Genomic DNA, 55,959 nt, shown 5'->3' on the forward strand with positions numbered 1-55,959 from the left:
GCGTGTAGGCATGGCGGAAGCGGTCCTCCTTGCTTCCGGTCCCCCATGCCGCGCTGCGGCCGTGGAAGCGGACCACTGCGAGCCTCGGACACGTGACGGGTGTGACGGCGGGCATCGAGTTGGGCAGCCCCTGGGCCGTGTCGACGGCCACCGCGGTGACGCCCAGGTCCCTCAACAGGGCGGCGGTGCGCTCCCGCCGGTCCTCGCTCCACCAGTCGGGATGGCGGAACTCCACGGCCATCGGCCACTGGTAGGCCCGTTTCCTGGTGGCATCCAGCACGGTCTCCGCCTGCGCGCCCGGAGCGAACCACGGCGGGAACTGGAACAGTACGGCGCCCAGCCGGCCGGACTCGCCGAGGGGCCGCAGGGCCGCGCCGAAACGGTGCCAGACCTCGTCGAGCAGCTCCGGGTCGTCGAGGGCGTGGCCGCGCAGGTCGACGGGCAGGGCGTTCTTGCGGGTCGGGTGGCCGGTGAGGAGGGAGAACGCCTTGACATCGAACCGGAAGCCCGGCGGAGTGCGTTCGTTCCAGAGCAGACTGTTGCGCACGCTGGGGAGGGCGTAGTAGCCGGCATCGACCTCCACGACGGAGAAGTGCTCGGCGTAGTGCCGCAGCCTCCCCTCCGCGTCACGCCGCCCGGGTGGATACCAGCCACTGGCCACCAGCGCCTTGTCCGTCCACGAACACGTCCCGATCAGAAACTCGCCCATGCCGGCCGTCCTTTCCTCGCGGCCCCTCTACCCGGGAAAGCCCTCACCCCCGCCTCCGGACACGCGAAAGGCCGCCCTCTCGTGATGAGAGAACGGCCTCCGACCTGCGTTTCCGCACAGTCGGGACGACAGGATTTGAACCTGCGACCCCTTGACCCCCAGTCAAGTGCGCTACCAAGCTGCGCCACGTCCCGATGCCCGCTGACCTGGGCTTTCGCCGGGCCGAACGAACAGGGAAACAATACCGCACTCGGGTCCGTGGTCGCGCACCGGTTTATTCGGCACGGGCCCGCTCCGGCTGGTCCGCGGGCAGCGATCCGGCGGTCGTCCCATCCGCCCGCACCAGGTCCCGCACCGGCCGGACCGCGAGCAGGATCGCCGCGACCACCAGGCTCATCACACCCGCGACCAGCAGGACGTTCCCGGCGCCGAGAGCGGACGCGGAGGGGCCCGCGAGGGCCTGGCCCACCGGCATCATGGCCAGGGAGCCGGCCACGTCGTAGGCGTGGATGCGGTTGAGGACGTCCGACGGGACCTGGGTCTGCACGGTGGTCGCCCACATCACGCTCCAGAAGGACATGCCCGCACCCGCCACGGCGGCGCCCGCCGCCATCGCGGGCACGTCGAGTCCGAGGCCCACGGTCGCCGGGAAGCCGACGAAGGCGAAGAGGCTGATCGCGCCGGCCCGGAGCATCCGGCGGGGCCGCAGGCGCAGGGCGAGGAGACCGCCGACGACGGTGCCCGCGCCCAGGGCGGAGTTGATCAGGCCGTAGGCCCCGGCGCCGTGCTCCTGGACCACCTCGGTCGCGACCAGCGGCAGGGTCGGGCCCCACACCATGAGCATGTACAGGCACCAGACGGCGATGACCGCCCAGAGCCAGATACGCGCCCGGAACTCCCGCCAGCCCTCGACCAGGTCCGCCCGGAACGTGCTCGGCACCGGCGCGCCGCCGGAGGCGAGCGGGGGCAGCCGCAGCAGCAGGAGGCACAGGGCGCTCACCGCGTACGTCACCGCGTGGGCGGCGAAGACACCGCCCGGGGAGGCGAGGCCGACGAGGAGGCCGGCCAGGGCGGGGCCCGCGAGGTGGGCCGCGGACTCCGCGATGCGTATGGCGCCGTTCGCGCCCTGGACGTCGGTGGCGAGCCGGGGAGTCGTACTGGCGACGCCGGGCTGGAAGACGGCGCTGGCGACACCGTTGACGAAGCCGATCGCGCAGATCTCCCACAGCACCACATGACCGCTGAAGAACAGGACCGCGGCGAGGGCCTGGGTGCCCAGGCGCACCAGGTCCGCGCCGATCATCAGTCCCCGGGTGCTGAAGCGGTCGGCGATCACTCCGCCGAAGACGACGAACCCCGCGAAGGCGGCGGCCGTGGCGGCCATGGCCAGGCCCACCGCGCCCGCGCCGTACCCGTGCTGGAGCAGTCCGGCGGCCAGGGCCACCGGCAGCATGGTGTCGCCGAGCCGGGCGACGGCACGGGCGGCGAAGAAGAGGGCGAAGTCCCGGGACCAGACCGGCCGGACCTCACCCGACGCCTTCGACCGCCGCCTCGCCATCCCCGCGCTCCCCTCCCCGTGCACCGGTCACCGCGGCAGCCGGGGCCCCCTCCGCCCCGACTTCCGCACACGCCTCCGGATCATGCCACGCGGCACTGACAACGCCCGAGGGGATTTCACTCCGCGGCCGGAAGCCCCAACTCCGGGTAGGCCTCGAGGAGTCGGGTGGGCGCCGCCTGCCGCCAGGAGTCGGCGAGGATGTCCCGCAGCTCGTCCCCGTCCTCCAGCGCCGCGAGCCGGACCCGCACCCAGGCGAACTGCGCCTCGTGGTCGGCGATCCAGAACTTCCCCGGCTCGGCCAGCACCAGTTCGTCGCGCTCCTCCTTGGGGCAGCGCACGGCGATGGAGGTCTCGTTCTCGGGCAGTGTCGCGAACATCTTCCCCGCCACCCGGAACGTGGGCATGTTCCAGGCGGTCTTCTCCGTCGTGTCCGGCAGGGACAGGGCGGTACGGCGTACGTCTTCGGCATCCTGCATGGCAGGCACCGTAACCGGTCGCACTGACATCACCGGGCGGGTACGGGCGCCCCGACCTGCTTGTAGTACAGCGTCGTCGGCCGCAGCACTCCGCCCGGGTCCGCCGCGTAGTCGGGGATCGTCCCGGCCCGGGTCCAGCCCGCCGAGCGGTAGAGCTGCTCCGCGGGGCTGCCGGTCTCGGTGTCCAGGTGCAGGAGGGTGATGCCCGCGGCGGCGGCCGCCTGCTCGGCGGTGGTCAGGAGCGTACGGCCGAGGCCGCGGCCGCGCGCGTCCCGGTGCACCATCAGCTTGACCAGCTCGGCGCGGTGGCGGCTGTTGGGCTTGTCGGGGAAGGCCAGGCTGACGGTGCCGACGATCCGCCCGCCGTCGAGCGCCGCCCACACCGCGAACGGCCCCTGTGCCCGGTCCTTCCACCAGGCCTCCGCCGCGGCCCGGTCCAGGGAAGCGAGGAACCCGACGGAGGCACCCCCCTCCACGGCGTCCAGCATCAGTTCCGCCAACTCACCTGTGTGCGCGATCAGTTGATCCGCGTCCAGCCGGAGGACGTTCACGGCAGCACCACCGCCAGCACGTACCGCGCCTCGCCGGTTCCGGTGCACCGGAACCGCGTCGGCCCCCACACCCGCAACCGCAGGCAGTCCCCCGCCTCCAGGTGGTGCTCGGCGTCCTGAGCCGTCACGTCGAGCTCCCCTTCGAGGACCCAGATGTGCTGTTCCAGACCCGGCACGGGCGGCCGGTCGTAGGCGATGTCGGCGCCCGCGGCGAGCCGGCCCTCGACAAGTTCGCCGCGCAGCCCGGGGTGCGGCGGGGAGACGGACCGCCGGACGAAACCGGAGGCCCGGTCCGCCCAGACCTGCTGCTCGGCGGCCCGCACCAGCAGTGCGGGCTCGGACTCCACCTCGCTGAGCAGCTGGGACATGGTCCGCCCGTACACCCCGCACAACCGGTTCAGCAGCGAGGCGGTGGGGCTGATCTCCGCCCGCTCGGCCCTCGACAGGGTCGACTTGCTGACCCCGCTGCGTTCCGCCACCTCACCCAGCGACCACCCGCGCTCGGTCCGCAGCGCGGCGAGCCGTGCGCCGAGCCGGGCGTCGACGGGGTCGACCTCCACACCCTGTTTCACATAGGGGACTGTATCCCAGATGTGAAACGACCGTCACGCCGTCCCCTCGCCCGCCGCCCGCAGGGCGTCCAGCACCGGGCGGATCAGCGGGTGCTCCTCGGCGCCACGGCGTACGGCCGCGAAGACCCGGCGGGTGGGCGCCACGCCGTCGACCGGGCGGACGACCACGCCGGTGAGGTCCATACCGGTCAGCGCCGAGCGCGGGATCAGGGCGACGCCCGCGTCCGCGGAGGCCAGCGCCACGACCGCGCGGAAGTCGTCCGAGGAATGTTCCAGGCGGGGCTGGAAGCCGGCGCTCTCGCAGGCCAGCACGACCACGTCGTGGCAGGGGTTGCCGGGGTACGGGCCGATCCAGGGGTCCTTGGCCAGTTCCGCCAGCGGCACCTCCGCCGCGTCCGCCAGCCGGTGGGTCATCGGCACGACCGCGTCGAAGGGCTCTGCGTACAGCGGGACGTGGCTCAGCCGGGGGTCGTCGGCGGGCGGGGCCCCGCGGTACTCGACGGCGACCGCGATGTCGACCTGCCGGTCCAGCACCATCGGCAGGCTGGCGTCACCCTCGGCGTCCTGGACGCGGATCCGGATGCCGGGCGCGGACTCGGCGAGGCGGGCCACGGCCGGGGCCACCACCTGGGCGATCCCGGTCGCGAAGGCGGCGACGGTGACCGTGCCGGCCGCCCCGGAGCCGTAGGCGGCCAGCTCCGCCTCGGCGCGCTCCAGCTGGGCGAGGACGGCGTTGGTATGGCTCAGCAGGATCTCACCGGCCGGGGTGAGCCGTACGCCCTTGGCGCCGCGCTCCACCAGGCGGTGGCCGGTCTCCTGCTCCAGCGCGGTGAGCTGCTGCGACACGGCCGAGGGCGTGAGATACAGCGCGGCGGCAGCCGCCGTCACCGTGCGATGGTCGGCCACCGCACGGAGGATGTGGAGCCGCCGCGCTTCGATCACGGATCGATTCTCTCAGGTCAGCCGGCCAGCTCCGCGCGGGCGGCGACGAACGCGTCCACGGCCCGGTTCACGTCGTCGGTGGAGTGCGCGGCGGACAGCTGCACCCGGATGCGGGCCTGGCCCTGCGGCACCACCGGGTAGGAGAAGCCGATCACGTACACCCCGCGCTCCAGCAGCAGCTCCGCCATCCGGCCGGCGACAGCGGCGTCACCGATCATCACGGGCGCGATGGCGTGGTCGCCGGGGAGGATGTCGAAGCCCTCCTCGGTCATCCGGCGGCGGAACAGCGCAGTGTTCTCGTTCAGCCGGACACGCAGCTCGTCCGCCGACTCCAGCAGGTCCAGCACCTTCAGCGAGGCCGCGGCGATCACCGGGGCGAGGGTGTTGGAGAACAGGTACGGCCGGGAGCGCTGCCGGAGCAGGGCGACGATCTCCGCGCGGGCCGCCACATAGCCGCCGGAGGCGCCGCCGAGGGCCTTGCCGAGGGTGCCGGTGATGATGTCGACGCGGTCCATCACGCCGTGCAGTTCGGGGGTGCCGCGGCCGCCGGGGCCGACGAAGCCGACCGCGTGCGAATCGTCGACCATGACCATGGCGTCGTAGCGGTCGGCGAGGTCGCAGATCTCCGCGAGCGGCGCGACATAGCCGTCCATGGAAAAGACGCCGTCGGTGACGATCAGCCGGCGCCGGGCGTCGGAGGCGTCCTTCAACTGCCGTTCCAGGTCGGCCAGATCACGGTTGGCGTAGCGGAACCGGCGGGCCTTGGACAGGCGGATGCCGTCGATGATGGAGGCGTGGTTGAGGGCGTCGGAGATCACCGCGTCCTCGGGGCCGAGCAGGGTCTCGAAGACACCGCCGTTGGCGTCGAAGCAGGAGGAGTACAGGATCGTGTCCTCCTGCCCGAGGAAGGCGGAGAGCCGTGCCTCCAGCTCCTTGTGCACCTCCTGCGTGCCGCAGATGAAGCGCACGGAGGCCATGCCGTAGCCCCAGCGGTCCAGCGCCTCGTGGGCGGCCGCGACCACCTCGGGGTGGTCGGCGAGGCCGAGGTAGTTGTTGGCGCAGAAGTTGAGGACCTCGCCGGGACGGCCGCCCGCGGTCACGCTGACGGTCGCGGACTGCGGGGTGCCGATGACCCGCTCGGGCTTGTGCAGCCCGGCGGCCCGGATCTCGTCGAGGGTGACGCGCAGGTCGTCGCGCACGGAGTCGAACATCGAAGAAGCTCCTAGGGTTTACGCGGTCCAGTCGAGGATGACCTTGCCGCCGCGGCCGCTCGCCGCGTCGGCGAAGGCCGCCTCGAAGTCACGGAAGCCGTACCGGCCGGTGATCACGGGAGTGAGGTCGAGGCCGCCCTCCAGCAGGACGGACATCGCGTACCAGGTCTCGAACATCTCGCGGCCGTAGATGCCCTTGATGGTGATCATCGAGGTGACGATGCGGGCCCAGTCCACCGCGAAGTCCTCGGCGGGCAGACCGAGCATGGCGATCCGGCCGCCGTGGGTCATGTTGGCGATCATGTCGCGCATGGCCTCGGGGCGGCCGGACATCTCCAGCCCGATGTCGAAGCCCTCGCGCAGTCCCAGCTCCCGCTGGCCGTCCGCGATCCCGGTCTCCGCCACGTTCAGGGCCAGGCTCACGCCGATCTTGCGGGCGAGGTCCAGCCGCTCCTCGCTGACGTCGGTGATCACGACGTTGCGGGCGCCCGCGTGCCGGGCGACCGCGGCGGCCATCAGACCGATCGGGCCCGCGCCGGTGATCAGGACGTCCTCGCCGACCAGCGGGAAGGACAGCGCGGTGTGCACGGCGTTGCCGAACGGGTCGAATATCGCGGCGACATCGAGGTCGACCGGTACCCGGTGCACCCAGACGTTGGCGGCGGGCAGCGCGACGTACTCGGCGAACGCGCCGTCGCGTCCGACCCCGAGCCCGATCGTGGCCCGGCACAGGTGCCGGCGTCCGGCCAGGCAGTTGCGGCACTTGCCGCACACCAGATGGCCCTCCCCGCTGACCCGGTCGCCGGGCCGGATGTCGGTGACGTCGCGGCCGGTGTCGACGACCTCGCCGACGAACTCGTGGCCGAGCACCAGCGGGGTGCGGATCGACTGCTGCGCCCAGCCGTCCCAGGACCGGATGTGCAGATCCGTGCCGCAGATGCCGGTGCGCAGCACCTTGATGAGTACGTCGCCGGGACCGACGGCGGGCTCGGGCACGTCCGCGAGCCACAGCCCGGGCTCCGCCTTCTCCTTGACCAGCGCCTTCACTCGTACGGCTCCTGTGGGTACGGCCCCGGGCCCGGGCATGCCGAAGCGCCCGTGTCCGGGGAGAGGGGTGGAATCGGTTAGCAATCTGCCGTACCTCGCCGCCCCGGTCCATCGAGGATTTCTTAAGCGGAGCAGCAGATCTCCTTCACACCGCTCCCAAAAGGACCGAGGGAGGCAACAATCGACGGGGCACACCGCACCCGACCGACCTGGAGCCGCACATGAACACCGCACGGGATCTCGCCATCACCGCCCTGGACGCGCCGCCCGGCCGTTCCGTGGAGCAGGGCGACCTCTCGCTCGCGCTCGCGGGAGCCGAGGTGCTGGATCTGGTCGAGGCCGGGGCGCTGACGCTGGACGACGACCGCCTCGTACCGGGCACCGCGGCGGCGACGGGCGACCGGCTGCTGGACGAGGCCGCCGCCGCGCTGCTCCGCAAGGAGCCGTACGAGACCGTCACGGACTGGCTGTGGCGGCGGGGCGACGGGCTCGCCGCGGCCTACGTCGACGATCTGGAGCGGACCGGCCTGGCCACCCGCGGGCGCGGCCCGCTGGGGCCCGGCCCGGCGGTGCCCGTCGAGTCGCCGGCCCGCGCCGGCGCCGAGGAGCGCCGGGCGTCAGGCGAGCCCGTCCTCGCCGCACTCGCCGCGGCCGCCGGCCTCGAGGACCCGGCCGGAAACGCCGAGGACCTCACGGACGACACCGTCACCACGGTGCTGGCCGCCGTGGGCGACGCGGTGATGGAACTGGAGGCCGTACGGCAGCGGCGGTCGATCGAGGGCTCCGCGTTCGACAACGTCTGGCGGGGCTTCTAGAGCGGACCGTGGCCTGGGGCGGCGGGCCGGGGGTCAGGGCAGCGGCAGGCCGTCGGCCGCCCGGCGTTCCAGCCGGGCGACGAGATCCGCGGCCGACGCCTTGATGCTCTCCAGACCCGGTCTCCCCCACGGCCGGGGCTGCACGTCGACCACGCACACGGTGCCGAGCACCATCCCGGTGGTGTCGATCAGCGGTGCGCCGAGGTAGGAGCGGATGCCGAACTCGTCGACGACCGGGTTGCCCGCGAACCGCGGGTAGTCGCAGACGTCCTCCAGGACGAGCGCCTTGCGCCGGACCACCACATGGGGACAGAACCCGTGGTCGCGCGGCAGGGTGCGGGTGACGCGCGGACTGGTGCCGTCGCCCTTCACGTACAGCGCGGCCGCGGGGAGATGCAGGCCCGCGAAGAACTGCCGGTTCTCGTCGATGAAGTTGACCATGGCGTACGGCGCCCCGGCCACCTCCGCGAGGGCGTCCGCGTAGGCGTCGAGGACGGGTTCCGTCCGCTCCCCGAGGCCGAGTCGGCGCAGCCGGTCCGCTCGGGCGGGTGCCTCCTTGTCGTCGGGCGTGAGCAGCAGTCGACCGGCCGGGCGGGGCGGGTCGTAGCTCATCGGCGCGCTCCGGTGGTGTGGGCGTATGGCATAGGAGGGCTCCGTGGGGTGTGCGGGGATCACATATGGGCGCCGTAGCCGGTCGCGGGGGCCGGGGCGTGCGCGATGAGGTGTTTGACGAGGGTCAGCAGGGTCTGGACGCCCGAGCTGGAGATCCGGGCGTCGCAGCGCACGATGGGGACCCCGGGGTCGAGGTCGATGGCGGCGCGCACCTCCTCGGGGTCGTAGCGGTAGGCGCCGTCGAAGTCGTTGATGGCGAGGATGAAGCCGAGGCCACGCTGTTCGAAGAAGTCGACGGCGGCGAAGCAGTCCTCCAGGCGCCGGGTGTCGGCGAGGATGACCGCGCCGAGGGCGCCTTCGCACAGCTCGTCCCACATGAACCAGAACCGCTCCTGTCCGGGCGTGCCGAACAGGTACAGGACATGCTGGGGGTCGAGCGTGATGCGGCCGAAGTCCATGGCGACCGTGGTCTCGACCTTGTTCTCGATGCCGTCGAGATTGTCGGTAGCGGCGCTGACCGTGGTGAGCAGCTCCTCGGTGCTGAGCGGTGCGATCTCGCTGACCGCGCCGACGAAGGTCGTCTTGCCGACCCCGAATCCGCCCGCCACCAGGATCTTCAGTGCGGTGGGGAAGGGGTCGGCGCCGGCGCCGCCGTGGTAGTCAGAGCTTTCGTCGTAGTCCATCGAGCACTGCCTCCAGAAGGGCCCGGTCAGTGGGGTTGTGGTGGAACTCGGGGGGCTTGGTGGTGAGCGCCCCGCAGTCGACGAGGTCCGCCAGCAGCACCTTGGTCACTGCCGCCGGCAGCTTCAGGTGCGCCGCGACCTCGGCGACCGAGACGGGGGCGCGGCACAGGTCGAGCGCCTCCGTCTGTTCAGGGCCCGGATAGCCGAGGGGGGTCGCCCCGGTGGCCATCACCTGGGAGATCAGGTCGAGGGCGACGGTGGGCCGGGTCCGGCCGTTGCTGACCGTGAAGGGGCGCACCAGCCGTCCGGCCGCGTCATCGAGCCAGGGCCCGTCGCCGGCCGCCGCCACGCTCAAGGCCTCGACGCCGACGGTTCGACGGCATGATGGCGGGGGGCGGTCACCAGATAGGGGCGGACGCTCTTGACCAACATCGCCATCTCGTAGCCGAGCACGGCGGCGTCGGCCTCGCGTCCGGCCAGGACGGCGAGGCAGGTGCCGGATCCGGCGGTGGTGACGAACAGCAGGGTGGAGTCGAGTTCGACGACGACCTGGCGGACGTCTCCGCCGTCGCCGAAGCGGACCCCGGCGCTGCGGCCCAGGGAGTACAGGCCGGAGGCCAGGGCCGCCATGTGGTCGGCGCTGTCCGCGTCGAGGCCGTGGACCGACTTCACGAGCCCGTCGCAGGACAGGAGCACCGCGCTGCTGGTGTGCGGTACGCGCTGCACGAGGCCGGTCATCAGCCAGTCGAGATCGGATGCATGGCCGGTCGGCGCTTCGCTCGCCATGGTGGATCGACTCCTTGAGGTACGAAGGTCAGCGGGAGCGCTGGGACAGGTCCTGGGCGTGGGGGTGGGTGTGGGGGTGGGTGCGTGCGTGGTCATCCGGCTGATGCGCTCCCGTCGTGCCGGTTGGTGTGCTCGGGGCGGGACGGCTGCGCGGGGCGTGCCTGCGGTATGCGCGCCGGCGTCACGTCCGCCGCCGTGAAGTCCGCGGTGAGGAGGTCGGGGGCGAACTGGTCCGGGTGCTCGGACTCCAGGTGCTGCTGCGCCTCGGCGAGGCCGACTCCGCGTTGGAAGGCGGCCATCAGTCCCGGATCGTGTCCGGCGAGCTGCTCGGGTTCCAGGCGCGGTGCGGGACCGTCGCGCAGTTGGGGGGCGAGGTGTTCCTGGGCGCGGCGCTTGGGCAGTTGGGGCTTGCCCATGGTGCCGCGCACGGCACTGGAGCGCGGGGTGGGCGGCGCGACGGTGTGCTCGGCGACGACCGCCCGGTCCTCGGGGCTGATGCCGGGCACGGCCTCGGCGATGGTGCGCCGCTCCTCGTGGGTGCCGCGCACGGGCAGCGGCACGGGTCCGGCGCCGTTCGCCCTGGGCGTCGCGGCCCGGGGGCCCGGTCGTTGCGACGGGGCCTGCGCGGGGGGCGGCCCGGCCGGCTGCACCTGCGGCGCCTGCGGTGTCACGGCGGTCTCGGCGCCGCCCGGCGCGCCACCGAGCAGGCCCTGCGGTACGACGAGGACGGCCTGCACTCCGCCGTAGATGTTGGTCTGGAGCCGGACGTTGATGCCGTGTCGCCGGGCGAGCTGGGAGACCACGAACAGGCCGATGCGGCCGTCCGCCAGCAGGCTGGCGACGTTCACCTGGTCGGGGTCGGCGAGCAGGGCGTTCATGCGTTCCTGTTCGCCGACGGGCATGCCGAGTCCGCGGTCCTCGACCTCGACGGCGAGGCCCGAGGTGACGAGGTTGGCGCGCAGCAGTACCTGGGTGTGCGGGGCGGAGAACACGGTGGCGTTCTCGACGAGTTCGGCGAGCAGGTGGATGACGTCGGCGACGGCGTGCCCGCGCAGGGTGCCGTCGATCGGCGGCACGAGCTTGACCCGGGAGTACTGCTCGACCTCGGCGATGGCCGAGCGCAGCACCTCGGTCATGGAGACCGGGTTGCTCCACTGGCGGCGCGAGACGGCACCGCCGAGGACGGCGAGGTTCTCGGCGTGGCGGCGGATCCGGGTGGCGAGGTGGTCGACGTGGAAGAGGCCCTTGAGCAGGTCGGGGTCCTCGATCTCGTTCTCCAGCTCGTCGAGGATCGAGATCTCGCGGTGCACCAGCGACTGCAGGCGCCGGGCGAGGTTGACGAAGACCTCCAGCTTCTGTTCGCTGCCGGCCTGGCTGGACAGCTGTGCGGCCTGGACGACGGCGGTGACGGCCCCGTCGTGGGCGCGGGCCAGGTCGGCGGCGAGCAGTTCGAGGTCGTCCGCGTCCTCGGGCGGACCGCTGCGTGGTTTGCGCCGGGGCGGGCTCTCTCCCCGGCGCAGTGCGTCGACCAGGGCGCGCAGGTCGGCCTCGCCGCGGGCGCTGCTGCGGCGCAGGGCGCCGATGCGTTCGCTGATGGACCTGGCGGTGCGGTCGGCGACCACGGCGGCGATCACGATGCCCGCGAGGGCGACCGCGCTCGCGCCGGCGAGCATGCCCCACAGGGGCAGGCCCGGCCGGGCGCCGGCGGCGCGGACGCTGAACAGCACGGCCGCGCAGCCGGCGAGGGCGACCGCGACCGGCGGCAGCACGGCGAGCCGCAGGAGCTGCGGCCGTATGTACGTCTCGGGCAGCGCCGGGGCGGGGCGGGCGACCGGACGACCGTGCCGCCCGCCCTCACGGCGGTCTGCACGCGGGGCCGGTGCGCGGAGGTGAGACATCGGTGTCCTCGTACTGTCCGTCGGGCGCGCCGCCGGGCCGGAGCGCGGGCGGGCGCGGCCTGATCCACACGACGCCCGGCTCGGTCTGCGCGTCGGGCGTGCGCCATCGCGGTGCCGGTCGACCGAGCCGAAGAAATCGGCCCTGCGTCGCCCGACGGACACTGACAGTAGTCGGCAACGCATCATGTGCGGTGGGCAGTTGACAAACTCGTACGCGGGTCATCCACCTCTGGTATGAGGCCTCGTACGGGAGATCGACAACCCGAAGCGAATCCCGCTCCGGATCGCAAAAACTTCGATCAGACCTGGTCGGAAGTGGTCGGACAGTGACGACGAGGGCCGGGAAGCCCTTCGCTTCCCGGCCCTCGTCGTCCGCGGTTTCTCCGACCGGCGTCAACTCGCCGACGCCGCTTTCACCCTCTCGGGGGTTCTGGCCCGACCGTCACCCGCCGTGTCGGGGTGCGTCTGCCGCTCAGCGGTCGCCCGCCAAGTCGAGGTCGCCGCGGGGGCTCTCCTCGGGCGCGGCCAGCGGCTCCGGGCGGCGCCAGGGATGCGGGAGCGGCGCGGACAGGGAGCGCCACCAGGGCTGGACGGGCAGCAGTCCGGCGGGCTCGAACGGCTCGCCGGGCCGCGGGAAGGCGGCCGCCTGGCCGGCCTCGTCGGCGGCGTCCCGGGTCCACTCGCCGGGCTCCGCCCACGCGTGCGTGGCGAGGTTGAAGGTGGCCCAGTGGATCGGCAGCAGCACGCCGTGCGGCCGGCCGCCCTGGAGGTCGAGGTGGGCACGCATGCCCTCCTCGGGCGTCATGTGGATGTCCGGCCAGAAGTCGCTGTACGCGCCGATCTGGATCATCGTCGTGTCGAACGGGCCGTGCTCGGCGCCGATGTCCTTGAAGCCCTCGAAGTACCCGGTGTCGCCGCTGTGGAAGATCCGGTGCTCGGCGCCTGCCACGGACCAGGAGGCCCACAGCGTGTGCTGGGTGTTGCGCAGACCGCGGCCGCAGAAGTGCCGGGCCGGCGTGGCGGTCAGGGTGAGCCCGCCGATCCTGGCCGACTCGTGCCAGTCGAGCTCGCGCAGCCGGTCGGGGGAGACGCCCCAGCGCTCCAGGTGGGCGCCGACGCCGAGCGGCACGGCGAACACGGTGTCCGTGCCGGCCAGCGCCTTGATGGAGGGCAGGTCCAGGTGGTCGTAGTGGTCGTGCGAGATCACGACGACGTCGACCGGGCCGAGCGCGGCCAGCGGCACCGGCACCCGGTGCAGCCGCTTGGGCCCGGCGAAGGAGAAGGGGGAGCAGCGCTCGCCCCACACGGGGTCGAAGAGGACGCGGTGGCCGTCGATCTCCGCGAGCACGCTGGAGTGTCCCATCCAGGTGATGCGCAGTCCGGTGGCGGGCGGGCGGGCGAGGTCGGCGAGCGTGGTGGAGTGCACGGGCACGCTGCCGCGGGGGGATCTGCGGGGACGTTCGTCCTTGGCGAAGAAGACCTTCGCGAACTCCAGCATCGAGCCGGAGGGGCGGGTCCGGGCGTGCCCTCCGGGGTTCTGGAAGACGCCGTTAACGAAATGGGGCGATGCGTGGATGCGCGCCAGGCGCTCGCCACTCGGCTCCGCGCCGAAGCCCGCCGGCTCCAGCGCGCGGAGCACGGAGCCCAGGGAACGGAAACCGGTCACGGTACCTCCATGTGGAGTCGTCGAGGCATCCCATTATGGTCGGCCCCTCCGACAACCACCCCGGCTCCTTCCCCCCGAAGATCCGTTGAGCACATTGACAGTGCGGGCGCCCGCTCACGACACTGACCGGTGATTCAGTAAGGAGAGTCGATGACCGCCCCTCTGCTGTCGCTGACCTGGACCGACGACCTCACCGGCCGCCAGGGCTTTCTCGTGATCGACCGGCTGGTGCGCGGCGTGTGCAGCGGTGGTCTGCGGATGCGGGAGGGCTGCACCCTCGACGAGGTCGCGGGGCTCGCCCGCGGCATGTCCATGAAGGAAGCGCTGCACTACGACCCGGACCGCCGCTACGTCCCGCTCGGCGGCGCCAAGGGCGGCATCGACTGCGATCCGCGTGATCCGCAGGCGTACGGCGTGCTCGTGCGGTATCTGCGGGCCCTGCGGCCGTACGTCGAGAACTTCTGGACCACCGGCGAGGATCTCGGGCTCGGTCAGGACCTGGTGGACCGGGCGGCGGCCGAGGCGGGCCTGGTGTCGTCCGTCCAGGCCGTGTATCCGCTGCTCGACGACGAGGCCGCCGCCCGGCGCCGGCTCGCGGACGCCTTCGCCGTGGAGGTCGACGGCATCGGGCTGGACGAACTGGTCGGCGGCTGCGGGGTGGCGGAGTCGGTGCTCACCGCCCTGGACCGGGCCGGGGTGCCGCAGGCGGGCACGCGCGTGGCCGTGCAGGGGTTCGGCACCATGGGCGGGGCCACGGCACGGTTCCTCACGCGCGCGGGGCTGACGGTGGTGGCCGTCGCCGACCTCAAGGGCACCGTCGCCAACCCGGCGGGGCTGGACGTCGAGGCCATGCTCGCCGCGCGGGACGCGTACGGCACCGTGGACCGCGCCGCGCTGCGCCCGGGCGACCGTGAACTGCCGGGCGACGCCTGGCTGTCGGCGGACGTGGAGGTGCTGGTGCCGGCGGCCGTGTCGTACGCCGTCGATGCCGCGAACCAGCAGCGGATCACCGCCCGCTGGATCGTCGAGGCGGCCAACATGCCGGTGCTGCCCGAGGCCGAGGCGCTGCTGGCCGGGCGCGGGATCACCGTGCTGCCCGACGTCGTGGTCAACTCCGGGACGAACGCCTGGTGGTGGTGGACCCTCTTCGGCGACATCGGTCCCGACCCGGCGGAGGCCCTCGCCCACGTCCGCCGCTCGATGCGCGCCCTGACCGACCGGATGCTGACCCGCGCGCAGACCGACGGAACGACCCCCCGCGCGGCAGCCCACGCCCTCGCCGGGGACCGCCTGCCACTGATCGCGGAACGGTACGGCCGCTACCGGTGAACCGCTGACCGAGGCACCGCACAGTGGTGTGCCGCAGGAGCAGCGGACACCGGGCCGGACGCACCCACCCCGGCAGCCGCGCGCCACGCACCCTCGGCTACGGGACAGTGCCCCCGGCGTGCCGCACCGCGGTGGACCGGGCCGCGCGCAGTCGCCTGCCCCAGTGGCGGTGGCGCAGTACCCGCAGCCCGGTGGCCCGGGGATCACGGTTTAGGGTGAGGCCCGTGGCGAGGGTGCGGTTGAGTGTGGCCGAGCGGCGCGAGGAGTTGCTGCGGGCCGCCGTCGAGCAGATCGAGGCGCGGGGCGTGGCGGCGGTCAGGATCGCCGACGTGGCGTCGGCGCTCGGCGTGAGCAACGCCCTGGTGCTGTACCACTTCTCCACCAAGGAGAAGCTGGTCGCCGCCGCCTTCGCGCACGCGGCCGAGGGCGACCTGGCCCATCTGCGCAAGCTGCTCGGGCGCCGGACGACCGCGCTGCGCCGGCTCCGCGCGGCCGTGCGCTGGTACGCGCCCACCGGCCAGGCCAAGGGCTGGCGGCTGTGGATCGAGGGCTGGGCCGCGGCGCTGCGCGAACCCGCCCTGCGCGAGGTCACCCAGGCCCTCGACACGCAGTGGAAGGCGGCCCTCGCCGAGGTCATCGCCGAAGGAGTGGCTGCGGGCGAGTTCCGCTGCCCCGACCCGGCCGGCGCGGCCCTGCGCCTGACGGCCCTGCTCGACGGGCTCGCCGTCCAGCTGACGTCCTACCCGGGCGCGCTTTCCCGCGCGCGTGCGCAGGAGTGGGCCGACGAGGCGCTGGCCCGGGAACTCGGTGTGGAGCGGGAGGCGTTGACCGCGGCGGCGCGGTGAACGCCGGGATCAGTCCAGCTCGTAGACGGCCGTGACCCGGACGTCGTCCTGGATCTCGCCGGGCGCGATCGGCACGCCCGCCCCGCTGCCGGCCACGTCAGCGGGGGCCGGGACCGGGGAGGGCCCGCCCGACAGGCCCTCGGTCAGCGAGACCAGCCGGCCCAGGTCCCGTCCGCTGAGCCGGGCGTACTGGAGTGCCTTGGCGTGCGCGTCCTTGTGCGCGGACGCACGCGCGCGTGCCCGCAGGTCGGTACGGTCGGCGACGTCGAAGACGACCCCGTGGATCCGGCCCGCGTCACCGGTGGCGTCCGTGACGGACTGGAGGATCAGGCCCGTCCGCGCCACCATGCGGACCTTCAGGGAGAAGGTCTGCGCGGCCTGATACCCCGTCAGCGTGGAGTTGCCGTCCTTGTACTTGTACACGGGCGTCAGGGACAGCCCCTCGGTACGCACGTCCTGCTCGGCCACACCGCGCTCGCGCACCGCGTTCAACAGGGCGTTCGCCGCTTTGCTCTGGGCGTCCTGGGCAGCCTGCGCGGTCTTGCCGACGGCCTCGACACCGACGCTGACGATGGCCAGATCGGGGACGGCGGTCGCGGAGCCGACACCGGTCACCGTGATGGTCGACGGCACCGGCGCGCTCCGCACGGGCGCCGAAACAGCCTTAACAGCAGCGGGGCCGGCCAGCGCGGGCGCCGGAGCGGCGGCGAGGAGCGGCAGACCGAGGGCGAGGAGGGCGACGGCAAGGCCGGCGGTGGGACGGGGCAGCGGTACGGTCATGACCGACCTTCCGGGCGTGGGGACGAGTCGGGCCCATCCCAGCACCGGGGTCCGCACGCGCGCGTGCACCACTCCCCCGCCGTCACCTCACTGGTCGAGCCCGTCCGGGCACCGGCGGCTCCTCAGACGGCCGCCTCGATGCGCATCCTGATGTCGCCCGGCGACAGGTTGCCCTTGGCGATCACATGGTCGCCCGACGACTGCCCGCGCAGCCGCCGCCCGAACCACGGCACCAGGTACTCGCGTGCCCACTGCACATCGTCGCGCCGGACCTCCAGGGTCCCGCGCGGCGGCAGCGGCGGCCAGGGCTGGTCCGGGTCGGCCGGTACCTCCAGGCCGAGGACCTGGCCCGCGCGCAGCGCCACGCGCGTGTGGCCCTCGGGCGACAGGTGCAGCCGGTCGCTGTCCCAGGCACGCCGGTCCTGCACGGTCTTGAGGGACCACAGGTCCAGCACCGGGCAGCCGTACCGGTCGGCGATGGCCCGGACATGGAGGTTGTACGTGGCGATCTTGCCGCGCAGATGCTTCAGCACGGGCACGCCACGGGTGTCGAAGCCGGTGGTCACCATGACGGTGCCGGCGGCCTCGGTGAGCCGGGCGACGGCCCGCTCGAACCGCTCGGCGACCTCGTCGGGGTCGCTCCCGGGCCGGATGATGTCGTTGCCGCCGGCGCAGAACGAGACCAGGTCCGGGGCGAGTTCGAGCGCCATGGGGAGCTGGTCGGCCACGATCTGGTCCAGCAGCTTGCCGCGTACGGCCAGGTTCGTGTAGCGGAATTCCCCCTCGGGGCGGCGGTCCGCGAGCAGTACCGCGAACCGGTCGGCCCAGCCGACGAAGGCCCCGTCCGGACCGGGGTCCCCGACGCCCTCGGTGAAGCTGTCCCCCAGCGCCACGTACGACCCGATCACTGCTTCGTTGTCACTCTTCGAATCGTCTGCCACATCGGGTCATGATTCACCTTTCAATGTGACCTACGCGACCGTAGGCAGGGGTTGACGGTCGGTGAGATAAGCCACTCCTCAAGGCTTCACCAATTCCGGAATAAAACACCGAAGGCCGGACCCGGGGATCAGGGGTCCGGCCTTCGGTGGCGTGTCAGGCAGGTGGTTCCTCAGGGCGGGTCCGTCAGAGGGAGACACCCTTGGCGCGGAGGTAGGCGACCGGGTCGACGTCCGAGCCGTAGTCCGGCGTGGTGCGGATCTCGAAGTGCAGGTGCGGGCCGGTCGAGTTGCCGGTCGAGCCGGAGAGGCCGACCTGCTGGCCCGCCGTCACCGACTGGCCGCTGGAGACGGACAGCGAGGACAGGTGGGCGTACTGGGCGTAGTGGCCGTCGGCGAGCCGGATGACGACCTGGTTGCCGTACGCGCCGGCCCAGCCGGCCGAGACGACGGTGCCCGCGCCCACGGCCTTCAGGGAGGTGCCGGTCGGGACGACGAAGTCGGCGCCGGTGTGGTAGCCGCTGGACCACATGCTGCCCGCGACCTTGTAGGCGGTGCCGACCCCGGCACCGGCGACCGGAGCGCTGAAGCCGCTTGCGGGGCTCTGCGCGGCCTGCGTGGTGGTGGTCGCCTCGGGCTTGGAGGCCTCCGCGGTCTCCGAGGACTGCGTGGCCTCCGAGGTCTTGGCGGGGCTCGGCGAAGAGGGCTTGGCGGAGGACGTGGCAGCCGGCTTCTCGGCGGTGTCCGTCGTGGCGGCTCTCTTGCCGATCGACAGCTTCAGGCCGGGGTGGATGAGCGCCGGGTCGTCGCCGACGGCCTCACGGTTGTCCGCGTAGAGCTTCTCCCAGCCACCGCTGACGTTCTGCTCGTTCGCGATCTTCGAGAGGTAGTCCCCCGAGCGCACCGTGTAGGTCTTGGCGGTGGCCTTCTTGGCGGCGGCCTTCTTCTCCGCCGCCTTCTTGTCCGCGGTCTGGACCGACTGAACGGCCTTTTCCGGAACGGACTGCGACGGGGCCGCGTGGGCGCCGGTGGCCCCCAGGAGCGGGAGGGCGAGTGCGGCGCCACCGGTTCCGGCGACGGCGATCGAGCGAGTGAAGCGCAGGGCCTTGGGACGGCGGTGCTTACCCTTCGCGGGCATGACGAATTCCTCTCCGGCGCCTACGAGGTGAGCTGTCGGGTGCGGACTGGAGATGTCCGGCCGCGCGCTGGGCGCGACTTGACCCCGAGCCTGTTCCGGGAACCGGACCAGGCAGTGGTGCCTGTGGGTCCCCCGCTCCTGCCGTGCACGGGTGAGTGTGTGCGGATTCCGAGCAGCGGCAGGATTAGGCGTCCGCTCGGATTGGTGGCGAACGTAAGCGACCAAGACGCAAAGGGACAAGCAGAAGGTTCCGCATGAAGCCGTCCCTCTTGATCCCTTAGGGGATTTCCTCGTCACTTTCCGTGCATTAGGCCGGGGGCCGTTCCCGCAAACGCCCTTGAGAAACGGGTGAATTACGTGAACATGACGGGCGACGCTCGGTCACGGATATGACGCTGCTCACGCGACGTCGCTCCACCCTCCCTCATTCCGCAGCGAGTTGGAATGAAGGCTGCAATTCGGACAGAACACGCAGAAGCGGCGCAGACGGAGAACTAACGCATCATGCCCGATGCGTTAACCCGCATGAATCAGCAGGGTTTCCACGGTGTTCGCCCGTTTTGCCGCATTCACTGACCGGGCGGTATGCATGTCGTATCGTCAAGGCGTGCCCGTCGGCGAGCCGAGCCGGCGGGATCCGGTGGGAGGAGCCCAAGTGACGCAGCAGGTCCCGTCGACCGAACCCGAGCTGGCCGGAGTGCGCAACTTCCGTGACGTGGGCGGGCTGCCGACCACGGACGGACGGCGGGTGCGCTACGGCGTGCTGTTCCGCAGCGGCCACCTCGCGCACGCCACCGAGCAGGACACGGCGTTCCTCGACTCCCTGGGCCTGCACACGATCTTCGACTTCCGCAACGCGGCGGACCAGAAGCTGGAGGGCCCCGACGTCGAGCTCACCGGTGTCCGGAATGTGAACCTTCCGCTGACGGACCCCGCCGACGGCGCCGAGTTCTGGAAGATGGTCCGCGACGGCGAGATCGAGCAGCTGCGGCAGATCCTCGACGACGGCAAGGCCGCGAACCGGATGATCGAGTCCTACCGCACGATCGTCAAGGAGCGCACCGCCGAGCACGCCCAGGTGCTGCGTTCGCTGGCCGAGGACAGTGTCCCGGCCCTGATGCACTGCGCCGCCGGCAAGGACCGGGCCGGTCTGTCGATCGCGGTGACGCTGCTCGCCCTCGGCGTCGAGCGCGAGGCGATCCTCGCCGACTACCTGGAGTCCAACGCCAAGCACCGCCGCTACAAGGTGCAGCGCAACAACACCCACACCCCCGAGGTCATGGAGCTGCTCAGCCCGCTCTTCGACGCGCGCGCCGAGTACCTCACGGCCGCCCTCGACACCATCGAGGAGACCTGGGGCGACGTCGACACCTACCTGGAGCAGGGGCTCGGCATCACCCCGGAGATCCGGGAGCGGCTGCGGGAGCGGCTGCTCGACTGAGCCCGGCGGCTACTGGCCGGCCCCCAGCTCGAAGAGCAGATAGATGAACGCCGCGAAGACGTGCCCCACCGCCAGATAGATGATCAGCCGGATCCACAGGGCACGCGGGAACTTCTCCTCCATGTCGCTCATGGCGTCTCTCCGGGGGTCGGGCCCAGGCACAGGGCTGCCGTGGGGCTCTGCAGCAGGGTGTGGACGAACAGCAGCTCGACGCCGTCCCGGTCCAGGGCGGCGATGCGGTGCGGGGTGAGCGAGTCGAAGTGGGCGCTGTCGCCCGGTGCCAGCCGGTGCGCGGTGTCCCCGAGGCGCAGCCGGAGCCGCCCGGTGAGGACGTAGAGCCACTCCTCGCCGGGATGCACCCGCACGATGTCGCCCTGGGAGCCGAAGGGGACGTGCAGCCGCAGCGCCTGCATCCCCCGGCCGGGCGCGCCGGCCTGCCGGTACGTCCAGCCGCCCGCCGCCGTCGGTTCCATGTCGGCGGCACGGATGACGGCGTCCCGATCGGCGACCGTCTCGCCGAGCAGCTCCGAGACGGTCGTACCGTAGATACGCGCGAGCGAGAGCAGCATCGGCAGTGAGGGCTGGCGCTGTCCCGTCTCGAGCCGGGACAGATGGGCCGGCGACAGGCCGGCGGCGCGGGCCGCGGCCTCCAGGGTGAGGGCGGCCTGACGTCGCAGGGCTCGGAGCTGCGGCGCCACCGCGGGCAGGTCGTCGTCCTGCCCGGACTCGGGAGAGCTCATGCTCTCCATTCAGCCGGAGCCTTGCCTCTACGGCAAATTCCTTGCCTCAGAGGCAAGCCCCACGCAGGTGCGCGCGGCGCGGCCCTACCGGTTGGCGACGGCCTGCTTCACCAGCGTCTTGCCGAAGTCCCACATCAGCCCGCCCCCGCTGTGCGCGTCGTCCATCACCTCGGTGAAGGCCTCCACGAACCGCTCCACCTCCCGCTCCCCCACGATCAGCGGCGGAATCAGCTTGATCACCTCCAGATGGTCGCCGGAGACCTGGGTGAGGATCCGGTGCCGCTGGAGCAGCGGTACGACGACCATCTGCGCGAAGAGCCCCTTGCGGGCCGCCTGCAGCATGGTCCACCGGCTGCGCAGCTTCAGCGAGGAGGGCCGACCGAACTCGATGCCGATCATCAGGCCCCGGCCGCGTACGTCGGCGAGCAGCTCGTACTTGTCGACCAGGGCCGTGAGCCGGGACTTCAGCAGCTCGCCGGTGACGCGGGCGTTCGCGACGATCTGCTCGTTCTCCAGGACCGCGAGCACGGCGAGGCCCGCCGCCATGGCCTGCGCGTTGGACCCGAAGCTCGCCGAGTGCACCAGCACCCGGTCCATCGAGGAGTAGACCTTCTTGAAGATCCAGTCCTTGCCGAGGGTGGCGCCGACCGGCATGTAGCCGCCGGAGAGCGCCTTGGCCACGCAGACCAGGTCCGGCTCGACCCCGTCCTCGTGCTGGTAGGCGTAGAAGTCCCCGGTCCGGCCGAGCCCGGTCTGCACCTCGTCGGCGATGAGCAGCGCCTTGTGCCGGTGCAGCAGGTCCTGGGCGGCCCGCAGATAGCCGGGCGGGGCCTCGTGCACGCCCTTGCCCTGGATCGGCTCCACGATCAGGGCGGCGACGTCGCCCTTCTTCAGCTCCCGGGCCAGGGCGTCGAGATCACCGAGGGGTACGGCGGTGTCGGGCAGCAGCGGCCCGAAGCCGTCGCGGAAGCCGTCCTCGCCGTTGACGGACAGGGAGCCGGTGGTCAGTCCGTGGAAGGAGTGGTCGCAGTAGAGGATGCGCGCCCGGCCGGTCGCCCGCCGGGCGAACTTCAGCGCGGTCTCGACGGCCTCCGTGCCGCTGTTGCCGAAGAACACCCGGTCCAGGTGCGGGCTGTGCGCGAGCAGCTTCTCGGCGAGCAGTCCGGGCAGGGGCTGGCAGTCGAAACGGGTGAGGTCGGCGAGCTGGGCGTCCAGGACGTCGTGCAGCGCCTTGCGGACGACCGGGTGATGGCGGCCCAGGCCCATCACCCCGAACCCGGCGAGCATGTCGAGGTATTCGTTGCCGTCGGCGTCCCAGAAGCAGGCGCCCTCGGCACGCTCGTAGACCTTGTCGAAGCCGATGGTGTGCAGCATGCGCGGAAGCTGGTGGTTGAGGTGTCTGCCGTGCAGCTCGTAGCGCTCGGCTCCGCGCTTGGCCAGCAGTGCGCCGAGGTCGAACTCCGTGGTCATTCCGCTGTCTCCTTGACTGGCTCCTGGACGGCCAGGCTCGCGCTGATCCGTCCGGCGACCTCGACGGGGGTGAGGCCGATGTCGGCCAGGACCTCGCCGCGTTTGGCGTGCGCGAGGAACTGCTCGGGGATGCCGAAGCGCCGTACCGGCACGTCGACGTCGGCGTCGCCGAGGGCCAGCGCCACGGCGGCGCCCACCCCGGCGGCACGGCTGTTGTCCTCGACGACGGCCACCAGCCGGTGCCCGGCGGCGAGCGGGGGCAGTGCCGGGTCGACGGGCTTGACCCAGCGGGGGTCCACCACCGTGCAGCCGATGCCCCGCGCCGCCAGCAGTTCCGCGGCCTGGAGGCAGACGGGAGCCATCACGCCGACGGCGACCAGGAGCACCTCGGGCCGCTCCCCGCGGTGCAGCACGTCCAGGCCGCCGACCCGGTCCACCGCCGGGATCGCCGGGCCCACCGACTCCTTGGGGAACCGGAGAAGGGTCGGCGCGTCGTCCACGGCGACCGCTTCCCGCAGCTGCGCCCGGAGTTGGTCGGCGTCGCGCGGCGCGGCGATCCTGAGGCCGGGCACGACCTGGAGGATCGACATGTCCCACATGCCGTTGTGGGAGGCGCCGTCGACTCCGGTGACCCCGGCCCGGTCCAGCACGAAGGTCACCCCGCAGCGGTGCAGGGCCACGTCCATCAGGAGCTGGTCGAAGGCCCGGTTGAGGAAGGTGGCGTAGACGGCGACGACGGGATGCACCCCGCCGGTGGCCAGCCCGGCCGCGGAGACCGCGGCATGCTGTTCGGCGATGCCGACGTCCCAGACCCGGTCGGGGAACCGCTGGGCGAACTTACCGAGACCCACCGGGTGCAGCATGGCCGCCGTGATCGCCACGACGTCCTCGCGCTCCTCCCCGATCTTGACGATCTCGTCGCCGAACACCGACGTCCAGGACGGCCCGCCCGCGGGGGCGAGGGACTCGCAGGTGAGCGGGTCCATCACACCGACGGTGTGGAAGTGGTCCTCCTCGTGGGCGAGGGCGGGTTCGTAGCCGCGGCCCTTCTCGGTGAGGCAGTGCACCAGGACGGGCCCGTGGAAGCGCTTGGCGCGGCGCAGCGCGGACTCGACGGCACCGATGTCGTGCCCGTCGATGGGCCCGACGTACTTCAGGCCCAGGTCCTCGAACAGGCCCTGCGGGGCGAAGGCGTCCTTGAAGCCCTTCTTCGCGCCGTGCAGGGACTCGTAGAGGGTGTGGCCGACCACGGGCGTGCGCAGCAGGACGTCCTTGCCCCAGGCCAGGACCCGCTCATAGCTGTCGGTGGTGCGCAGGGTGGCGAGGTGGTCGGCCAGGCCGCCGATGGTCGGCGCGTAGGACCGCTCGTTGTCGTTGACGACGATGATCAGCGGCCGGTCCTTGGCGGCCGCGATGTTGTTCAGTGCCTCCCAGGCCATCCCGCCGGTCAGCGCGCCGTCGCCGATGACCGCGACGACATGGCCCGTCCCGCCCTGCACCTGGCGGGCCTTGGCGAGCCCGTCGGCCCAGCCCAGCGCGGTGGAGGCGTGGCTGTTCTCGACGATGTCGTGCTCGGACTCCTCACGCGAGGGGTAGCCGGACAGCCCGCCCTTGCCGCGCAGCTTGGAAAAGTCCTGACGGCCCGTCAACAGCTTGTGCACATAGCTCTGATGGCCGGTGTCCCACACGATGCGGTCGGCCGGCGACTCGAAGACCCGGTGGAGTGCGACGGTGAGTTCCACCACCCCCAGGTTGGGCCCGAGATGCCCGCCGGTCCTGGCGACCGCGTGCACCAGGAACTCCCTGATCTCTTCGGACAGTTGACCGAGTTCCGGCTCGGACAGCGCCTTCAGGTCGCGTGGTCCCCGGATGCTCTCCAGAATCGACATGTGCGGGCCCCCTTCGGTCCGTGGTACTCAACTCACGGTGACGGCCGGCTCCCCCGACCCGACGCCGTCCTGCTCCATCCGCTCGGCGATCTTCATCGCCTCCTCGATGAGGGTCTCCACGATCTTCGACTCGGGCACGGTCTTGACGACCTCGCCCTTCACGAAGATCTGCCCCTTGCCGTTGCCGGAGGCGACCCCCAGGTCCGCCTCCCGGGCCTCGCCGGGACCGTTGACCACACACCCCATGACGGCCACCCGCAGCGGCACCTCCATGCCCTCCAGGCCCGCCGTGACCTCGTCGGCCAGCTTGTAGACGTCGACCTGGGCGCGTCCGCAGGAGGGGCACGAGACGATCTCCAGACGCCGCTGCCGCAGGCCCAGGGACTCCAGGATCTGGATGCCGACCTTGACCTCCTCGGCGGGCGGCGCCGACAGGGACACCCGGATCGTGTCGCCGATCCCCCGGCTGAGCAGCGCCCCGAAGGCCACCGCCGACTTGATCGTGCCCTGGAACGCGGGACCGGCCTCCGTCACCCCGAGGTGCAGCGGGTAGTCGCACTGCTCGGCGAGCAGCTGATAGGCGCTGACCATCACCACGGGGTCGTTGTGCTTCACGGAGATCTTGATGTCCCGGAACCCGTGCTCCTCGAACAGCGAGGCCTCCCACAGGGCGCTCTCCACCAGCGCCTCGGGCGTGGCCCTGCCGTGCTTCTGCAGCAGCCGCCGGTCCAGCGAGCCCGCGTTGACCCCGATCCTGATCGGGGTGCCGTGGTCGGCCGCGGCCCGCGCGATCTCCTTCACCCTGTCGTCGAACTGCTTGATGTTGCCGGGATTGACGCGTACGGCCGCACAGCCCGCCTCGATCGCGGCGAACACGTACTTGGGCTGGAAGTGGATGTCCGCGATCACCGGGATCTGCGACTTGCGCGCGATGGTCGCGAGGGCATCCGCGTCGTCCTGCGTGGGGCAGGCGACGCGGACGATCTGGCAGCCGGACGCGGTGAGTTCGGCGATCTGCTGCAGGGTGGCGCCGATGTCGGACGTGCGGGTCGTGGTCATCGACTGCACCGACACCGGGGCCCCGCCCCCGACCGCCACCGGTCCGACCTGGATCCGCCGCGACCGTCGCCGCTCGGCGATCGGCCGGACCGGTACCTCGGGAACGCCCAAGGGAATGGCGGTCATGGGGTCACTCCCGGTTTCCGCTGACCGTCTCGCGCATGGCCCGCAGCGACTCCTTCAGGGAGCCCATGGTGGCGAGGACGGCGGTGGGCTCGTAGCCGCAGTGCGCCATGCAGTTGGCGCAGCGCGGGTCCTTGCCGCGGCCGTACTTGTCCCAGTCGGTCTCCTCGATGAGTTCGCGGTACGTCGGCACGTAGCCGTCGCTCATCAGGTAGCAGGGGCGCTGCCAGCCGAAGAGCGAGTAGTTCGGGATCGCCCACGCGGTGCACGGGAAGTCGACCTTGCCCTCCAGGAAGTCCAGGAAGAGCGGGGAGTGGTTGAGCCGCCACCTGCGCCGGTTGCCGCCCGCGAAGGCCTTCTTGAACAGCTCGCGGGTCTGCTCCACGCCCAGGAAGTGCTCCTGGTCGGGGGCCTTCTCGTAGGCGTAGGCGGGCGAGATCATCATCTCGTCGACCTTCAGGTCGTCGTTGAGGAAGTTGAGGACCTCGATGATGGTCTGCGGGGTGTCGGTGTTGAAGAAGGTGGAGTTCGTGGTGACCCGGAAGCCGCGCCGCTTGGCCTCCTTGATCGCCTCCACCGCCTCGTCGAACACGCCCTCCTTGGCCACCGACTCGTCGTGGCGCTCGCGCAGGCCGTCGATGTGCACGGCGAAGGCGAAGTAGGGCGAGGGCTTGAACTTGTCCATCTTCTTGCGCAGCAGCATGGCGTTGGTGCACAGGAAGACGTATTTCCGCTTGGCCACCAACTGCCGCACGATCTCGTCGATCTGCGGGTGCATCAGGGGCTCGCCACCGGCGATCGACACCATCGGCGCGCCGGATTCGAGCACCGCGCCCACGGCCTGTGCGACCGGCATGCGCTGCTTGAGCACACCCGCCGGATGCTGGATCTTGCCGCATCCCTCGCACGCGAGGTTGCACGCGTAAAGCGGTTCCAGCTCCACGATGAGCGGGAACTTGTCGCGCTTGCGGAGCTTTTGTTCAGCCAAGTACGTAGCGACCTTGATGGACTGACGCAGCGGCATGGCCATCTGGCTCACCTCCTGGGGAGCAGCAAGGAACGGTGCCATTCGAAGAAAGCGGGAAGGACCGACCGGAGGACACGGAACGCCGATATTCCCCCGCGTACCGTGCCGATCCGGACGAGTTCATGTTCTGGAGCGTCCACGACCACCCGTACGGCCGCAACGGGGCGCTCGCCCGCGCGCACGGCGCTCAGGAGCGTCGCGGCCGACTCCATGTCGACGGCGATCGCGCCGGTCGCGCGCAGACCGGCGCGTTCCTGACCGCGGACCACATGATCGGATCCGGTGAGCGGTCCGGTGTGCACGGTCCGCCCCGGGACCGCGCGGGTGAGTTCCTTGACCAGCAGCTCGGTCGCCACGCACGGGGTGGTTCCGCGCGGATCGCGGGTCTCCTCGGCGACGACCAGGTCGCCGGGGTGCATCCCGGGGGCCAGCCCCGCGCAGAAGCCGGTGGCGAGGACGGCGGCCCCGGCCAGCGCCGGCTGGGCGAGGGCCCGGCCGACGGAGCGCTCGGCCGCCCTGGGTCCCATGCCGGTCCGCACGACGGTGACCGGCCCGCCGGCGCCGCGCCGGCCGCCCGTGCGCAGTGCGAGGCGCTCGATGCCGAGGGCGCAGGCGATCAGCAGCGGGGCCGGAGCGGGCTGGGTGCTCATCAGCTCCCCTTGGCATGGGCGAAGGGCTCGCCGTGCACGTACCGGCCGAGCGCGGTGAGCGGGAAGACCTGCCGGTAGAGGTGGTAGTTGATGGAGAAGTCCCAGGGGAATCCGGTGCCGGTGAAGTACGGCTCGTCCCAGGATCCGTCCGGTCGCTGGGTGGCCGCGAGCCAGGCGACCCCGCGCTCCACGGCCCGGGAGTCCTTCTCCCCCGCGGCCAGCAGCGCCATCAGCGCCCAGGCGGTCTGCGAGGCGGTGGAGGCGCCCCGGCCGCTCCAGCCCTTGGCGTCCCGGTAGGAGCGCAGGTCCTCGCCCCAGCCGCCGTCGTCGTTCTGGACGGACTCCAGCCAGGCCACGGCCCGGCGGATCGCCGGGTGCGCGGTGGGGATCCCGGCGGCGGTGAGGGCGGGTACGACGGATCCGGTGCCGTAGATGTAGTTCACGCCCCAGCGTCCGAACCACGAGCCGTCCGCCTCCTGTTCGGCGAGCAGCCACTGGATGCCCCGCCGGGTGCGCGGGTCGTGAGCGAGGCCCTCCACGGCGAGCATCTCCACGACGTGCGCGGTGACATCGGCCGACGGCGGGTCGATGACCTCGCCGAAGTCGCAGAACGGCAGCCGGTTGGGGAAAGGGCTGGTGTTGTCGACGTCGAAGGCGCCCCAGGCACCGTTCCTGGACTGCATGCCGAGGCTCCAGCGGACCCCGCGCCCGATCGCCCTCTCCACCCGCTCCGGGTCGTGGTGGCGGACCCGGCGCAGCGCGAGGACCACCTCGGCGGTGTCGTCGATGTCGGGGTAGTTGTCGTTGTGGAACTCGAACGCCCAGCCGCCCGGCGGCAGTTGGGGGCGCTTCACGGCCCAGTCACCGGGCCGGACGATCTCCTCGCCGAGCATCCAGTCGGCCGCCTTGACCAGTTGCGGATGGTCGGCGGGCAGCCCGGCGTCGGCGAGCGCGATGGTGGCGAGGCAGGTGTCCCACACCGGCGACTGGCAGGCCTCGATCATGCGGGCGCCGTCCTCGCGCCAGACGGCGAAGCGGTCCAGCGACGCGAGCCCTTCCCGGATCACCGGGTGCTGGAGGTCGTAGCCGAGCAGATGCAGGGCGATGATCGAGTACACGGCGGGGGGCTGGATGCCGCCCCAGCAGCCGTCGTTCTCCTGGCGCTCGATGATCCAGCGGGCGGCGGTGTTCATCGCGGCCCGGCGCAGCCTGCGCGGGGCGATCCGGCGCAGCTGGTGCAGCGCCTTGTCGAGCCGCTGGAAGGCGCCGTCCCAACTCACGGCCCGGGCCAGGGGCTTGGGCGGGTTGGGGTTCGCCGGGTCGGTGTGCAGTTCGTCCAGCGGGAAGGGCGCGGGGCGTACCGGCCGCTTGGCGGAGACGATCGTCAGCGGGACGATGGTCTGCCGGGCCCAGCAGCCGAAGTCGTAGATGTTGAGCGGCACCCAGGCGGGGAACCAGATGAGCTCGGGCGGGAGTTCGGGCAGGTCCTCCCACTTCCACCAGCCGAACAGGGCCAGCCAGATCCGGGTGAACACCCGGGCCGCGGCGATGCCGCCCCGGGCCCTGATCCACGCCGACGCCTTCGCCATGTGGGGCGCGTCCGGCGCGTCGCCCGCCAGGCGCAGCGCGACATAGGCCTCGACGGTGGCGGAGAGGTCGCCGGGTCCGCCGTAGAAGGTGGCCCAGGTGCCGTCCTCGCGCTGCTCGCCGCGGATGAACAGGGCGGCGGCGTGGGCGGTGGACTCCTCCAGGATGCCCAGGAACTGACGGAGCAGCAGATCCTCGGCGTCCATGGTGACGTTCGTCTCGAGGTCGCCCTTCCACCAGCCCTCGGCGTCCTGCCGGGACAGCAGGAAGTCGGTGGCACGCCGCATGGCGTGCTGGGCGGCGTCGTGGACCCCCGCCGCCGCGGGGGCGATGCTGTCGGTTTCGCTGGCCGCGGCAGCGCGGGGCGGCAGGGCCCCGGTGCTTCCGTCGGTCGTCGCTGTCATGGCTTCCCCTTAAGTGCAGTGTGCAAGTGGTGCTCTGCTGTGGGTCCGCCGTCGGCCGGTGCGCGCTGTTCCCGCGCCACCGGCCGGCGACTACGCGAGGACTATTCGACCGATAGTGATCATCTCTTTCGTACGACGACGAAGTCGGCCAGCGCCGTGAACTGGGCCCGCACCCGGTCGGGCATGTCGACGGCGTCCAGGGCTTCGATGGCGACGGTGTGCTGACGGCGCGCCTCGTCCGCGGTCCACTCGCGGCCGCCGGCCTCCTCGATGAGGGCGGCGCGGGTGGCGAACTCCTCCTCGGAGAAGGTCTCGAAGTCGCTGCTCTTGGCGTCGGCGGCCAGCAGCTCGGCGAGCTGCTCGGAGGCGGCACCGCCCGCCGCGAGCGCGGCCACGACCGGCAGGGACTTCTTGCGCTGGCGCAGATCGCTCCAGGTCTGCTTGCCGGTGGCGACCGGGTCGCCCCAGATGCCGAGGAGGTCGTCGACGGCCTGGAAGGCGAGGCCGAGGTGGTAGCCGTACTTCTCCAGGGTGTCGGCGGTGCGGTCGTCCGCGCCGCCGAGCACCGCGCCGATGGAACTGGCGCAGGCCAGCAGGGCGCCGGTCTTGTTGCCCTCCATCTCCAGGCACTCCTCGACGCTGACGCGGTCGCGGTGCTCGTAGGAGATGTCCTGAGCCTGTCCGTCGATCAGCGCGCGGGTGGCACTGGTCAGCCGGCGGGTGGCGCGGCCGGCCTGGACGGTGCCCAGCTCCAGCAGCAGCTCGTTGGCGAGGGCGAACAGGGCGTCGCCGACCAGGATGGCCTGGGCGGGGCCGTGCACCTTCCACACCGTGTCGCGGTGCCGACGCTGCTCGTCGCCGTCCATCAGGTCGTCGTGCAGGAGCGAGAAGTTGTGGACGAGTTCGACGGCGACCGCGCCGGGGATGCCGGCCTCGGGGGCGGCGCCGGTGACCTCGGCGGAGAGCACGGCGAGGGCGGGGCGCACGGCCTTGCCGCCGTCGCCGGCAGTGGGCCTGCCCTGGGCGTCGATCCAGCCGAAGTGGTAGGCGGAGACGGTGTCCATGGGGGGCGCCAGGCGGTCGATCGCCGCCCGCAGCACCGGGGTGGCCAGGGTCCGGCCGCGCTCCAGGAGCGCGGTCACGTCCACCGCCTCGGAAGCCGTCGAGGCCGGGGGCACAGGGGGCACAGTCTCTCCTCTTGTTGCGGTACCGGGGGTGCGGGGACCAGCCGCGCGCTGATGGAGCATCAGGCCGCCTCCTCCACTTCGAAGAGGTGACGGGGGCGGGGCCGGCCCAGGGCGCTCAGCGCGGCGTCGGCCGCGCTCACACCGCTGCGGACCGCACTCTCCATGGTCGCGGGCCACCCGGTGGCGGTCCACGCTCCGGCCAGGTAGAGGCCGGCGGCCTTGGTGCGGGTGCCGGGCCGCAGCCGCCCGACACCGGGGGTGGGGGCGAACGTCGCCGTGCGCTCCCGGGTCACGAAGAAGTCCTTCACCTCGGCGCCCCGGACCCGCGGCAGCAGCCGGGCCAGCTCCGGCAGGTACTTCTCGCGCAGCTGGGCCACCGGGGCGTCGATCTCGTGGTGGGCGGCCGACTGGGACAGCGCGAGGTACTGCCCCTCGCGCAGCCCGGAGGATTCGGTCCGGTCGAACACCCACTGCACCGGAGTGCCGAGGGCGGCGAAGAAGGGGGTGCTGAGCACCGGGCGGTCGTAGACGACATGGACGTTCAGGATCGGCGCGGTGCCGATGTCGAGCAGCCGCCCGGGATCGTCCAGGGCTCCCTCGGGCAGCAGGTCGTGGGCCTCGCCCTGCGGTACGGCGAGGACGACGGCGTCCGCCCGGAGCGTCTCGCCGGGCACCTCGACGCTCCAGCGGCCGTCGTCGTCACGGGAGACGGAGCCGACCCGGGTACGGGTCTCGGTGCGCACGCCCGCGGAGTCGAGCGCCTTGCGGGCCAGCCGGTCGTGCAGGTCGCCCAGCGGCACGTGCGCCCATCCGATGTCGGCCGCGCCGGGGTCGGACAGCAGTCCGGTCTTGAAGACCATCGCGGCGAGCCCCAGCGAGGCGTCCTCCGCGAACGCGTTCAGGGTGGCGATGCCGACCAGGTTCCACAGGGCCGTGACGGCACGCGGGGACTGCCCGTGCGCGGCCAGCCAGGTGCCGAAGTTCTGCGCGTCCAGGGCCGGATCGGCGAGGTCGAGCGACATCAGCGCGAGCGCGGCACGCCCCACGGCGGCGCGCTCGGCGAGGGAGAGGTGCGGGTAGGTGGCGAGGCTGCGGCCCAGGTGCAGCGGTACCGGCAGCGGGTCGCGCCGGATCCTGCCGAGCCGCCGCCCCTCGGGCTTGGCCAGGTCGAGTACGGGCACGTCGAGACGATCCTGCAGCGGCGCCAGCGCGGTCCCCTCGATCCGGTCGAGGAACCAGCGGTAGGCGGTGCAGCAGCGCAGGTAGACGTGCTGGCCGTTGTCGACGGTGAGGTCGCCGCGCTGGAAGGAGAAGGCGAGTCCGCCCAGCCGGGGCCGGCCCTCCAGGAGGGTCACGCGCACCCCCGCGTCGGCGAGCGCCAGCGCCGCGGTGATGCCGGCGAGTCCGCCGCCGACCACGACGGCGTGGCCTCCGGTCGTGATGCCGTCGGTCATCGTGTGCCCTCCCCCGAACGGCCGCCGCGGTGCCTGAACCATGCACGGTCGGCCGTCTCCGTCAGGGACGCCGCCGCACCGCGGAGGGTTGCCTGCCACTTCTCACCGGTGCCATCGCCTCGGACCGCACAGTCCATCAGGCCCGCCTCCTGATCGTCCGCCGCGACACATGCCGGCTGTCGAGACCGGACAGGCCGCGCACGGCGACGTAGGCCTTCTCGCGTCCCGGCAGGGAGACCCGCCCGCGCAGCACCGCCTCCGGCTCGCGCTCGATGCGGTCCAGCAGGCGGCGGTAGATGCCGGCCATGGCGGCGACACAGGCGCCGCTGCGCCGGTCGAGCATCGGGAGCAGCCGGTAGCCCTCGGCGAAAAGGGCGCGGGCCCTGCGCACTTCGAAGTGCACGAGGCCCGCGAAGTCCGCGCCCTCCGGCACGGCCGGACTGGCGAACCCGGCCGAACAGCCGAATTTCGCGAGGTCGTCGGAGGGCAGATAGGTGCGGCCGCCCTCGGCGTCCTCGCGCACGTCTCTCAGGATGTTGGTGAGTTGGAGCGCGAGCCCGAGCGTGTCCGCGTACTCCGGCGCGCGCTCGGCGCCGCGCGCCCCGGGTTCGGTGCCGAACACCCCGAGCGAGAGCCGCCCGATGGCACCCGCCACACAGCGGCAGTACACCTTCAGGTCGTCCCAGGTCTCGTACGTCTCGCCGCGTACGTCCATCAGCACGCCGTCGATCAGCTCGTCCAGGCCGTCGAGGGGGATCGGGAATACCTCGGCGGCATGGGCGAGGGCGACCGCGACCGGGTCGGTGTCGTCCTCGTCGACCGCGCCGTCCCGTACCCGGGTGAGCAGCGCCCGGGTGTCCTCGAGTCTGGCGACCTTGACCTCGTGGGCCAGCGCGCCGTCGCCGATGTCGTCGACACGGCGCGAGAACGCGTACAGCGCCGACATCGCGCGCCGCTTCGGCGTCGGCAGCAACCGGATGCCGTACGCGAAGTTGCGTGCCTGCTGTCCGGTGACGGCCTCGCAGTAGCTGTAGGCGGCGAGTACCGGTGCGGACGCGTCTGGTGCGAACTCCACAGTCCGGATCACCCCTCTCCTCGCAGAGTCACGCCCACCTCGCGCAGCAGTCGAACCTTGCCGGGCTTGGGCGGGCCGGGAAGTACGTCGAAATCGGCGGCGGCGATCGCGTGGATCGCCGCCCTTCCCCCCGCCACGAACCCTGCGAGCAGCAGTCTGAGCCTGCCGTGGACGCTACCCACCAGGGGGGCGCCCTCATTCAGGAGATCGCGGGCCCGTTGGGCTTCGTAGGCGATCAGTGCGCGCACCGACGCCCCCGCGGTGGTCGTGACGAGATCCGCCTCCTGGACGTGAAAGCGCTTCATGTCCGCGGCGGGCAGGTAGATGCGGTCGCGGCCGAGGTCCTCGGCGACGTCCTGGAGGTGCTCGACGATCTGCAGGGCGGTGCAGATCGCGTCGGAGCGGCGGATCCGCTCGGGGGTGGCGGTGCCGGTCACGGCGAGGACGAGATGTCCGACGGGGTTGGCGGACAGCGCGCAGTAGGCGAGCAGGTCGTCGTAGCTCTCGTAGCGGCTGACCAGCTGGTCCTGGCGGTTGGCAGCGATCAGGCCGAGGAACGGCTCGGGGGTCAGCGAGCAGCGGCGGACCGTGGGCTGCAGGCGGCGCAGCAGGGGGTGGCGGGGCGTGGCGTCGAACACGCGTCGCAGGTCGGCCTCGAAGGCGTCCAGCATCAGCAGGCGGTCGTCGGCATCCGTGGCCGACACGCCGAGCAGCCGTGCGTCGGCGCCGCCGGGGGCCAGATCTCCGTCGCCGATGTCGTCGACGAGGCGGGCGAAGCCGTAGACGGCCATGAGGTCGGTGCGCCAGGCCCGGGGCAGGAAGAAGGGGGCCACGGGGAAGTTCTCGTGCGCGGCCTTGTCGAGCGTGCCGCGCTCCGCCTCACCGGCGTGCGGCGTGCCGGTACCCGTCACCGCACACTGCCTGCGGCGGGGACGGCGCATGCTGCGTTGAGCAGGGGAGTTTCCGTAGCCATTGCCGTCACATCTCCCGTTCTACACCGCCGACCCAATACACACTATTTCGGACACGCCGCCCAGCGGTCCGCGCGGCCTCCCCCCAGAGAGTGTGGGGCATTATGGCCCCACTTGCCGCGATTGGGGACCGGTACAGCTTACGTTGTACAACGTACGGCGGTTCGCCGGGGTGTCCTGCGCATCACAAGAACACACCGATTGGTCCCAAGATTCCTACCGCTGACCGAAGTTGACGTTTCCTTTGCAGACGCGGAGCCCCGCCGGACGGGGCGGATTCAACAAATCGTCGCAACAGAGTGGTTGGTGGGGTCGCTCTGTAGCAGCTCGGTGAAGCGCTCGGCTGGGGTTTCCCAGCCGAGCGTCTTTCGTGGTCTGGTGTTCAGCTGGGCGGCCGCGGCGTCCAGGTCGTCCTTGGTGTACTTCGAGAGGTCTTCGCCCTTCGGGAAGTACTGCCGCAGGAGGCCGTTGGTGTTCTCGTTCGAGCCTCGTTGCCACGGGCTGTGTGGGTCGCAGAAGTACACCGGGATGCCAGATGCCTCGGAGAAGGCGTAGTGATGCGCCATCTCCGCGCCCTGGTCCCAGGTCAGGGAGCGCTTGAGGTGCGGCGGCAGGCCTTCGACGGCCGCGAGGAGCGCTTTGCGGAAGTAGCCGGGGCTGTGGCCGTTCGGCAGGTGGACGAGCAGGGTGAAGCGGGTGCTGCGTTCCACAAGGGTGCCGATGGCGGACCCGTTCTTCGGTCCGACGATCAGGTCGCCTTCCCAGTGGCCCGGGACCGCGCGGTCTGCGGCTTCGAGGGGACGCTGGCTGATCGGGGTCATGGGGTGGGAGAAGCGCGGGGCTCTGCGATCCGGCTGCCGACGCTGCTTCCGGATGCTGCGGCCGGTCCTCAGTCGCCGGGTCAGCTCGCGCCTCAGGCTGATGTCGGCCTGGGCGTAGAGGGCCCGGTAGATCGTCTCGTGCGTGACATGCATCTGCGGATCCCCGGGGAAGTCCCGGCGGAGGACCTCGGCGATCTGCTGGGGGCTCCACCGTTCGTCCAGGCGCGCCTGGACGAAATCGCGCAGTTCAGGAAGCTGATCGATCCGCCGAGACTTGGGGCGCGCCCGGCGTTCCTCGGCGCGTCTCTGAGCAGCGAAGGGGCGATAGTAGCCGGTGTGGCTCGGCCTGAGGTTGGGGTTGCAGTTGCGCCGGATCTCCCGGCTGATGGTCGACGGGCTGCGGCCCAGCTCGGCCGCGATCGACCGGACGGACCGCTTCTCCCGCCGCAGGTCGGCGATGCGTATGCGCTCCTCCTCGGACAGGTAGCGGTCAGAGATCCGACGCCGACGCCCCACCCACTCGTCCCGGCGAGGGTGCGCCAGAGACTCGCGCCGAGTGCCAACCAGTGGCTGCACTGCCGGCCGCACCGCCTTCCGGCCGGGCTTGGTCGTTCCGATCCGCTCGTTACGGCCGTTGACCCACTCCTGGCCGGTCCTGCGGTTGATGCCGACAAGCCGACTGGCTCCTCTGATGCTCACGCCTTCATGTATCAGGTCGAGGAACCGCTGCTTCACCTCGGGGGACGCCCGCTTGCCGTTCGGGCGTCCCCCGGCAGTGATCTTGCTATCCGTCATCGCCTACCCGCTGGTGTCGGGTGTTGCGACGATCATTAGAACCCAAGCGGGTTCCGGCGGGGCAGTGGGAAGCGGGCTCGGCCGGGTGCGGCGGTCCGGGGTGGACTACTTGGCCGTGAACTTCTCGTACTCCTTGAGGACCTCGTCGGTCGGGCCGTCCATGCGCAGCTCGCCCCGTTCCAGCCACAGCACACGGTCGCAGGTGTCACGGATCGACTTGTTGTTGTGGCTGACGAGGAACACCGTGCCGGCTTCCTTGCGCAGCTCGCGGATGCGCTGCTCGGAGCGCTTCTGGAACTTGCGGTCGCCGGTGGCCAGGGCCTCGTCGATCATCAGGACGTCATGGTCCTTGGCGGCGGCGATGGAGAACCGCAGCCGGGCCGCCATGCCGGAGGAGTAGGTGCGCATCGGCAGGGTGATGAAGTCGCCCTTCTCGTTGATGCCCGAGAAGTCGACGATCTGCTGGTAGCGCTCCTTGATCTCCTCGCGGGACATGCCCATGGCGAGACCGCCCAGTATGACGTTCCGCTCGCCGGTCAGGTCGTTCATCAGGGCCGCGTTCACCCCCAGCAGCGAGGGCTGGCCGTCGGTGAAGACCTTGCCCCGCTCCGCCGGGAGCAGCCCCGCGATGGCCCGCAGCAGGGTGGACTTGCCGGAGCCGTTGGAGCCGATCAGACCGATCGCCTCGCCGCGGTAGGCGACGAAGGACACGCCCTTGACGGCGTGCACCTTGCGCACCCCCCGCTCGGTGTCGCCGGAGCCCCGCCTGAGGATCCGGCTGAGCGCGGCGGTGGCGCTGCCCTTGCCCGCCTTGGCGCCGTTGACGCGGTAGACGATGTGCAGCTCGTCGGCGATGACGGTGGGAATCCGGGTCTCAGCCACGGCCGTACCTCTCCTCCGCCTTCCAGAAGTACACGAAGCCGCCGACCGCGAACAGCAGGGCCCAGCCGCCCGCGACCGCCCACACGTGGTTCGGCAGGTTCTCGGAGCCGTAGCCGTCGATCAGCGCGAAGCGCATCAGGTCCATGTAGATGGCGGCCGGGTTCCACTGCAGGACGTCCGCGATCCACTGCGGCTTGTCGGCGAGCATGATCGGGATCGAGTACATGACGCCGGAGGCGTACATCCAGGTACGCATCACGAACGGCATCAGCTGCGCCAGGTCCGGGGTCTTCGCGCCGGCCCGGGCCATGATCAGGGCCAGGCCGGTGTTGAAGAGGAACTGCAGCGCCAGGACCGGGACCATCAGGAGCCAGGACAGGTCCGGGTAGCTGCCGAAAGCGCAGGTCACCGCGACCAGCACGATCATCGACGCGAGCAGCTGCTGGAGCTGCTGGAGCGAGAACGACACCGGCAGCGAGGCGCGCGGGAAGTGCAGCGCGCGGACCAGGCCGAGGTTGCCGGAGATCGCGCGGACGCCCGCCATCACCGAGCTCTGCGTGAAGGTGAACACGAAGACGCCGGTGACCAGGAACGGGATGTACACCTCGCGGGACATGCCCCGGTCGGCTTCCAGGATGACGCCGAAGATGAAGAAGTACACGGCCGCGTTCAGCAGCGGGGTCACCACTTGCCAGAGCTGGCCGAGCTTGGCCTGGCTGTACTGGGCGGTCAGCTTCGCCCGCGAGAAGGCGAGGATGAAGTGCCGCCGGTCCCAGAGCTGGCGGACGTACTCGACGAGCGAGGGGCGGGCGCCGCTCACGCTCAGCCCGTACTTGGCGGCCAGCTCGGCGGCCGTGAGTCCGTCGTCGGGCGACGGCGGCGCGGTCACCGCGACCTGTCCGTCGTGCGTTGTCTCACTCACTGGTGGAAACTTTCGTCTTCGAGATGCGCAGCCTGTGCGGGCATGCCGTGAGCCTGAGGCCTGGGTGCGGACCTCCTGTGCTGTCAGTGAAGCTTCTCAGACGACAGGAGGACGACCCAGCCGGGTCAGCCGCCACACCGTACGCCACTTCATGGGCCGGCGGGGGCCGCACGGGCTCGTCCAGCCTTCCCGGAATCCACCGAACCATGCCCGCAGCGCGGGCCGCGACGGCCTGCGTATCAGCGTGAGCAGCATCCACACGCCCAGGTAGACGGGGACGAGGAGCGCGGGGAGGTTGCGGCGGGCGAGCCAGACGCGGTTGCGGGCGACCATGCGGTGGTAGACCGCGTGCCGGGAGGGAGCGGTCGTGGGGTGGTACAGCACCATGTCGGACCGGTAGTCGATCGACCAGCCCGCGTCGAGGGCCCGCCATGCCAGGTCGGTTTCCTCGTGGGCGTAGAAGAATTCGTCCGGGAGGCCGCCGACTTCGGCGAAGACCTGGGTGCGGACGGCGTTGGCGCCGCCGAGGAAGGTGGTGACCCGGGAGGAGCGCATCGGGTCGGCGGCGCGCAGCCGGGGGACGTGGCGGCGCTGGGTGACGCCCGTCTCCGGGTCGGCGATGCGGAAGCTGACGATGCCGAGCCGGGGGTCCTCGGCGAAGGCCCGGCGGCAGAGCTCGGCGGTGTCGTGCTGGGCGAGGAGCCCGTCGTCGTCGAGGAAGAGCAATATGTCGACGTCGCGGCCGCTGGGGCCGAAGGCCTCGATGCCGACATTGCGACCGCCGGGGATGCCGAGGTTCTCCTGCAGCTCGATGGTGCGGACGCCCTCGGGCACGTCCGGGACCGGCGAGCCGTTGCCGACCACGACCACCTCGACGCGGTCGCCGTCCTGCTTGGCGATCGAGTCGAGGAGGGCGCGCAGTTCGTCGGGGCGGTTGCCCATGGTGATGACGACCGCCCCGACCTTCATCGGGGCACTCACTTCAGCCTGCTCGACGCGAGGATGGACACCAGGTGCAGCAGCGTCTGCACCAGCGCGATGCCGGCGAGTACGGCGACACCGAGCCGCGAGTAGAACAGGTCGCCGCGCAGCTGGTCCACGATCGCCAGGACCAGGATCAGCAGCGACGCCTCGATGCCGAGGATCAGCCGGTGGAACTGCAGGGCGGCGGCGGCGCGGCGGGCCAGTGCCATCCCGGAGGAGCGCATCTCGGCGGCGGCCTCCTTGACCGGCGGCAGCCCGCCCTGGTGCCGGGCGACCTGGACCAGGTCGGTCTCGGCCTTGATCAGGATGGCGCCGAGCGCGGCCAGCGTGCCGAGGAAGGCCCACAGCCAGTCGATGCGGCCGGTGCCCCACACGTCGGCGGCGCGCAGCCCGAAGCCGACGAGGACGGCGGCGTCGGTGAGGTAGGCGCCGACCCGGTCGAGGTAGACGCCGTTGAGCGAGTACTGCTTCTTCCAGCGGGCGATCTCGCCGTCGACGCAGTCCAGCAGCAGATACATCTGCACGCAGACCACGCCGAGCACGGCGCCCGCGATCCCCGGCACGAGCAGTGCCGGGGCCGCGAGCACACCGAAGACGGTCATCAGGTACGTGAGCTGGTTGGGCGTCACCCTGGTGTTGACCAGGTAGCGGTCCACCCGCAGGGACACCTCACGCATGTAGAGGCGCCCCATCCAGTGCTCACCGCTGCGCCGGTCCTTCACCCCCGCGGGGTGGACGACCGGACGGAGTTCAGCTACCGATGGCCTTGACATAGTCGGTGTACATGTCCTTGATCTGTTCGGTGGTCAGGTCGAGGTGTTCGAGGATCGTGAAGCGGCCGGGGCGGGTCTGCGGGGCGAACTCCACGGCCCGGACGAACTCGTCCGGGGTGAAGCCGATCTCCTCCGGCAGCACCGGGAGCCCGTGCCGGCGCAGCACCTCGGCCATGTAGGCGGACTCTTCGTGGGCTCCGCGCAGGAACATCGCGAAGGCCGCGCCCAGTCCGCACTGTTCGCCGTGGGCGGCGGCGCGCCTGGGGTAGAGCAGGTCGAACGCGTGGTTGATCTCGTGGCAGGCGCCGGAGGACGGGCGGGAGTCGCCCGACACCGACATGGCGATGCCGCTGAGCACCAGCGCCTCGGCGAGCACCTGGAGGAAGTCCGTGTCCCCGATGCCGCCGGGGTGCCTGAGGACCGCCTCGCCGGCCTGCCGGGCGATCGCGGCGGCGAGGCCGTCGATCTTCTCGCCCTTGACGCGGTTGGCGAGTTCCCAGTCGGCGATCGCCGAGATGTTGGAGATCGCGTCCCCGATGCCCGCGCGCACGAAGCGCACCGGGGCCTCGCGGATGACGTCGAGGTCGATGACGACCGCGATCGGGTTCGGGACGCCGTAAGAGCCGCGCCCGGCGTCATTGTCGAGGGTGGCGACCGGCGAGCACAGGCCGTCGTGCGCCAGGTTCGTCGGTACGGCGACCAGCGGGAGGCCCACGCGTGCAGCGGCGAACTTGGCGCAGTCGATGATCTTGCCGCCGCCGAGGCCGACGACCGCGTCGTAGTGGCCGGCCTTTATGTCACTGGCCAGCCGGACCGCGTCGTCGAGGGTGCCGCCGCCGACCTCGTACCAGGTGGCGCCGGACAGCGAGGGCGCGAGGCGCTCCCGCAGCTTGGCGCCGGAACCGCCGCTGACGGCGATGGCGAGCCTGCCGGAGTGGGAGATGCGCTCGTCGGCGAGGACGCCGACCAGGTCGTCCAGGGCACCCGGACGGATGTCGACGACGACCGGCGCGGGGATGAGCCGGGTCAGTAGAGGCACGCGATCTCCCGTCCCCGGGCGAGATCGTCGTGGTTGTCGATCTCCACCCACTGAACGTCGCCGATCGGCGCCGTGTCGATCGTGAAGCCGCGGTTCACGAGCTCCTGGTAGCCGTGCTCGTAGAACTGCTGCGGGTCGGTCTCCCAGACCGTCTTCAGGGCGTCGGCCAGCTCGGTGGCGGCGTCCCCCTCGATCAGGGTGACGCCGATGTACTCGCCGGTGGCCTCGGCCGGGTCCATCAGCTTGGTGATCTTCGTGACGCCCCTGTCGGGGTCCACGACGACCTTCATCTCCTCGTCCGCGAGCGACTTCACGGTGTCCAGGGCGAGGATGATCTTCTTGCCGTCGCCGCGGGCGGCGAGCAGCGTCTTCTCGACGGAGACGGGGTGCACGGTGTCGCCGTTGGCGAGGATCACGCCGTCCTTGAGGGCGTCACGGCCGCACCACAGGGAGTAGGCGTTGTTCCACTCCTCGGCCTTGTCGTTGTCGATGAGGGTCAGCTTGAGGCCGTACTTCGCCTCCAGGGCCGCCTTGCGCTCGTAGACGGCCTCCTTGCGGTAGCCGACGATGATCGCGACCTCGGTGAGACCGATCTCGGCGAAGTTGCCGAGGGTGAGGTCGAGAACCGTGGGTTCGCCTTCTATGCCCGCGGGGCCCACCGGCACCAGAGCCTTGGGAAGGCTGTCGGTGTAGGGGCGCAGACGCCGTCCGGCGCCGGCCGCCAGCACGAGGCCGATCATGCGGGTTCTCCTTCATCGTGTACGGCAGGGGCTCCAGCGGAGACCCAGAAGCGGATGCTCTCCACGAGCACCACGAGCGCGACGGCCACGGCCAGCGCCGTGAGTGCGACCGGGAACTGCGAGGCGGTGAGCACCGCGGCAAGAACGGTGACGACCAGCGTCCGTCCGTCGTGCCCCCCGACGGCGCGCACCAGCCAGGCCGGGGGTGCTCCGGCGTTGCCGCGGATGCGGTACACCGTGTCGTAGTGATGGTAGGCGACGGCGGCCACCAGACCGAAAGCCGCAGGAAGGGCTCCGTTCACCTCGCTCCTGGCCGCGAGGATGAGGACGGTGCCGTATTCGGCGGCCCGGAAGACCGGGGGGACGAGCCAGTCGAGGGCGCCCTTGAGGGGGCGGCCGACGGCGGCGGCGGAGCACACGACGTAGCCGACGGCGCCCAGGACGGTCTGCCAGCCGGCCCCCCACACCGCAGCCGAGCCCGTCACCAGCACGGCGCCGATCAGGGCCGCCACCAGCGCGTTGGGCGACCGGGTAAGGATCTTGGCGGGCAGCAGCTCGGTCAGCGGTCCGCTGTCCGCCAGGTCGGCCAGCGCCCGGGCGGCCCGGTCGGTGCGGACGGCCTTGCGGGTCAGGGAGCGAAGCACGCGGCCCGCCGTGGTGTAGGCCGCCGCGAAGGCGCACCCGACGAGCAGGGCGTAGAAGGTGATCCGCGGGGTGGTGAGTGCGGTCAGGACGGCGATCATCGCCCAGCGCTCGCCGATGGGGAGCACGATCATGCGGCGCACCCAGACCGTCCAGCCGACGCTGTCGAGCTTGTCGGAGAGGGCTGCGGTGGGGCTGGTGTTGGCGGTGGCGTCGTGATTCGCCTCGTTGAAGGAGAAGTCCACGACGTGCCGGCAGGTCTGCAGGACCATCGCGCCGAGGGCGAGCGCCCATACGTCGTCACTGCCGCCGCCCCGGGCGGCTCCGAGCGCGAGGCCGGCGTAGTAGGCGTACTCCTTGGCTCGGTCGAAGGTGGCGTCCAGCCAGGCGCCGAGCGTGGAGTACTGCAGGGAGTAGCGGGCGAGCTGGCCGTCGGTGCAGTCCAGCACGAAGGAGAACAGCAGCAGCACACCGGCCGCGACGAAGCCACCGCGGGTGCCGGTGGCCGCGCAGCCCGCGGCTATGAGCGCGGTGAGCAGGGACGCGGTGGTGACCTGGTTCGGGGTCAGGCCCCGGCGGGCGCACCAGCGCGCGAGGTAGCGCGAGTAGGGGCTGATGCAGAAGGTGGTGAAGAAGCCGTCGCGGGCCTTGACGGCCGACTTCAGGCGTACGGCCTCGTCGTCGACGGCGGCGACGGCCTGCCGTGCCTCGTTGCGGACCTGGGGGTCGGCGGGGACCTCGGCGACGAGGCTGCCCAGCTCGGGGCGGTGCACGTCGGTGTCGAGCGCCTCGACGAGCCGGTCGGCGAGGCTGTCCACGAGGGTGGTGCCGGCAGCGGAGTTCTCGCGGGCCAGCGCCCGGGTCAGGGCCTGGCGGGCGGCGGGCTGGGCCGTGAGGGCCCCCGGGATCGCGGCGAGCGGGAAGCGGGGGTCGGTCAGGCCGAGGCGCAGCGCGTGCACATGGCCGACGAAGCGGGCGTCGACCACGGCGACCCGCTCCCGGCTCGGCACCTGGGCCAGCAGTGTCTCGGCCTCCGCGGCGTCGGCGGCGGTGCGGACGTCGAAGCCGAGGGAGCGCAGGTCGCCCTCGATCGGCGATCCGGGCACCGGCTGGCCGGTGAGGATGGCGGTCGACAACCGAACTCACTCCCTGGGTGCCGACGCGCGGGCGCCGGTCATTGACATGGTGGGGCGCCCCTGGTCCGTGACACCCGGGCGGCATGTCGGCAGAGGCTATCGGATACCGGGAACGCGGCGTTCACCGCCCGTTTCACGGCCCGATCGACGTGGTTCGCTCACGCCGTGCCGCGATCATCATCGGGGAAACGGGGCCCGGCCGACAAACTGCACTGCCAGAGCGGACATGTGACGCATTTCCTTCGGCCGCGGGGGCTGAGCATAGGGTGGGCGACCATGACATGGCTGATCACAGGCGGGGCGGGGTACATCGGGGCCCACGTCGCGCGGGCGATGACCGACGCCGGGGAGCGCGTGCTGGCGCTGGACGATCTGTCGGCCGGGGTGCCCGCGCGGCTGCCGGACGGAGTGCCGCTGATCAAGGGCTCGTCCCTCGACGGTGACCTGCTCCGGCGGGTGCTCGCGGAGCACGCGGTGACGGGTGTGGTGCATCTCGCCGCCCGCAAGCAGGTCGGCGAGTCCGTGGACCGGCCCACCCGCTACTACCGGGAGAACGTGGGCGGTCTGGCCACGCTCCTGGACGCGGTCGCCGAGGCCGGGGTCCGGCGGCTGGTCTTCTCCTCCTCGGCCGCCGTCTACGGCAACCCCGATGTGGATCTCATCACCGAGGACACCCCGTGCGCCCCGGTGAACCCGTACGGCGAGACGAAGCTCACCGGCGAGTGGCTGGTGCGGGCCGCCGGACGGGCCCACGGGATATCCACCGTCTGCCTGCGCTACTTCAACGTGGCCGGCGCAGCCGCGCCCGAGCTCGCCGACACCGGGGTGTTCAACATCGTGCCGATGGTCTTCGACCGGCTCACCCGCGACGAGGCGCCCCGGATCTTCGGCGACGACTATCCGACGCCGGACGGCACCTGCATCCGCGACTACATCCACGTCGCCGACCTCGCCGAGGCCCACCTGGCCGCGGCCCGGCGCCTGACCGGCCTGAGCGGCGACCTCACGGTCAACATCGGCCGCGGCGAGGGCGTCTCGGTGCGCGAGCTGATCGACGTCATCGGCGAGGTCACCGGCGACGCCCGGCCGCCCGTCGTCGAGGACCGCCGCCCCGGGGACGCGCCCCGGGCGGTCGCCTCGGCCGCGCGCGCCGCCGAGGAGCTCGGCTGGACCGCCCGCCGCTCGGTGCGCGAGATGGTCGACTCCGCCTGGCGCGGCTGGCTGCTGCACCACCGCGGCTGATCGCCCAGCGCTCTGACCTGCGGATCGTTTCCGCAGGTCAGAGCATATGACAACGGTGTTCAGTGCCGCGTTGCCCGATACCCCCCACCCGTAGTTCACTGTGATCCGGAAGCGATGACAGGAGGCGGCTCTCCATGGGGGCTGGGCACGATCACGGGCACGCGCACGGCGGTCACGCCGGCGGTACGGCGACCGCGGCGTACCGCGGCAGGCTGCGCATCGCGCTGTCGATCACGCTCACCGTGATGGTGGTCGAGATCGTCGGCGGGGTGCTCGCCGATTCGCTCGCCCTCGTCGCGGACGCCGCGCACATGGCGACCGACGCGGTGGGGCTCGCCATGGCGCTGCTGGCGATCCACTTCGCGAACCGTCCGGCGACCGGCAACCGCACCTTCGGCTTCGCCCGCGCCGAGATCCTCGCCGCGCTGGCCAATTGCCTGCTGCTGCTCGGCGTCGGCAGCTATGTCCTGTACGAGGCGATCCAGCGGTTCATCACGCCGGCCGAGACCGAGGGCGGGCTGACCATCGTGTTCGGCGCGATCGGCCTGGTCGCGAACATGATCTCGCTCACGCTGCTGATGCGCGGCCAGAAGGAGAGCCTGAACGTCCGCGGGGCGTTCCTGGAGGTGGCCGCCGACGCGCTCGGCTCGCTGGCGGTGCTGATCTCCGCGGTGGTGATCCTGACGACCGGCTGGCAGGCGGCGGACCCGATCGCCTCGCTCGTCATCGGCCTGATGATCGTGCCGCGGACCGTGAAGCTGCTGCGCGAGACCCTCGACGTCCTGCTGGAGGCGGCTCCCAAGGGCGTCGACATGATGGAGGTGCGGTCCCACATACTGGCCCTGGACGGGGTGGAGGACGTGCACGACCTGCACGCCTGGACCATCACCTCAGGCATGCCGGTGCTCTCCGCGCACGTGGTCGTCAGCTCCGAGGCGCTCAGCGGGATCGGACACGAGAAGATGCTCCACGAACTCCAGGGGTGCCTGGGCGACCACTTCGACGTGGAGCACTGCACCTTCCAGCTGGAGCCCAGCGGGCACGCCGAGCACGAGGCGCGGCTCTGCCACTGAATCCGGTGCGCGAGGGAGCGCGGCGGTCCGGCGCGCGGCGGCGTCTTCACTCCCGCGGCCGGGCGGCGCCAGGGTTCCGCGTTCGCCGCGCCGGGCACGCTCAACTGCCGGGAGTGCCGGATTCGTGCGGCACACTTGTGGCGCACAACCGATGTGAAGGATGGGTATGCCGATCACACCTGCCGCCGCGACGCACGCCTCGCCGAACGGCACCGCAGCCGAGATCCTGCTCGAACTGGTCGACGAGAACGGTGTGACGATCGGCACCGCGGAGAAGCTCGCCGCCCACCAGCCCCCGGGACGGCTGCACCGCGCCTTCTCCGTGTTCCTCTTCGACGAGCGGGGCCGGCTGCTGCTGCAGCAGCGGGCGCTGGGCAAGTACCACTCCCCCGGGGTGTGGTCCAACACCTGCTGCGGCCACCCCTACCCCGGCGAGGCGCCCTTCGCGGCGGCGGCCCGCCGCACGTACGAGGAGCTCGGGGTGTCGCCGTCGCTGATGGCGGAGGCGGGCACGGTCCGCTACAACCACCCCGACCCGGACTCGGGCCTGGTGGAGCAGGAGTACAACCACCTCTTCGTGGGCATGGTGCAGTCCCCGCTGCGCCCCGACCCGGAGGAGGTCGGGGACACCGCCTTCGTGACGCCCGCCGAGCTCGCGGAGCGGCACGCCGGGAACGCCTTCTCGTCGTGGTTCATGACCGTGCTGGACGCGGCCCGTCCCGCGGTCCGGGAGCTGACGGGCCCGTCCGCCGGCTGGTGAGCTAAGGCACGTGCGCGGGCTTGAGCGGCAGGGCGGCCCAGATCACCTTGCCGCCGCTCGCGGTGTGCTCGACGTCGCAGACGCCGCCCGCCTCCTGGGTGACCTCCCGTACCAGCAGCAGCCCGCGCCCGCCGGTCTGGCCGTGGTCGGCCTCCAGGGCGGTCGGCCGGTAGGGGTGGTTGTCCTCCACGGCCACCCGCACCCACTCGGCACCGACGGCGACCTCCACGGCGAGCATCGGGGACAGCAGCGCCGCGTGCCGGACGGCGTTGGTGACCAGTTCCGAGACGATCAGCAGCAGGGCGTGGACCTGGTCGTCCGTCAGCGGCACCCCCTGGCGGTACAGCAGATCCCGTACGGCGTGCCGCGCCTGCGGGACGGAAGCGTCGACGGCCGAGGCGGTGAACCGCCACACACCCTCGTAGGGCAGTGGGTCCTCTGTTGGACGTGGGGCCGGCCCGCGCCCATGGTTCTCCATCGTCCGGTCGCCACCCTCGCACTCGATTGTCGCCACGTGTCGAGTGTTGGTTCCGAGCCGCTCCGGTCCATGGAACTGAACACAAGTCAGCGATTTTCGAGCGCTTTCTGATCGATGACGCGTGACGAAGTCAGGTGCGGGACCGGTCCTGTCCCCCTGTGCCGACATTACGAACTATTCGGGTTGTACGGGTTTGGTGGTGCTGGGTGCGGGGGTGTCAGGCGCGGGGGCGCCGGGCTCCTTGGTCCCGGACTTCGCAGACTCCCTGGCCTCGGCGTCCATCGCGTCGGAGACCATCCCCACCACACGCCGGCCGCCGTAGCCCGTGGCGATGAGCCCGAGCCCGTCGAAGAGCAGGGCGAGCGCGAAGAAGGTGCCGATGACGTACTTGCTGCTGCTCGGCCAGGACGCCAGCACCAGGATGCCCAGCAGCAGGTCGAAGGCGCCCTGGATCAGCGTCCAGCCGAACTGCGGTCCGCGCACCACCGCGCTGCCCACCAGCCGGAACACCCCGCCGGTGAGGAACAGCAGCGCGGCGAACATGGTCAGCGCCTCGGCCGCCGCCTCCGGTTTGGTGATGATCACGACACCGGCCGCGATGTTCAGCGCCGCGACCACCACCCCGAGCCAGAAGAAGTTGGTTCCGCGGGCCTGGACGGCGTGCAGCAGGCCGACGGCGCCGCCGATCAGCAGCAGCCAGCCGAACAGCAGCATCGAGGTCAGCGTGGCGGCGGCCGTGTAGACCAAGCCGACCAGACCGGCGACGACGAGGATCACGCCGAGCACGGTGAGCCGGCCGAAACCGCGGCGCATCTCCTGGGTGGACTCGCTCATCGGCGTCTCCTTCGTCGTCCGCAGCCTCCGGGTCCCCTTCGTACCCTGGGTCGTAACGCTGCGCGTCGCCCTTCCTGACCGGCCGTCCGACGCGGCGGATAGCATCCGCCCCATGGAGCCCCAGCTGCTGCACGGCGTCACCGACTCGGTCGCCACCGTCGTCATCCATCACCCCGAGAAGCGCAACGCCATGACCTCGGCGATGTGGGCCGCGCTGCCGCCGCTGCTGGACACCCTGGCGGCCGATCCGCGGGTCCGGGCGCTGGTGCTGACCGGGGCGGGCGGCACCTTCTGCGCGGGGGCGGACATCGGCGCGCTCCAGCACACGCCCGAGGAGGCGCAGGGCCTCGCCCGGCACGCCGAGGACGCGCTCGCGGCGTTCCCGAAGCCGACGCTCGCCGCCGTGCGCGGACACTGCGTGGGCGGTGGCACCCAGCTCGCCGCGGCCTGCGATCTGCGGTTCGCCGAGGAGGGGGCGCTGTTCGGGGTGACGCCGGCGAAGCTGGGCATCGTCTACCCGGCCTCCTCCACCCGGCGACTGGTGGCGCTGACCAGCCCGGCGACCGCCAAGTACCTGCTGTTCTCCGGCGAGTTGATCGACCCCGCGCGGGCGCTGCGCACGGGACTCGTCGACGAGGTGCTGCCCGCGGGCGAACTGGACAAGCGGGTGGCCGAGTTCACCCGCATCCTGGTCAGCCGCTCGCAGCTGACGCAGGCGGCGGCCAAGGAGTTCGCCGACGGCCGCCCGGACCGGGACGCCCACTGGCTGGCGCAGGCGCGCGGCAGCGACGACCTCACGGAGGGGGTCGCCGCGTTCCTCCAGCGCCGGCCGCCGCGCTTCACCTGGAGCGTGCCTACGTCAGGATGAACCGGCTGGTGGCGCGGAACTCCGCCACCAGGTGCGCGGGCGCCTTCTCGGGCGATCCGGCGTCGTAGGGCGGCTGCGGGTCGTACTCCGTGAGCAGCTGTACGGCCTGGGCGTGTTCGTCTCCCGCGATGCGCCCGAGCAGGGTCAGGCCCATGTCGATGCCGGAGGAGACACCGGCGGCGGTGACGTACTTGCCGTCGAAGACGACCCGCTCCCCGGTGGGCTCGGCGCCGAACCGCTTCAGGTGGTCCAGGGCCAGCCAGTGGGAGGTCGCCCGGCGCCCCCGCAGCAGCCCCGCCGCGGCCAGCAGCAGGGAGCCGGTGCACACGGACGTCGTCCAGGTACTGGTGGCGTCGGCGGCGCGCAGCCAGTCCAGCAGCGCCGTGTTCTCCATCTGCGGGGTCTGGCCGGGGCCGCCCGGCACGATCACGATGTCCGGGCCCGGCACCTCGGCGAGGGTCCGGTCGGCGGTGAGCGCGAGCTTCCCGGTGTCACTGCGGACGGGACCGGTCCGCTCGGCCACGAAGACGGTCTCCGCGTCGGGCAGGCGGCCGAGGGTCTCGTAGGGGCCCACGGCGTCGAGGGCGGTGAAGCGGTCGAAGAGGACGATGGCGATCTGCATCGGGGGCCTTTCGTCGGCGTCAGTACGCGGGTGCGGGTCGGAAGCGGCGGCGGTACTCCGCCGGGGCCGTGCCGAGGGCCTTCAGGAAGGCCCGGCGCATGGCCTCGGGGGTGCCGTAGCCGCTGGCTCGGCTGATCTCCTCGACGCCCGCGGCGGTGTCCTCCAGGAGGCGGCGGGCGTGTTCCAGGCGGACCCGGTCGACATAGCGGCCGGGGGTGGTGCCGGTCTCGGCGCGGAAGGCCCGGGCGAAGTGGCGCGGGGAGAGCCCCGCGCGGGCGGCGAGCGCCTCGACGGCCAGGTCCTCGGCCGGGTGCTCGCTGATCCACTGCTGGACGTCCCGGAGCGGTTCACGGCGGGCTGTCTGGGCGGCGAGCTGAGCGCTGAACTGGGCCTGGTTGCCCGGCCGGCGCAGGAAGACGACCAGGTGGCGGGCGACGGTCAGGGCGGTGTCCCGGCCGAGGTCCTCCTCGACCAGGGCGAGTGCGAGGTCGATGCCCGCGGTGACGCCGGCCGAGGTGGCGACCGGTCCGTCACGGACGTAGATGGGGTCGGGGTCGACGTCGATCGCCGGGTGGTCGCGGGCGAGCTTGGCGCAGTACGCCCAGTGGGTCGTCGCCCGGCGGCCGTCCAGCAGTCCGGCCTCGGCGAGCAGGATGGCCCCGGTGCACACGGAGACGAGGCGTTCGGCGCGCGGTCCGTGCTCGCGCAGCCAGGCGGTCAGCCGCGGGTCGGGAGCCCGGGTGCCCTGGCCGCCCGGGACGAGAAGGGTGTGCGGGCCGGGCGCGTCCGCGAAGGAGGTGTCCGGTACGAGGGTCAGGCCGCTGGAGGTGCGGACGGGGCCGCCGTCCAGGGAGGCCGTACGGATGCGGTAGGTGCCCGGCGCCTGGTGCTCCGCGCCCGTGAAGACCTCCAGCGGGCCGGTGACGTCGAGGCTCTGCACACCGTCGAAGAGGACCAGGAGAACCGTTCGCTGCGCCATGCCCACGATTCTTCGCGGGTGCGCTCACGGCCGCAATGACGAGTTCCCCACCTTTCCTGCCACCTGCGGTCACCCTCTGGACCTGGGATACCAAGCGGTCGGTAACCTGCCGGGCATGACTACAGCCGCCCTGGACCCGCGCGCGGGCCGCCGCTGCCACAACGCCCTCAACACGCTGCACTCCATGCACTACTTCGCACCCGAGCTGGGCGAGGAAGCGGGCGCCCTGGGGATCACCCACCCCAAGGCCGTGAACTTCGCGGTGCGGTCCGCCGCCCTCGGCGCCGTCGGGCCAGGGACGGTCGCGGCGACCTTCTACAACTACAAGTACGAGGCCGTGGCCCGGCACGTCCCCGCCGTCTGGCGGACCGCCGCCCCGGAGCAGGTGCTCGCCGCACGCGCGCGTGCCGTCGACGCCATGCTGCGCCGGCTGCTCGGCGCGGAGATCATCGCCTCCGCGGAGCTGGCCGAGGCGGCGGAGCTGGCGCTGCGCGCCACCGAGGCCTGCTCGCGCCACGCCCGGCCGCTGTACGCCGCCCACGCGGACCTGCCGGTCCCCGAGGAGCCGCACATGGCGTACTTCCATGCCGCCACGCTGCTGCGCGAGCACCGGGGCGACGGGCATCTCGTCGCGCTGGTGGCCGCGGAGCTCGACGGCCTGGAGGCGCTGGTGACGCACACCGCGACCGGCCGGGGCTTCACCCCGAAGTGGCAGCTCGCCACGCGCGGCTGGAACCAGGACGAGTGGGACGCGGCCTGCGCCCGCCTGCGCGCGCGTGGCCTGCTCGACGACTCGGACGAACTGACCGAGGAGGGCGTCGCCCTGCGCGACCGCGTCGAGCGCGAGACGGACCGCCTGGACCGGGCCCCCTACGAGCACTTGGGCGCGCAGGGCGTGGCCCGGCTGACGGAGCTGGGCGGCGGTTTCGTCCGTACCGCACTGGCCGCGGGCGCCTTCCCCGCCGACCTGATCGGCAAGGCGTGATCGCACCACACGCATGATCGAGAGCGCACGAGGTACCCGATCCCCCACGGCCGACGTGGCCGCAGAGGAAAGGGGAAGCTTGTGTTCCGCGCTATTGCAGACGTTCTTCGCCAGATCGGTGGCGCCATCGCCACCGTCGTGACCCTGCCCTTCCGGGCGCTCGCCCGGCTCTTCGGCGGCGCGTCCGGCAGCGCGCGGGGCCGCAGGGCCTGACCCGGCCCCGCCCTGATCCCCAATTGTCGGTGTCACCTGCCACAATTGCCGCGCAACCTCAGTGAGAAGGCGGTACGGGATCGTGACGACACCCGGATCCAGCGGGTCCAAGGCAGCAGGGTCCATCGAAAGCAGGATCGCCGAGGAACTCGGCGTGCGGGAGCGGCAGGTGAAGGCCGCCGTGGAACTGCTCGACGGCGGTTCGACGGTGCCCTTCATCGCCCGCTACCGCAAGGAAGCGACCGAGATGCTCGACGATGCGCAGTTGCGCACGCTCGAGGAGCGGCTGCGCTACCTGCGGGAGCTGGAGGAGCGCCGGACGGCGATCCTGGAGTCCGTGCGTGAGCAGGGCAAGCTCACCGACGAGCTGGAGGCGCGGATCCTGGGCGCCGAGACCAAGGCGCGCCTGGAGGACATCTATCTGCCCTTCAAGCCCAAGCGGCGGACCAAGGCGCAGATCGCGCGCGAGGCGGGCCTGGAGGCGCTCGCCGACGGGCTGCTCGGGGACCCGGGTGTCGAGCCCCTGGCCGCGGCCGCCGCGTTCGTCGACGCCGACAAGGGCGTGGCCGATCCGCAGGCCGCCCTCGACGGCGCCCGGGCGATCCTCACCGAGCGGTTCTCCGAGGACGCCGACCTGATCGGCGAACTCCGGGAGCGCATGTGGGTGCGCGGGCGGCTGGTCGCCAAGGTGCGCGAGGGCAAGGAGGAGGCGGGCGCCAAGTTCGCCGACTACTTCGACTTCGCCGAGCCGTTCACCGCGCTGCCCTCGCACCGGACCCTGGCCATGCTGCGCGGCGAGAAGGAGGAGGTCCTCGACCTCGTCCTGGAGCCGGAGGAGCCGACGGACGGGCCGTCCTCGTACGAGGGCATCGTCGCCGCCCGGTTCGGGATCGCCGACCGCGGCCGGCCCGGCGACAAGTGGCTGAAGGACACCGTCCGCTGGGCCTGGCGGACCCGGCTCCTGGTGCACCTGGGCATCGACATGCGGCTGCGGCTGCGCACGGCAGCCGAGGACGAGGCGGTCGACGTCTTCGCCGCGAACCTGCGGGACCTGCTGCTCGCCGCGCCGGCCGGCACGCGCGCGACGCTCGGCCTGGACCCCGGTTTCCGTACGGGCGTGAAGGTGGCCGTGGTCGACGCGACCGGCAAGGTCGTCGCCACCGACGTCATCCACCCGCACGTCCCGGCCAACAAGTGGGACGAGGCGATCGCCAGGCTGGCCCGGCTCGCCAAGGAGCACGCGGTCGAGCTGATCGCCATCGGCAACGGCACCGCCTCCCGCGAGACCGACAAGCTCGCGGGCGAACTCATCACCAAGCACCCCGAGTTGAAGCTCACCAAGGTGATGGTGTCCGAGGCCGGCGCCTCCGTGTACTCGGCCTCCGCGTTCGCCTCGCAGGAGCTGCCCGACATGGACGTGTCGCTGCGCGGCGCCGTCTCCATCGCCCGCCGCCTCCAGGACCCCCTGGCCGAGCTGGTGAAGATCGACCCGAAGTCGATCGGCGTCGGCCAGTACCAGCACGACCTGTCCGAGGTGAAGCTGTCGCGCTCCCTGGACGCGGTGGTGGAGGACTGTGTGAACGGCGTCGGCGTCGACGTGAACACCGCGTCCGCCCCCCTGCTTTCCCGGGTCTCCGGCATCACCTCCGGACTCGCCGAGAACATCGTGGCGCACCGCGACGCCAACGGTCCCTTCGCCTCCCGCTCCGAGCTGAAGAAGGTCCCCCGGCTCGGCCCCAAGGCGTACGAGCAGTGCGCGGGCTTCCTGCGGATCCGGGGCGGCGCCGACCCGCTGGACGCCTCCAGCGTGCACCCGGAGGCCTACCCGGTGGTCCGGCGGATGGTGAAGACCTCCGGCCAGGACGTGGCGTCCCTCATCGGGAACACCGGTGTGCTGCGCTCCCTCAGGCCGCAGGAGTTCGTGGACGAGACGTTCGGTCTGCCGACCGTGACCGACATCCTCAAGGAACTGGAGAAGCCCGGGCGCGACCCGCGGCCCGCGTTCAAGACGGCCACCTTCAAGGAGGGCGTCGAGAAGATCTCCGACCTGTCGTCGGGGATGGTCCTGGAGGGCGTCGTCACCAATGTCGCCGCCTTCGGCGCCTTCGTCGACGTCGGTGTCCACCAGGACGGCCTGGTGCACGTCTCCGCGATGTCGAAGACGTTCGTCAAGGACCCGCGCGACGTCGTCAAGCCGGGTGACATCGTGAAGGTCAAGGTCCTCGACATCGACATCCCGCGCAAGCGGATCTCGCTGACGCTGCGCCTGGACGACGAGGCCGCCGCCCAGGGCCAGGCGGGCGGCGGCGGTGAGCGCCGTCAGCAGCGCGGCGGGCGTCCGCCGCAGCAGCGCCAGGGACGCGGCGGCGGTGGCGGCAACACCGCGCGCCAGGCGCCGCCTCCGGCGAACAGCGCGATGGCCGACGCGCTGCGGCGCGCGGGCCTGGCGGAGCCGAAGAAGGGCAAGCGCTGACCGGCGGCCCGGCCTCTCCCCCGTGGAGAGGCCGGGCCATTGGGCCGTGTGCAGCAACACGGCGGGCCCGCGGGTGCGGGGCACAGCAGGCTGGACCGCGACCGACCAGCCCTTCCCGGGAGTGCCCATGCCGATCCGCCGCCGTGTCCTGCGCCGCCCCCGTCTGAAAGCGGTCCCCCTCGTCGCGGTCTGTCTGACCACGCTGTCCCCCGCCGTCGCGGGCGCCGCCACCCCTCCCCGGCCGGACACCGGCCCCGCCCTCCAGCGCCAGTTGGAGGACCTGACCCGCAGACCCGGCGGGCCGCCCGGTGTCATCGCCGTGCTCAAGGACGGACGCCACACCCGCGTGGTGAAGGCCGGGGTGGCCGACCTGGAGACGGGGCGCGCGCCCAGGGTCCACGACCACATGCGGATCGCCAGCGCGGCCAAGGCGTTCAGCGGCGCGGTCGCCCTGTCCCTCGTCCGCCTCGGCGATCTGAGCCTGGACGACACCCTGGGCGAGCGCCTGCCGCACCTGCCGGACGCCTGGAGCGCGGTGACCCTGCGCCAGCTGCTGCACCACACCAGCGGCCTGCCGGACTACTCCGAGTCGCCCGAGTTCGTGGAGACACTGCTCGCGGACCCCCGGCACCGCTTCGACTCCCGCAGGCTGCTCGACTTCATCGCCGACCGCCCCCTCGACTTCCCGCCGGGCAGCCGGTTCCGCTACTCCAACTCCGACAACATCGCCGTGGCCCTGATGGCGGAGGCGGCCACCGGCGTACGGTACGAGCGGCTGCTGAAGGAGCTGGTCTACCGGCCGCTGGGCCTGCGCCACACCAGCCTGCCGCAGGGCTACCGGATGCCGAGGCCGTATCTGCACGGCTACGACGTGTCCCCGCCCGAGCCGCCGGAGGACGTCAGCGAGCTCATCGGCATGTCCGGGGTGTGGGCCTCGGGGGGCATCGTCTCCACGCCCGCCGACATGACCCGCTTCATCCGCGGCTACGCCGGGGGCAAGCTCTACGGCCACGAGGTCGCCCGGCAGCAGCGTGACTGGATCGAGGGCGCGTCCGAGCCCGCGGGACCGGGCCGGAACAAGGCGGGCCTCGCCCTCTTCCGGTACAGCACGCGCTGCGGAGTGGTCCTCGGCCACACCGGCAACACGCCCGGCTACACCCAGCTGATCGCGGCGACCCCGGACGGGCGCAAGTCCCTGACCTTCTCCACCACCACGCAGATCAACCAGACCCTCAAGCCGGATCTGCTGCGCACGCTCCGCGCCGTCCAGGAGAACTTCGTCTGCGCGCTGCTGAAGGGCAAGGGCAGGAGCTAGCGCTCGGTCACCTTGCCGTCGAGGACCTCCAGACGCCGGGTGACGTGGACCGCGTCCAGCATGCGCCGGTCGTGCGTCACCAGGAGCAGGGTGCCCTCGTAGGCGTCGAGCGCCGACTCCAGCTGTTCGATGGCCGGCAGGTCGAGGTGGTTCGTCGGCTCGTCGAGGACGAGGAGGTTGACGCCCCGGCCCTGCAGCAGGGCCAGGGCGGCCCGGGTGCGTTCGCCGGGTGAGAGGGTGGCCGCCGGGCGCAGGACATGGTCCGCTTTCAGACCGAACTTGGCCAGCAGGGTGCGCACTTCGGCCGGTTCGGTGTCCGGGACGGCCGCGGCGAAGGCGTCCAGCAGCGCCTCCTCGCCGTGGAACAGCTTGCGGGCCTGGTCGACCTCGCCGATCAGTACGCCCGAGCCGAGCGCGGCCTGTCCCCCGGTCAGGGGGACACGGCCGAGCAGGGCGCCCAGCAGGGTCGACTTGCCCGCGCCGTTGGCGCCGGTGACCGCCACCCGGTCCGCCCAGTCGATCTGCAGGGTGACCGGGCCGAGCGTGAAGTCGCCGCGGGCGACCTCCGCTTCGCGCAGGGTCGCCACCACCGCGCCGGAGCGGGGGGCCGAGGCGATCTCCATGCGCAGGTCCCACTCCTTGCGCGGCTCCTCGACGACGTCCAGGCGCTCGATCATGCGCTGGGTCTGGCGGGCCTTGGCGGCCTGCTTCTCGCTGGCCTCGCTGCGGAACTTGCGGCCGATCTTGTCGTTGTCGTTGCTCGCCTTGCGGCGCGCGTTCTTCACGCCCTTGTCCATCCAGGAGCGCTGCATCTGGGCCCGGTCCTGGAGGGCGGCCCTCTTGTCGGCGTACTCCTCGTATCCCTCGCGGGCGTGGCGGCGGGCGACCTCGCGCTCCTCGAGGTAGGCCGCGTAGCCGCCGCCGTAGAGGTTGATCTGCTGCTGGGCCAGGTCCAGTTCGAGGACCTTGGTGACCGTGCGGGTGAGGAACTCGCGGTCGTGGCTGACGACGACGGTGCCGGCGCGCAGGCCGCCCACGAAGCGTTCCAAGCGTTCGAGGCCGTCGAGGTCGAGGTCGTTGGTGGGCTCGTCGAGGAGGAAGACGTCGTAGCGGGACAGCAGCAGGGAGGCGAGGCCGGCGCGCGCCGCCTGGCCGCCGGACAGCGACGTCATCGGCTGGTCCAGGTCGACGGCCAGGCCCAGGGAGTCGGCGACCTCCTCGGCGCGCTCGTCGAGGTCGGCGCCGCCCAGGTCCAGCCAGCGCTCCAGGCTCGTCGCATAGGCGTCGTCCGCGCCCGGCGCCCCGTCGACCAGCGCCTGCGTGGCCTCGTCCATGGTGCGCTGGGCCTCGGCCACGCCGGTGCGCCGGGCCAGGAAGCCGCGGACGGTCTCACCGGGCCGCCGCTCCGGCTCCTGCGGGAGGTGGCCGACGGTCGCGGTCGGCGGGGAGAGACGCAGCTCACCCTCCTCCGGCGCGAGCAGCCCGGCGAGCATCCTGAGCAGGGTGGACTTCCCGGCACCGTTGGCACCGACCAGACCGATCACGTCCCCGGGCGCGACGACGAGGTCGAGCCCGCTGAACAGGGCGCGGTCGCCGTGGCCGGCGGCGAGGTTCTTCACGACGAGGGTGGCAGTCATCAGGCCCCGATCCTACTGGCCGGGCAACTGTGGCTTCCGTCCGCCGCCGGCCCCGATCACCGGGCCATGGCCTGCACCAGCACGCTTCCCGAGCTGCGCGCCACCACGTAGGC

The 55,959-nt window shown here is 71.9% G+C and carries 56 protein-coding genes, 1 tRNA gene and 1 riboswitch (2 of these 58 running past the window's edge); of the genes, 12 read left to right on the forward strand and 45 right to left on the reverse strand.

Annotation, left to right across the window (positions count from 1 at the left end; translation table 11 throughout):
• The 9 genes from M8H82_RS12300 to tdh all read right to left on the reverse strand — a co-directional run.
• Nucleotides 1-709, reverse strand: partial view of a DUF72 domain-containing protein gene (locus M8H82_RS12300; RefSeq protein WP_250073155.1) — the 5' portion only. It extends 143 nt beyond the left edge of the window; 709 of the gene's 852 nt are visible here — the first part of the coding sequence; it begins with the start codon at nt 707-709; its stop codon lies beyond the left edge, outside the window.
• 120 nt (nt 710-829) lie between these two features.
• Nucleotides 830-903, reverse strand: a tRNA-Pro gene (locus tag M8H82_RS12305).
• Between the two features lie 80 nt (nt 904-983).
• Nucleotides 984-2,267 (reverse strand): MFS transporter, encoded by a 1,284-nt coding sequence (locus M8H82_RS12310; RefSeq protein WP_250073156.1) that lies wholly within the window; start codon nt 2,265-2,267, stop codon nt 984-986.
• Nucleotides 2,268-2,383: 116 nt separating this feature from the next.
• A complete protein-coding gene (locus M8H82_RS12315) occupies nt 2,384-2,743 on the reverse strand; it encodes an MmcQ/YjbR family DNA-binding protein (RefSeq protein WP_250073157.1) in 360 nt (119 codons plus the stop codon).
• Nucleotides 2,744-2,772: 29 nt separating this feature from the next.
• Nucleotides 2,773-3,294, reverse strand: coding sequence for a GNAT family N-acetyltransferase (locus M8H82_RS12320; protein WP_250073158.1), 522 nt, complete (start codon nt 3,292-3,294; stop codon nt 2,773-2,775).
• Nucleotides 3,291-3,866, reverse strand: coding sequence for a helix-turn-helix domain-containing protein (locus tag M8H82_RS12325; protein WP_250073159.1), 576 nt, complete (start codon nt 3,864-3,866; stop codon nt 3,291-3,293). The genes M8H82_RS12320 and M8H82_RS12325 overlap by 4 nt, the downstream gene beginning before the upstream one ends.
• Before the next feature lie 33 nt (nt 3,867-3,899).
• A complete protein-coding gene (locus M8H82_RS12330; RefSeq protein ID WP_250073160.1) occupies nt 3,900-4,808 on the reverse strand; it encodes a LysR family transcriptional regulator in 909 nt (302 codons plus the stop codon).
• A gap of 17 nt (nt 4,809-4,825) precedes the next feature.
• A complete protein-coding gene (locus M8H82_RS12335) occupies nt 4,826-6,019 on the reverse strand; it encodes a glycine C-acetyltransferase (protein WP_250073161.1) in 1,194 nt (397 codons plus the stop codon).
• An 18-nt stretch (nt 6,020-6,037) separates the two neighbouring features.
• Complete coding sequence (gene tdh / locus M8H82_RS12340; RefSeq protein ID WP_250073162.1) at nt 6,038-7,066, reverse strand: L-threonine 3-dehydrogenase; 1,029 nt, start codon at nt 7,064-7,066, stop codon at nt 6,038-6,040.
• A 221-nt stretch (nt 7,067-7,287) separates the two neighbouring features.
• Here tdh and M8H82_RS12345 point away from each other — a divergent pair, with 221 nt between their 5' ends.
• Complete coding sequence (locus M8H82_RS12345; RefSeq protein ID WP_250073163.1) at nt 7,288-7,881, forward strand: GPP34 family phosphoprotein; 594 nt, start codon at nt 7,288-7,290, stop codon at nt 7,879-7,881.
• A 33-nt stretch (nt 7,882-7,914) separates the two neighbouring features.
• Here the strand turns inward: M8H82_RS12345 and M8H82_RS12350 are convergent, their stop codons facing one another.
• From M8H82_RS12350 to M8H82_RS12375, 6 genes are all read right to left on the reverse strand, one after another.
• On the reverse strand, nt 7,915-8,493 hold the full coding sequence (locus M8H82_RS12350) for a GAF domain-containing protein (protein ID WP_250073164.1): 579 nt from the start codon (nt 8,491-8,493) through the stop codon (nt 7,915-7,917).
• A gap of 59 nt (nt 8,494-8,552) precedes the next feature.
• A complete protein-coding gene (locus M8H82_RS12355; protein ID WP_250073165.1) occupies nt 8,553-9,176 on the reverse strand; it encodes an ATP/GTP-binding protein in 624 nt (207 codons plus the stop codon).
• Nucleotides 9,154-9,525, reverse strand: a complete 372-nt coding sequence (locus tag M8H82_RS12360; RefSeq protein WP_250073406.1) for a DUF742 domain-containing protein — start codon at nt 9,523-9,525, stop codon at nt 9,154-9,156. Before M8H82_RS12360 ends, M8H82_RS12355 begins: the two co-directional genes overlap by 23 nt.
• Before the next feature lie 2 nt (nt 9,526-9,527).
• On the reverse strand, nt 9,528-9,962 hold the full coding sequence (locus M8H82_RS12365; RefSeq protein WP_250073166.1) for a roadblock/LC7 domain-containing protein: 435 nt from the start codon (nt 9,960-9,962) through the stop codon (nt 9,528-9,530).
• A gap of 92 nt (nt 9,963-10,054) precedes the next feature.
• On the reverse strand, nt 10,055-11,860 hold the full coding sequence (locus M8H82_RS12370; RefSeq protein ID WP_250073167.1) for an ATP-binding protein: 1,806 nt from the start codon (nt 11,858-11,860) through the stop codon (nt 10,055-10,057).
• 472 nt (nt 11,861-12,332) lie between these two features.
• Nucleotides 12,333-13,526 carry an MBL fold metallo-hydrolase gene (locus M8H82_RS12375; RefSeq protein WP_250073168.1) on the reverse strand — a complete coding sequence of 398 codons (1,194 nt, stop codon included), beginning with the start codon at nt 13,524-13,526 and terminating at the stop codon, nt 12,333-12,335.
• Between the two features lie 150 nt (nt 13,527-13,676).
• Here M8H82_RS12375 and M8H82_RS12380 point away from each other — a divergent pair, with 150 nt between their 5' ends.
• The gene (locus M8H82_RS12380; protein ID WP_250073169.1) at nt 13,677-14,855 is read left to right on the forward strand and encodes a glutamate dehydrogenase; all 1,179 of its coding nucleotides are present in this window, start codon (nt 13,677-13,679) and stop codon (nt 14,853-14,855) included.
• A gap of 224 nt (nt 14,856-15,079) precedes the next feature.
• The gene (locus M8H82_RS12385) at nt 15,080-15,700 is read left to right on the forward strand and encodes a TetR family transcriptional regulator C-terminal domain-containing protein (RefSeq protein ID WP_308293250.1); all 621 of its coding nucleotides are present in this window, start codon (nt 15,080-15,082) and stop codon (nt 15,698-15,700) included.
• A gap of 9 nt (nt 15,701-15,709) precedes the next feature.
• Here the strand turns inward: M8H82_RS12385 and M8H82_RS12390 are convergent, their stop codons facing one another.
• From M8H82_RS12390 to M8H82_RS12400, 3 genes are all read right to left on the reverse strand, one after another.
• Entirely contained in the window at nt 15,710-16,480 is a 771-nt protein-coding gene (locus tag M8H82_RS12390; protein WP_250073170.1) for an SIMPL domain-containing protein, read from the reverse strand.
• A gap of 122 nt (nt 16,481-16,602) precedes the next feature.
• Nucleotides 16,603-17,388, reverse strand: a complete 786-nt coding sequence (locus M8H82_RS12395; protein ID WP_250073408.1) for an SGNH/GDSL hydrolase family protein — start codon at nt 17,386-17,388, stop codon at nt 16,603-16,605.
• A gap of 217 nt (nt 17,389-17,605) precedes the next feature.
• Nucleotides 17,606-18,556, reverse strand: a complete 951-nt coding sequence (locus tag M8H82_RS12400; RefSeq protein WP_250073171.1) for a M23 family metallopeptidase — start codon at nt 18,554-18,556, stop codon at nt 17,606-17,608.
• 4 nt (nt 18,557-18,560) lie between these two features.
• Nucleotides 18,561-18,724: riboswitch (cyclic di-AMP (ydaO/yuaA leader) on the reverse strand.
• 487 nt (nt 18,725-19,211) lie between these two features.
• Between M8H82_RS12400 and M8H82_RS12405 the strand changes: the two genes are divergently transcribed.
• On the forward strand, nt 19,212-19,997 hold the full coding sequence (locus tag M8H82_RS12405; RefSeq protein WP_250073172.1) for a tyrosine-protein phosphatase: 786 nt from the start codon (nt 19,212-19,214) through the stop codon (nt 19,995-19,997).
• Nucleotides 19,998-20,006: 9 nt separating this feature from the next.
• Here the strand turns inward: M8H82_RS12405 and M8H82_RS12410 are convergent, their stop codons facing one another.
• From M8H82_RS12410 to M8H82_RS12510, 21 genes are all read right to left on the reverse strand, one after another.
• A complete protein-coding gene (locus tag M8H82_RS12410) occupies nt 20,007-20,129 on the reverse strand; it encodes a DUF6126 family protein (protein ID WP_250073173.1) in 123 nt (40 codons plus the stop codon).
• Nucleotides 20,126-20,746: a helix-turn-helix domain-containing protein gene (locus M8H82_RS12415; RefSeq protein ID WP_250073174.1), complete on the reverse strand. Its 621-nt coding sequence runs from the start codon at nt 20,744-20,746 to the stop codon at nt 20,126-20,128. The genes M8H82_RS12410 and M8H82_RS12415 overlap by 4 nt, the downstream gene beginning before the upstream one ends.
• A gap of 75 nt (nt 20,747-20,821) precedes the next feature.
• Nucleotides 20,822-22,207 (reverse strand): aspartate aminotransferase family protein, encoded by a 1,386-nt coding sequence (locus tag M8H82_RS12420; protein WP_250073175.1) that lies wholly within the window; start codon nt 22,205-22,207, stop codon nt 20,822-20,824.
• The gene (dxs, locus tag M8H82_RS12425; RefSeq protein ID WP_250073176.1) at nt 22,204-24,096 is read right to left on the reverse strand and encodes a 1-deoxy-D-xylulose-5-phosphate synthase; all 1,893 of its coding nucleotides are present in this window, start codon (nt 24,094-24,096) and stop codon (nt 22,204-22,206) included. The genes M8H82_RS12420 and dxs overlap by 4 nt, the downstream gene beginning before the upstream one ends.
• Nucleotides 24,097-24,123: 27 nt before the next feature.
• Nucleotides 24,124-25,281, reverse strand: a complete 1,158-nt coding sequence (gene ispG / locus M8H82_RS12430) for a flavodoxin-dependent (E)-4-hydroxy-3-methylbut-2-enyl-diphosphate synthase (RefSeq protein ID WP_250073178.1) — start codon at nt 25,279-25,281, stop codon at nt 24,124-24,126.
• Between the two features lie 4 nt (nt 25,282-25,285).
• Nucleotides 25,286-26,308, reverse strand: a complete 1,023-nt coding sequence (gene hpnH, locus M8H82_RS12435) for an adenosyl-hopene transferase HpnH (protein ID WP_250073180.1) — start codon at nt 26,306-26,308, stop codon at nt 25,286-25,288.
• A gap of 5 nt (nt 26,309-26,313) precedes the next feature.
• Nucleotides 26,314-26,955: a 1-hydroxy-2-methyl-2-butenyl 4-diphosphate reductase gene (locus tag M8H82_RS12440; protein ID WP_250073183.1), complete on the reverse strand. Its 642-nt coding sequence runs from the start codon at nt 26,953-26,955 to the stop codon at nt 26,314-26,316.
• Nucleotides 26,955-28,946: a squalene--hopene cyclase gene (shc, locus tag M8H82_RS12445; protein WP_250073184.1), complete on the reverse strand. Its 1,992-nt coding sequence runs from the start codon at nt 28,944-28,946 to the stop codon at nt 26,955-26,957. The genes M8H82_RS12440 and shc overlap by 1 nt, the downstream gene beginning before the upstream one ends.
• A 119-nt stretch (nt 28,947-29,065) precedes the next feature.
• Nucleotides 29,066-30,193 carry a polyprenyl synthetase family protein gene (locus tag M8H82_RS12450; protein WP_250073185.1) on the reverse strand — a complete coding sequence of 376 codons (1,128 nt, stop codon included), beginning with the start codon at nt 30,191-30,193 and terminating at the stop codon, nt 29,066-29,068.
• Nucleotides 30,193-31,587 (reverse strand): hydroxysqualene dehydroxylase HpnE, encoded by a 1,395-nt coding sequence (gene hpnE / locus M8H82_RS12455; RefSeq protein ID WP_250073186.1) that lies wholly within the window; start codon nt 31,585-31,587, stop codon nt 30,193-30,195. Before hpnE ends, M8H82_RS12450 begins: the two co-directional genes overlap by 1 nt.
• The gene (locus M8H82_RS12460) at nt 31,584-31,724 is read right to left on the reverse strand and encodes a DUF6380 family protein (RefSeq protein WP_250073187.1); all 141 of its coding nucleotides are present in this window, start codon (nt 31,722-31,724) and stop codon (nt 31,584-31,586) included. Before M8H82_RS12460 ends, hpnE begins: the two co-directional genes overlap by 4 nt.
• Entirely contained in the window at nt 31,724-32,674 is a 951-nt protein-coding gene (gene hpnD / locus M8H82_RS12465) for a presqualene diphosphate synthase HpnD (protein WP_250073188.1), read from the reverse strand. The genes M8H82_RS12460 and hpnD overlap by 1 nt, the downstream gene beginning before the upstream one ends.
• A complete protein-coding gene (hpnC, locus tag M8H82_RS12470; RefSeq protein WP_284048821.1) occupies nt 32,671-33,603 on the reverse strand; it encodes a squalene synthase HpnC in 933 nt (310 codons plus the stop codon). Before hpnC ends, hpnD begins: the two co-directional genes overlap by 4 nt.
• Before the next feature lie 308 nt (nt 33,604-33,911).
• Nucleotides 33,912-35,153: an IS30 family transposase gene (locus M8H82_RS12475; RefSeq protein WP_250073410.1), complete on the reverse strand. Its 1,242-nt coding sequence runs from the start codon at nt 35,151-35,153 to the stop codon at nt 33,912-33,914.
• Nucleotides 35,154-35,354: 201 nt separating this feature from the next.
• The gene (locus M8H82_RS12480) at nt 35,355-36,131 is read right to left on the reverse strand and encodes an ABC transporter ATP-binding protein (protein WP_250073190.1); all 777 of its coding nucleotides are present in this window, start codon (nt 36,129-36,131) and stop codon (nt 35,355-35,357) included.
• On the reverse strand, nt 36,124-37,053 hold the full coding sequence (locus M8H82_RS12485; RefSeq protein WP_250073192.1) for an ABC transporter permease: 930 nt from the start codon (nt 37,051-37,053) through the stop codon (nt 36,124-36,126). The genes M8H82_RS12480 and M8H82_RS12485 overlap by 8 nt, the downstream gene beginning before the upstream one ends.
• 96 nt (nt 37,054-37,149) lie before the next feature.
• Nucleotides 37,150-38,022, reverse strand: a complete 873-nt coding sequence (locus tag M8H82_RS12490; protein ID WP_250073411.1) for a glycosyltransferase family 2 protein — start codon at nt 38,020-38,022, stop codon at nt 37,150-37,152.
• 8 nt (nt 38,023-38,030) lie between these two features.
• Nucleotides 38,031-38,810, reverse strand: a complete 780-nt coding sequence (locus M8H82_RS12495; protein ID WP_250073193.1) for a CDP-alcohol phosphatidyltransferase family protein — start codon at nt 38,808-38,810, stop codon at nt 38,031-38,033.
• Nucleotides 38,788-39,849: an iron-containing alcohol dehydrogenase family protein gene (locus M8H82_RS12500; RefSeq protein ID WP_250073194.1), complete on the reverse strand. Its 1,062-nt coding sequence runs from the start codon at nt 39,847-39,849 to the stop codon at nt 38,788-38,790. Before M8H82_RS12500 ends, M8H82_RS12495 begins: the two co-directional genes overlap by 23 nt.
• Nucleotides 39,837-40,589, reverse strand: coding sequence for a sugar phosphate nucleotidyltransferase (locus tag M8H82_RS12505; RefSeq protein WP_250073195.1), 753 nt, complete (start codon nt 40,587-40,589; stop codon nt 39,837-39,839). The genes M8H82_RS12500 and M8H82_RS12505 overlap by 13 nt, the downstream gene beginning before the upstream one ends.
• Nucleotides 40,586-42,367, reverse strand: a complete 1,782-nt coding sequence (locus M8H82_RS12510; RefSeq protein ID WP_250073196.1) for a DUF5941 domain-containing protein — start codon at nt 42,365-42,367, stop codon at nt 40,586-40,588. Before M8H82_RS12510 ends, M8H82_RS12505 begins: the two co-directional genes overlap by 4 nt.
• Before the next feature lie 276 nt (nt 42,368-42,643).
• Here M8H82_RS12510 and galE point away from each other — a divergent pair, with 276 nt between their 5' ends.
• The 3 genes from galE to idi all read left to right on the forward strand — a co-directional run bounded on the left by galE (nt 42,644) and on the right by idi (nt 45,442).
• Nucleotides 42,644-43,609 (forward strand): UDP-glucose 4-epimerase GalE, encoded by a 966-nt coding sequence (galE, locus tag M8H82_RS12515; RefSeq protein ID WP_250073197.1) that lies wholly within the window; start codon nt 42,644-42,646, stop codon nt 43,607-43,609.
• 134 nt (nt 43,610-43,743) lie between these two features.
• Nucleotides 43,744-44,682, forward strand: coding sequence for a cation diffusion facilitator family transporter (locus M8H82_RS12520; protein WP_250073199.1), 939 nt, complete (start codon nt 43,744-43,746; stop codon nt 44,680-44,682).
• Between the two features lie 166 nt (nt 44,683-44,848).
• Nucleotides 44,849-45,442, forward strand: a complete 594-nt coding sequence (idi, locus tag M8H82_RS12525; RefSeq protein ID WP_250073201.1) for an isopentenyl-diphosphate Delta-isomerase — start codon at nt 44,849-44,851, stop codon at nt 45,440-45,442.
• Nucleotide 45,443: 1 nt separating this feature from the next.
• Here the strand turns inward: idi and M8H82_RS12530 are convergent, their stop codons facing one another.
• Both M8H82_RS12530 and M8H82_RS12535 read right to left on the reverse strand, forming a co-directional pair.
• Entirely contained in the window at nt 45,444-45,920 is a 477-nt protein-coding gene (locus tag M8H82_RS12530) for an ATP-binding protein (protein ID WP_250073412.1), read from the reverse strand.
• 174 nt (nt 45,921-46,094) lie between these two features.
• On the reverse strand, nt 46,095-46,754 hold the full coding sequence (locus M8H82_RS12535) for an HdeD family acid-resistance protein (RefSeq protein WP_250073203.1): 660 nt from the start codon (nt 46,752-46,754) through the stop codon (nt 46,095-46,097).
• 112 nt (nt 46,755-46,866) lie between these two features.
• Here M8H82_RS12535 and M8H82_RS12540 point away from each other — a divergent pair, with 112 nt between their 5' ends.
• Nucleotides 46,867-47,622, forward strand: coding sequence for an enoyl-CoA hydratase/isomerase family protein (locus M8H82_RS12540; RefSeq protein ID WP_250073205.1), 756 nt, complete (start codon nt 46,867-46,869; stop codon nt 47,620-47,622).
• Here the strand turns inward: M8H82_RS12540 and M8H82_RS12545 are convergent.
• Nucleotides 47,609-48,244: a DJ-1/PfpI family protein gene (locus tag M8H82_RS12545; protein ID WP_250073206.1), complete on the reverse strand. Its 636-nt coding sequence runs from the start codon at nt 48,242-48,244 to the stop codon at nt 47,609-47,611. The two genes, M8H82_RS12540 and M8H82_RS12545, sit on opposite strands and share 14 nt — an antisense overlap.
• A gap of 19 nt (nt 48,245-48,263) precedes the next feature.
• Entirely contained in the window at nt 48,264-49,223 is a 960-nt protein-coding gene (locus M8H82_RS12550) for a GlxA family transcriptional regulator (RefSeq protein WP_250073207.1), read from the reverse strand.
• 115 nt (nt 49,224-49,338) lie between these two features.
• Between M8H82_RS12550 and M8H82_RS12555 the strand changes: the two genes are divergently transcribed.
• The 4 genes from M8H82_RS12555 (at nt 49,339) to M8H82_RS12565 (ending at nt 54,209) form a co-directional block, all read left to right on the forward strand.
• Entirely contained in the window at nt 49,339-50,208 is an 870-nt protein-coding gene (locus M8H82_RS12555) for a hypothetical protein (RefSeq protein ID WP_250073208.1), read from the forward strand.
• Nucleotides 50,209-50,289: 81 nt separating this feature from the next.
• A complete protein-coding gene (locus M8H82_RS36435) occupies nt 50,290-50,421 on the forward strand; it encodes an LPFR motif small protein (RefSeq protein WP_256959483.1) in 132 nt (43 codons plus the stop codon).
• Nucleotides 50,422-50,503: 82 nt separating this feature from the next.
• Nucleotides 50,504-52,894 (forward strand): Tex family protein, encoded by a 2,391-nt coding sequence (locus M8H82_RS12560; RefSeq protein ID WP_250073209.1) that lies wholly within the window; start codon nt 50,504-50,506, stop codon nt 52,892-52,894.
• Between the two features lie 127 nt (nt 52,895-53,021).
• Nucleotides 53,022-54,209: a serine hydrolase gene (locus tag M8H82_RS12565; RefSeq protein ID WP_250073210.1), complete on the forward strand. Its 1,188-nt coding sequence runs from the start codon at nt 53,022-53,024 to the stop codon at nt 54,207-54,209.
• On the opposite strand, the gene M8H82_RS12570 is transcribed toward M8H82_RS12565, so the two are convergent.
• On the reverse strand, nt 54,206-55,846 hold the full coding sequence (locus tag M8H82_RS12570; RefSeq protein WP_250073211.1) for an ABC-F family ATP-binding cassette domain-containing protein: 1,641 nt from the start codon (nt 55,844-55,846) through the stop codon (nt 54,206-54,208). The two genes, M8H82_RS12565 and M8H82_RS12570, sit on opposite strands and share 4 nt — an antisense overlap.
• Before the next feature lie 56 nt (nt 55,847-55,902).
• Nucleotides 55,903-55,959: the 3' portion of an oxidoreductase gene (locus tag M8H82_RS12575; RefSeq protein WP_250073212.1), read on the reverse strand. 966 nt of this gene lie beyond the right edge of the window; the window shows 57 of its 1,023 coding nt (coding positions 967-1,023); its start codon lies beyond the right edge, outside the window — the gene reads right to left on this strand; it ends in the stop codon at nt 55,903-55,905.

It is taken from the genome of Streptomyces sp. YS415, from assembly GCF_023544665.1.
In the GTDB taxonomy this organism is placed as follows: Bacteria; Actinomycetota; Actinomycetes; order Streptomycetales; family Streptomycetaceae; genus Streptomyces.

Bases quoted from the DNA above. Each gene is read 5' to 3' on its own strand.
- M8H82_RS12370 (WP_250073167.1), bottom strand. From the start codon at position 11,860: ATGTCTCACCTCCGCGCACCGGCCCCGCGTGCAGACCGCCGTGAGGGC.
- ispG (WP_250073178.1), bottom strand. From the start codon at position 25,281: ATGACCGCCATTCCCTTGGGCGTTCCCGAGGTACCGGTCCGGCCGATC.
- M8H82_RS12540 (WP_250073205.1), top strand. From the start codon at position 46,867: ATGGAGCCCCAGCTGCTGCACGGCGTCACCGACTCGGTCGCCACCGTC.
- M8H82_RS12345 (WP_250073163.1), top strand. From the start codon at position 7,288: ATGAACACCGCACGGGATCTCGCCATCACCGCCCTGGACGCGCCGCCC.
- M8H82_RS12570 (WP_250073211.1), bottom strand. From the start codon at position 55,846: ATGACTGCCACCCTCGTCGTGAAGAACCTCGCCGCCGGCCACGGCGAC.
- M8H82_RS12565 (WP_250073210.1), top strand. From the start codon at position 53,022: ATGCCGATCCGCCGCCGTGTCCTGCGCCGCCCCCGTCTGAAAGCGGTC.
- galE (WP_250073197.1), top strand. From the start codon at position 42,644: ATGACATGGCTGATCACAGGCGGGGCGGGGTACATCGGGGCCCACGTC.
- M8H82_RS12400 (WP_250073171.1), bottom strand. From the start codon at position 18,556: ATGCCCGCGAAGGGTAAGCACCGCCGTCCCAAGGCCCTGCGCTTCACT.
- M8H82_RS12550 (WP_250073207.1), bottom strand. From the start codon at position 49,223: ATGGCGCAGCGAACGGTTCTCCTGGTCCTCTTCGACGGTGTGCAGAGC.
- M8H82_RS12390 (WP_250073170.1), bottom strand. From the start codon at position 16,480: ATGACCGTACCGCTGCCCCGTCCCACCGCCGGCCTTGCCGTCGCCCTC.
- dxs (WP_250073176.1), bottom strand. From the start codon at position 24,096: ATGTCGATTCTGGAGAGCATCCGGGGACCACGCGACCTGAAGGCGCTG.
- M8H82_RS12495 (WP_250073193.1), bottom strand. From the start codon at position 38,810: ATGTCAAGGCCATCGGTAGCTGAACTCCGTCCGGTCGTCCACCCCGCG.
- hpnE (WP_250073186.1), bottom strand. From the start codon at position 31,587: ATGACCGACGGCATCACGACCGGAGGCCACGCCGTCGTGGTCGGCGGC.
- M8H82_RS12380 (WP_250073169.1), top strand. From the start codon at position 13,677: ATGACCGCCCCTCTGCTGTCGCTGACCTGGACCGACGACCTCACCGGC.
- M8H82_RS12350 (WP_250073164.1), bottom strand. From the start codon at position 8,493: ATGAGCTACGACCCGCCCCGCCCGGCCGGTCGACTGCTGCTCACGCCC.
- M8H82_RS12460 (WP_250073187.1), bottom strand. From the start codon at position 31,724: ATGGACTGTGCGGTCCGAGGCGATGGCACCGGTGAGAAGTGGCAGGCA.
- M8H82_RS12555 (WP_250073208.1), top strand. From the start codon at position 49,339: ATGACTACAGCCGCCCTGGACCCGCGCGCGGGCCGCCGCTGCCACAAC.
- M8H82_RS12420 (WP_250073175.1), bottom strand. From the start codon at position 22,207: ATGACCACGGAGTTCGACCTCGGCGCACTGCTGGCCAAGCGCGGAGCC.
- M8H82_RS12410 (WP_250073173.1), bottom strand. From the start codon at position 20,129: ATGAGCGACATGGAGGAGAAGTTCCCGCGTGCCCTGTGGATCCGGCTG.
- M8H82_RS12365 (WP_250073166.1), bottom strand. From the start codon at position 9,962: ATGGCGAGCGAAGCGCCGACCGGCCATGCATCCGATCTCGACTGGCTG.
- M8H82_RS12520 (WP_250073199.1), top strand. From the start codon at position 43,744: ATGGGGGCTGGGCACGATCACGGGCACGCGCACGGCGGTCACGCCGGC.
- M8H82_RS12355 (WP_250073165.1), bottom strand. From the start codon at position 9,176: ATGGACTACGACGAAAGCTCTGACTACCACGGCGGCGCCGGCGCCGAC.
- M8H82_RS12535 (WP_250073203.1), bottom strand. From the start codon at position 46,754: ATGAGCGAGTCCACCCAGGAGATGCGCCGCGGTTTCGGCCGGCTCACC.
- M8H82_RS12415 (WP_250073174.1), bottom strand. From the start codon at position 20,746: ATGGAGAGCATGAGCTCTCCCGAGTCCGGGCAGGACGACGACCTGCCC.
- M8H82_RS12545 (WP_250073206.1), bottom strand. From the start codon at position 48,244: ATGCAGATCGCCATCGTCCTCTTCGACCGCTTCACCGCCCTCGACGCC.
- M8H82_RS12450 (WP_250073185.1), bottom strand. From the start codon at position 30,193: ATGCTCCATCAGCGCGCGGCTGGTCCCCGCACCCCCGGTACCGCAACA.
- M8H82_RS12310 (WP_250073156.1), bottom strand. From the start codon at position 2,267: ATGGCGAGGCGGCGGTCGAAGGCGTCGGGTGAGGTCCGGCCGGTCTGG.
- shc (WP_250073184.1), bottom strand. From the start codon at position 28,946: ATGACAGCGACGACCGACGGAAGCACCGGGGCCCTGCCGCCCCGCGCT.
- M8H82_RS12505 (WP_250073195.1), bottom strand. From the start codon at position 40,589: ATGATCGGCCTCGTGCTGGCGGCCGGCGCCGGACGGCGTCTGCGCCCC.
- hpnC (WP_284048821.1), bottom strand. From the start codon at position 33,603: ATGCGCCGTCCCCGCCGCAGGCAGTGTGCGGTGACGGGTACCGGCACG.
- M8H82_RS12440 (WP_250073183.1), bottom strand. From the start codon at position 26,955: ATGAGCACCCAGCCCGCTCCGGCCCCGCTGCTGATCGCCTGCGCCCTC.
- M8H82_RS12315 (WP_250073157.1), bottom strand. From the start codon at position 2,743: ATGCAGGATGCCGAAGACGTACGCCGTACCGCCCTGTCCCTGCCGGAC.
- hpnH (WP_250073180.1), bottom strand. From the start codon at position 26,308: ATGGCCATGCCGCTGCGTCAGTCCATCAAGGTCGCTACGTACTTGGCT.
- M8H82_RS12335 (WP_250073161.1), bottom strand. From the start codon at position 6,019: ATGTTCGACTCCGTGCGCGACGACCTGCGCGTCACCCTCGACGAGATC.
- M8H82_RS12490 (WP_250073411.1), bottom strand. From the start codon at position 38,022: ATGAAGGTCGGGGCGGTCGTCATCACCATGGGCAACCGCCCCGACGAA.
- idi (WP_250073201.1), top strand. From the start codon at position 44,849: ATGCCGATCACACCTGCCGCCGCGACGCACGCCTCGCCGAACGGCACC.
- M8H82_RS12530 (WP_250073412.1), bottom strand. From the start codon at position 45,920: ATGGAGAACCATGGGCGCGGGCCGGCCCCACGTCCAACAGAGGACCCA.